The following is a 57,671-nucleotide window of genomic DNA, read 5'->3' as shown; positions in this document are numbered from 1 at the left end:
GTCGTCTGTCAGGGACAGTCGATCGCCGATTCGGACGCCGACATGGCGGGCGAGATGCGCGCGCTCGTCCGGCAGCGGATCGCGCGCGGGGAGGCGCCGGAGGCGGTGCGTGCGTGGTTGATCGCGCGCTACGGCGATTATGTAAGCTACGCGCCGCCGTTGCGCGCCGCGACGCTGCCGTTGTGGCTGGCGCCGCTGGTGCTGCTCGCGCTCGGTGTGTGGCTGGCGCGGGCGACCTTCCGGCGAAAGTGATGCGTCGCCCCGCGATATCGTGCGTTGAGCGCGCGATATTTCGGGAGATCGTCATGCGTTCGTTGTTCACCACCGCCCTGATCGGCGTCGGCGCGGGACTGGCCGCCTCGTTCGTCATGGACCGTTTCCAGGACGTCGCCGCGCCCGCGTTCGGCATGGACGGCGGCGATGACGATCCCGCCACCGTCAAGGCCGCCGACACGATCAGCGAGGCAGTGGAAGGCCGCCCGGTGACGCAGAAGCATCGCGGGTCCGCGGGATCGGCGCTGCATTATGCGCTGGGGGCGGCGATCGGCGCCGGCTATGCGCTCGCGGTGCGGCAATGGCCGGATCTCGCCAAGGGCTGGGGCGTGCCGACCGGGCTGGCCACGATGCTGCTGCTCGACGATCTGCTCGTCCCCGCCGCCGGCTGGGGGCCGTGGCCGAAGGCGGAGGTGCCGGGCAACGCCTATGGCCTCGCCTCGCACCTTGTTTTCGGGATCACGCTGGAGGGCGCGCGCCGCGCGGGCGAGGCGTTGCCCGCGTGATGCGCACTCGCTAACCCTTGTTCCTTGCCTTGGGGGTGTCGTCCATGTTCTCGCCGATCGTCCGTCCACTCGCCCTGCTGGGTATGGCCTGTGCCCTGCTCGCCGCCGTGCCGGCCCCGGCGGAGTGCACGCGGGAGAAGGTCCGCGTCGACCTGACGCAGCAACGAATGGACGAGCGGGTGCAGGCGCTGGCGCATCTGTCGGGTTGCTTCATGGAGGTCGACACCACGTTGCTGACCGACAAGCAGGCGCGGCGGCTGAAGGGACGGATGATCCCGCGCGACGCGCTCTATCGCTCGTTGCGCGGCAGCGGGCTGGAGGCCGCACGCTACAAGGGTCACTGGCGGATCGACCGTCGCCAGCAGGAGCGGTTCGCGCGGCGCGTCGCAACGCTGCGCGCCACCACCGCCGAACAGCGCGAGCGCGATGCGATCAGCCGGTTGCGTGCGACCGATGTCGGGCACACGCTCCGCCATGTCGAGAAGGCCGTCCCGCGCGAGGTGAACGAGCAGGCCCATCTCAACGTCGCCGACCGTGTGCGCTATGATGAAAAGCTGGACCGCGTCGCGCGCAAGATCGGGACGCCACCTACGCCAATGGCGATGGGCTGGGTCGCGCCGGTCAAATAATTATCCGTCATTGCGAGCGCAGCGAAGCAATCCAGAGCCGGACCAGGACGCCCTGGACTGCTTCGCGACGCTCGCAACGACGATTCACCGTTCCCGCTCCCGCCACCAGATCAACACCGCGAGCGCCACGCCCGCCGCGATCCCGGCAAGGAACCCGATCGAGGGCTGTCCGGCATAGAGGCCGATCGCAGTGCCGCCCAGCGCGCCGATCGCGATGGGGAAGCCGCCGGCGGAGGGGTTGCGCGGGGGAGGAGCCATGCCGCGCGCTGTGCCACGCCCGTGCGCCCAATGCCAGCCGCTGCGACGGGCCGGGGCGATCGCAAGACATGGTTCTGCTATCGTCGTGCATTGGCTCTTCTTCTCGGCAAATCGCTCGGCTAGACCGCGAGGCATGTGGCCGGACGTGGGGCGGCACCGCGTGCTGGGTCACGTCGTGTGCGGCGTGATGATTGTGACGGGTCCGGCGTTCGCGCAGACTGCGCCTTCGCCGCCGCTGGTCGTGCCACCCGCGCCGATGAACGACATCGATCCCAACGACCAGCTCGCGCCTTTGCCCGACATCGGGGTCGACTGGCCCGATCTCGCCACCGCGCCCGGCGAGCCGACCGCGGTGGCCGGCAACGTCGCCGCCAGCTTCCGCTACGGGTGGCGGATCGATGGCCTTGACGGGATCGGCGGCCCGTTGTTGCAACAACGGTTCCGCGAGCTTTCGGTGCTGGCGGGCGCGGAGGGCAAGGAGGCGAACGCCGCGCAGCTCGACCGCCGCGCGCGGCAGGACGCCGATCTGCTCGTCACACTGCTGAAAGGCGACGGTTATTACGACGCCGCGGTCGCGACCCGCGTCGAGCGCGCGAAGGGCCGCCCGGTGGTGGTGCTCGCGGCGACGGCGGGGCCGCTCTATCGCTTCACCGGCGTGACGCTCGCCGGGGTTGAGGCGGCGGGCGCGAAAGAGCCCGCGCTGCGCGACGCCTTCGGGGTGAAAGCCGACGATCCGGTTAATGCCGACGCGATTGCGACCGCCGAAACCAATCTGAAGACCCGCGTCGGCGAGGAGGGCTTCCCCTTTGCGCAGGTCGGCGACCCGCAAGTGGTGGTGGACCGTGCGACGCAGACCGCGACGCTTGCGATAGAGATCGCGCCCGGCACCGCGCGGCGCTTTGGCCGGATCACCGTCAACGCCGACAACAAGGTGTTCGACGCGGCGCACGTGCAGGACATCGCGCGCTTCAGCCCCGGGCAGTCGTACGAGACGTCACAGCTCGACGACCTGCGCCGTGCGCTGGTGCAGACCGGGCTGGTCTCGACCGCCGAGGTGCGCGCGGTGCCCGGTGCCGACCCGGCGGTCGTGGACGTCGCGGTGCGGCTTGAACCCGCGCCGCCGCGCACCGTCGCGGTCGAGTTGGGTTACGGCACCGGCGAAGGCGCGCGTTCCGAGATCAGCTGGACGCACCGCAACCTGTTCCCGCCCGAAGGCGCGGTGACGCTGCGCGGGGTGGCGGGCACGCGCGAACAGCTTGGGCAGATCACCTTCCGCCGCAACAACTTCCACGCGCGCGACCGGGTGCTGACTGCGCAGCTCTCCGCCGCGCATCTGCGCCGCGACGCGTTCGACGCGCAGACGATCTCGCTGTCCGCGGCGCTGGAGCGGCAGACCAATATCTTTTTCCAGAAGACCTGGACGTGGTCGCTGGGGGCCGAACTGGTCGCGACCGACGAGCGCGACGTGATCGCGGCGACGGGCGTGCCGCGGCGGCGCACCTTCCTGATCGGCGCGCTGCCGACCAGCCTCGGCTATGACGGGTCCGACGATCTGCTCAACCCGACGCGCGGCTTTCGCCTGTCGGGGCGCGTCAGCCCCGAGGTATCGTTGCAGGACAGCGTGTTCGGCTACACCCGTGTCCAGCTCGACGCGAGCAAGTACCAGCCGGTCACGTCGGCGGTGGTGCTGGCAGGGCGCGTGCGCGTCGGCACGATCCTCGGCGCGCCGCGCGACCAGATCGCGCCGTCGCGGCGCTTCTATGCCGGCGGCGGCGCGTCGGTGCGCGGCTACAGCTTCCAGTCGATTGGTCCGCGTGACGTCAACAACGATCCGATCGGCGGGCGCAGCCTCGCCGAATTCGCGATCGAGGCGCGGGTGAAGGCGTTCGGCAACTTCGGTGTTGTGCCGTTCCTCGACGGCGGCAACATCTACACCGGCGGGCTGCCCGATTTCAGCGGGCTGCGCTATGGCGCCGGGGTCGGCGTGCGCTATTACAGCAACTTCGGCCCGATCCGCGTCGATGTCGGCACCCCGATCAATCCGCAGCGTGGTGACTCGCGGATCGCGGTCTATGTCTCGCTGGGGCAGGCGTTCTGATGCGGGGCGTCCGAATCCTCGGTTTCGTCCTTGCCGCGTTGCTGGCGCTGGTCGCGGTCGTCGCGGTGGTGATCGATACCGACATCGGGCACCGGATCGTCGCCGATCGCATCAACGCGCTGAAGCCCGACAACGGCCTGCGCTTCCGGCTCGGGCGGATCGATGGCTCGCTGTACCGCGATGCCGAGCTGGTCGATTTCCGGCTCTACGATCCCAAGGGGCTGGTGCTGTCGGTCCCGCGCGCACGGCTCGACTGGTCGCCGTTCGCCTGGCTCCACAACCGCCTCGACATCAGTGCGCTCGACATTCCCGTCGCGACGCTCGCCAAACTGCCCGAGCCGCGCGACACCGGCCGCTCCGGGCCGCTGCTGCCGAAGTTCGATATCGTCATCGGCCGCCTGTCGGTCGCGCGGCTGATCGTCGCGCCAGCCGTCACCGGGCGGGTGCGCGACGGACGCTTGCTGGGGCGCGCAGATATCCGCGACGGTCATGCGGTCGTCGCGCTCGACGCGCTGGTGGCGGGCAGCGACCGCGTCAGGCTCCGGCTCGACTCGCGCCCTGATGCGGGCAAGTTCGATATCGCCGCACGTGCGCAGGGCGCGGCGACCGGCGTACTTGCGCAGCTGACCGGACTGCGGCGGACGATCGCGCTCGACGTCAGCGGTGCGGGCGACTGGCGGCGCTGGCAAGGACAGGCGGTGGCGGTCGCGGGCGGTACGCGGCTAGTCGACCTGACGCTCGGCAACACGGCCGGCCGCTACACCCTCGCCGGCACCGTCGCCCCCGCCAGCGTCACGCGCGGCAAGCTCCAGTCGCTGACCGCACCGCGGGTGCTGGTCAACGGCGCGGGTACGTTCGTCAGCCGCCGCCTCGACGGCATGCTGTCGCTGCACTCGCCGTCGCTGGCCTTGCAGGCGGAGGGGATGGTCGACCTCGCCGACAGCGCGTTCCGCAATCTGCGCGTTACCGGCCGTTTGCTGCGCCCGTCCGCGCTATTTCGCAACATGACCGCGCACGAGCTGCGACTGCGCGCGATTCTCGATGGTAATTTCCGCACTTTCGCCTTCGATTACCGCCTCACAGCGGTCCGGTTCGCGTTCGATAACACCGGCTTCGAGCAGGCGCGCGCCGCCGGACGCGGCCATTGGGGGCCCCGCCCGATCGCGCTGCCGGTCGCCTTCACTGCCGCGCGCGTCACCGGAGTCGGCGATGTCGCGGGCGGTATTCTGCGCAATTTGTCGGTCGCCGGCGTGCTGCGCGTCACCGCCGATACGATCACCGGCGACGGGCTGAAGCTGCGTTCCGACAAGCTGTCGGGCGACATCGGGTTGACGCTCGACCTGCATACCGGGCGATATGACGTGGCGTTGTCGGGCGCGCTCGGACGCTATCTGATCCCCGGGCTCGGCGTGGTCGACGTCCGCTCGCAACTGCGCGTGGTCCCCGGGCCGGACGGGCACGGCACGCGCGTGATCGGGCGCGGCACCGCCAGGATGCTGCGGCTCGACAACGGTTTCTTCCGCAGTCTTGCGGGCGGGCTGCCGCAGATCGAGACGCTGCTAGAGCGAACGCCAGACGGCGTGCTCCATTTCACGCGCCTCATCCTCACCGCGCCGTCGCTGCGGCTGGCGGGCACCGGCTATCGGCGGCGCGACGGCACCTTCGTCTTCGAAGGTGCGGGGGCGCAGAGCAGCTATGGCCCGGTGCAGCTCAAGCTCGACGGCAGGATCGAAAAACCGACGATCGACCTGGTCTTCGCGCGACCCAATGCCGCGCTGGGGCTCAGCAACGTTCGCGCGCATCTCGATCCGACGCCGCAGGGCTTTGCTTTCACCGCCGCGGGCGGATCGCGGCTCGGCCCGTTCGAGGGTGCGGGCGCGATCCTGCTGCCGCCGGGCGGACAGGCGCAGATCGCGGTCGCGCGGCTCGACGTCAGCGGCACGCGCGCGACCGGGACGCTCGACATCGTCGACGGCGGCTTCCGCGGGCGGCTGAGCGTTGCGGGCGGCGGGCTGACCGGCGCGCTTGATTTCGCGCCGGTCGGCGAGGTGCAGCGGATCAGCGGGCGGATCGACGCGCGCAACGCGCGGCTCGGCGGCGCGGCGACGGTGCGGCAGGCGCGCGTCGACTTCAACGTGCTGCTCGAACCCGATGGCGCGCGCGTCAACGCGACCACCAGTGGCGCGGGGCTGCGACGCGGCGCGTTGTCGGTGTCGCGCTTCTCGGGGCAGGCGGCGTTGGCCGGTGACACCGGCGAGGTGCGCGCCTCGATCGCAGGATCGCGCGGAGTCGGCTTCCGTGTCGAAACGGTGACGCAGATCACCGCCGACGGCTATGCGGTGCGCGCATCGGGCACGATCGGGCAGCAGCCGATCCGGCTGGAAACTCCGGCGGTGCTGCGTCGCGACGGCGATCGCTGGACGCTCGCGCCGACGAAGCTGACCTTCGCGGGCGGCAGTGCCGAAGTGTCGGGACGCGTCGGTGCGGGCGAGGCGGCGGTGCGCGCGTCGCTCGTCCGCCTGCCGCTCGGTGTGCTCGACATCGGCTATAGCGGGCTCGGGCTCGGCGGCACCGCCACCGGCTCGCTGGAGCTAAGCGCGCGTGACGGCGCTGCGCCGATCGGGCGCACCAACCTTACGATCCGCGGTCTCACCCGCTCGGGGCTGCTCAGCTCCTCCGCGCCGATCGACATCGGCGTGGCAGGCGTGCTCGGCGCCGACAAGCTGGGCGTGCGGATGGTGATGGCCTCGGGCGGGAAAACGGTCGGCCGCGCGCAGGCGCTGCTCAAGCCGCTGGGCAGCGGCGACCTCGTCGAACGCCTCAGCAAGGCCGGGCTGTTCGCGCAGCTGCGCTATTCCGGCCCCGCCGACACGCTGTGGCGACTGACGCGGATCGAGCTGTTCGACCTGTCCGGCCCGGTCGCGCTGTCCGCCGACGTGACCGGCACCGTCGCCAACCCGCAGATCCGCGGGCTGGTCCGCGCCACCAATGCGCGCATTCAGAGCGCGACGACCGGTACCGTGGTCACCAATATCCAAACGGCCGGGCGCTTCGACGGGTCGCGGCTGCGGATCGAGCGCTTCTCGGGCGACGCAGGCCGCGGCGGACGCGTCACCGGCACCGGCTCCTTCGACTTCGCCGCCACGAACGGCGTCGCTTTCGACCTGCGCATCGACGCCGATCACGCGGTGCTGATCGACCGCGAGGATATCGGCGCGACCGCGACCGGCCCCATCGCCTTCACCTCCGACGGCGTCGGCGGGGTGATCTCGGGCGACGTGCGGCTTGACAGCAGCCGCTACCGGCTGGGGCAGGCGACCGTCACCAGCGCGCTGCCGCAGATCAACGTCCGCGAGATCAACGTGCCCGGCGGCGATCAGGTTGACGACGATGCCGCCGCGCCGTGGCGGCTCGACGTCCATGCCCGCGCGCGCAACGGGCTGATGGTGTCGGGGCTGGGGCTGGCGAGCGAATGGACCACCGATGTGCAGATCGCCGGCTCGCCGACCAATCCCGCGATCACCGGGCGCGCCGATCTTGTCCGCGGCGATTATGAGTTCGCGGGGCGCGAGTTCGAACTATCGCGCGGGATCATCCGCTTCGCCGGCGAAGTTCCCGCCAACCCGGCGCTCGATATCGAGGCGGCGGCGAACACCACCGGGCTCAACGCGACGATCCGCGTTACCGGCGTTGCGCAAAAACCCGAGATCAATTTCGCGAGCACCCCGGCGCTGCCGCAGGACGAATTGCTGTCGCGGCTGTTGTTCGGCACCTCGATCACCAACCTGTCCGCGCCCGAGGCGTTGCAGCTGGCGGCGGCGGTGGCGGCGTTGCAGGGCGGCGGCAACGGGCTCAACCCGATCAACGCGGTACGCCGCGCGGCGGGCCTCGACCGGCTGCGCATCCTCCCCGCCGACCCGCAGACGGGGCAGGGCACGTCGATCGCCGCGGGCAAATATGTGACGCGGCGGCTATATGCGGAGATCATCACCGATGGTGCGGGCTATTCCGCGACGCGCGTCGAGTTCCAGGTGACGCGCTGGCTGTCGCTGCTGTCCTCGATCTCGACGCTCGGGCGGCAGAGCGGCAACGTGCGGGTGTCAAAGGACTATTGAGCGGAGGCTCGAAACAACCGTGCTTCGAGACGCCATCTCGACTTCGCTCAATGGCTCCTCAGCACGAACGGGAGGGTTGAGGCCGCACTGGCACTTACAGGCCACGCCCTAATCCCACCCCCCCCCCGTTCGTCCTGAGGAGAGGCTGAGCTTGTCGAAGCCTCGTCTTGAAGGACAAGCGTGCCCGCCGCCACCGGCAATTCACCCTATCCTGCGGCAACAGGCCGGAACCGCGCCACCCTCGCCACGGTTGAGCGCCAGACGATGACGACGCCACAACTTCTCTCGATCGCGACCCTGATCGGGATGATGGCGCTCTTCATCTGGGGGCGGTTCCGCTACGATGTCGTCGCGATCATCGCGCTGCTTGCCAGCCTCGCGCTCGGCATCGTCGCACCCGCTGATGCCTTCAAGGGCTTTTCCGACGACATTGTCATCATCGTCGCCTCCGCACTCGTCCTGTCGGCGGCGGTGCAGCGTTCCGGCGTAATCGAACGCGTGTTGCGCAAGGTCGCTCGCCGCGTCCGCCGCGTCCGCGGGCAGTTGCTGGTGCTGACCGGCTCGGTCGGCGTCGCCAGCGCTCTGGTCAAGAACATCGGCGCGCTGGCGATGTTGATGCCCGCCGCGATCCAGATGGCGAAGAAAAACAACGCCTCACCGTCGGTGTTCCTGATGCCGATGTCGTTCGCATCGCTGCTCGGCGGGTTGATGACGCTGGTCGGGACCTCACCCAACATCATCGTCAGCCGCTCGCGCGAACAAATGCTCGGGGAGCCGTTCGGGATGTTCGATTATACCCCGGTCGGCCTCGGGCTGCTGATCGTCGGCCTGCTGTATCTCAGCGTCGCCTATCGCCTGATCCCGGCCGACCGTCGCGCCGCGCCGAGCATGGCCGAGGCGCTCGACATTACCGGCTATGTCACAGAGATCATAATTCCCGACGGTTCGCCCGCGGTCGGCGAGACCGTCGCGGCGTTTCTCGACCGCCACGAGCATGAGGTGACGATAACGCGGATGGTGCGCGGCGGACTGCGCAGCCACCCGCTCGCCGACACCGAGCTGCGCGCGGGCGATACGCTGATCCTCGGCGGTGACCCCGACGCACTCGAACGTGCCATCGCAGGCGACCGGCTGACGCTGGAGAGCGAGGAACGCGAGAAGCGGACCGATCGCGGTGAGAGCGAGATCGGCGTGATCGAGGCGGTCATCAATCTCGGCTCGCCGCTCGAAGGACAGACCGCCGGTCGACTCGACCTGCAGGCGCGCTACGGTGTCAATCTGATCGCGATCTCCCGGCGTGACGAGCGGCTGTCGCGGCGGCTCGGCAATATCGCGCTGCGCACTGGCGACGTGGTGGTGCTGCAGGGCACGCTCGACACGCTCCCCGAAAAGCTGCGCGAACTCGGCTGCCTGCCGCTCGCCGAACGCGAGCTGCGACTCGGCACCAGCCGGCGCGGATGGCTGCCGGTCGCGGTGCTCGGCGCGGCGATGTTCGCGACCGCAATGGGCTGGGTGCCGGTCGGCGTCGCCTTCTTCGCGGCGGCGGCGGTGGTCGTCGTCACCGGGCTGCTGCCGGTGCGCGAGGCCTACAATCATATCGAATGGCCGATCCTCGTCATGCTCGGCGCGCTGATCCCGGTGTCGGACTCGCTGCGCACCACCGGCGCGTCGGACGTGATCGCGACCTGGCTGGCGCAGACCGCGACCGTGCTGCCGGCATGGGGGGCGGTGGCGCTGATCCTCGCCGCCGCGATGGCGGTGACGCCGTTCCTCAACAATGCCGCGACCGTGCTGGTGATGGCGCCGATCGCTGCGCAGTTCGCGGGCGATCTCGGCTATCGGCCCGAGGCATTCCTGATGGCGACCGCGGTCGGCGCAGGCAGCGATTTCCTCACTCCGATCGGGCATCAGTGTAACACCTTGGTGCTGGGGCCGGGCGGTTATCGCTTCGGCGATTACGCGCGGCTCGGCGCGCCGCTGTCGGCGCTGGTCTTGCTGGTCGGCACCCCGCTGATCCTGTTCTTCTGGCCGCTGCATTGATCGGCATCACATAGAAATATCGGCATCTTTCCGGGACGTTCGCCGCAGGCAGGGCGTTTGCGACAGCACGTTTCCAGAAGATGTGACGGAGAGAGAAGATGAAGCATTTCCTGCCGGCCGCCGCCCTCGCCATCGTGCTCGCCACCCCTGCCGTCGCGCAGCAGATGACCCCCAACGCCTATGTCGCCGCCGCTGGTGCCGGCGATCTCTACGAGAAAACGTCGAGTCAGCTGGTGCTGCAATCGACCAAGGACCCCAAGGTCCGCTCGTTCGCGCAAGGCATGATCCGCGACCACAGCAAGAGCACCGCGATGGTCAAGAGCGCCGCCGCGCAGGCCGGGCTGAAGCCCAAGCCGCCGGTGATGACGCCCGAGCAGAACGGGATGGTGGCGCAGCTCCGCAAGGAGAGCGGCACCGCGCGCGACCGCACCTACCTGACCCAGCAGCAGACCGCGCACCAGCAGGCGCTGGCGCTGCATCAGGGCTATGCTGCCGATGGCACCGCCGCGCCGCTGAAGACCGCCGCCGGCCAGATCGCGCCGGTTGTCCAGCACCACATCGACATGCTGGCGGGCATGTAAGGTTCTGGAATAAATCGAACGATGTGGCGTCGCCCCGGACCTGATCCGGGGCGACGATTTTCTACCATAACCCGAGTTGAAGAAGCGGGGCTTTCGGTAACGCGCCAGGGCCTATTTCGGGCAGCTATCCCCGGCACCCGCATCCAGATCGAGGCAGCGCCCGTCCAGCCCCGACACCGGCAGCCCGATCGTTGCCGCCAGCGTCGGCGCGATGTCGACCGTCTCTACCGATAGCGGCTGCTCGAACGCGACCATCCCCTTTCGCCAGAACAGGATCGGCACGCGGCGATCATAATCCCACGGGCTGCCGTGCGTCTCGACATAGAAGGGCCCCGGCGCGACGATCGTCGTCACGCGGGGCTTGAGCAGCACCATCAGGTCGCCTGACCGCTCCGCATCATAGGAGGCGCGCGCACGCTCGATCAGCGTCCACGCCTCCGGCGGCGTTTTGGCGAACGGCGTCGCCGCGATCTCGTCGCGGGTAAAGGCAGCGGCGACTTGCGGCATCGCCAGGTAGCGACGCTTTGCCTCCGCCAGCACCTGCGCACGCCGCGCCTTCGGCACGCTGTCCGCGATATAGACGTCGCTCTCCGGCCCGATCAGCACGTCGCCTGCAATGCCCAACTCGCGCCCGATCGCCGCGCCGACCAGCTTGGCGGCGTTGCTGGCGGAAGCATGTTCCTCCATCGGCATCGCGCGCTGCTGCTGGCGCTCGGTCATGTCGTGCGCGCCGTGATCGGCGGTCAGCATCACCTCGTAATCTAGCCCCCATTCGTCGAGCTGCGCGAGGAAGGCGCCGATCGTCTGGTCGAGCTGCGCCATCTGGATGCACATCTCCGACCCCTGCGTGCCCAGCGCATGGCCGATATAGTCGGTTGCCGACGCGCCGATCGCGATCAGATCCGTGCCCGCGCCCTGGCCGAGCTTCATGTCCTGGATCATTCCCGCCGCCAGCGCGAACACTGCGCCGTCAAGCGCGGGCGAGGCGCGGAACGACTTCGCATCGCCGCCCGCGCGCTGGAACTGCCCCGCGCCGATCGTCTGCCCGGCGACGGTGATCGGTTGTGCCAGTCCCTTGCAATAGCCGGGCAGCGGCAAGGCCGCCTGCGGCGCCGCGAACAGCTTGCCGACCGCGTCGTTGGCGCGCGTGACCACCGCGGGCACCGGCGCATTGCTGCGCGAGGGGAGGGTGACGAAATGATCGGTTGCCCAGAACCAGACCTGATCGGTGTTGTGCCCGCCCATCATGATCGCCGCGCGGTCCTTGCCCGCCACCGACACGACGCGGGTGCGCGGATCGGCGCGCTTCATCATGTCGCCCAGCGTGTCGACGCGCAGGTGCAGGTCGGACGGCTGATATTTCTCATGGTCCGATCCCGGCGCGCGCTCGTCCTCTGCGCAATAGACGATCTTGTCGGGGCGCCCGGCGCGTTGGTCGATCCAGTTGTTGGCGATGATCCCGGTCCGCGCGGGGCGCATCCCTGTCAGGATCGTCGAATGGCCGGGGCAGGTCTCGGTCGCGGCATGGCTCTGATAGCCGGAAGGAAAGACCACGCCCTGCTGCAACCGCGCGAGCCCGTCGGTGTAGCGGTTGCGATATTGCGCGAACAGATCGGCGGAGAATTGGTCGACCGAGATCGCGACGATCAGCTTGGGCTTGCCTTGCGGCGTCGCGGCGGTCGCGGGCGCGGTCGCCCGCGCTTGTGCAACGGCGGGAAACACCAGCGCGGCGGTGGTCAGCAAAGCGGCGGCGAGCAGCGATTTCATCGGGCAACCTTGATGCAACGGGGGAGCGAAGCGGCTATGATCTCGCTCCGATGATCAGGCAAGCAATGCGCGCGGCGCTTTTCACTCTGATGACAGCTGTCTCGCTGCTCGCCCCCACGGCCGGTGCGCAGACGCGGCATGTCGCGATGACGCTGCTGGCCGAGAGCGACCGGCCTGCGCCGGGCAGCACCGTCGCGCTCGCGATTCATGCGGTGCCGGATGCGGGCTGGCACGGCTATTGGCTCAACCCCGGCGACGCTGGGGTCGCAACGCGGGCGACCTGGACGCTGCCCGCCGGCGCGATCGCTGGGGCGCTCGCCTATCCGCCGCCGGGCCGGCTGGTGATCGCCGGACTGATGAATCACGTTTACGAACGCCCGTGGACGATGCTGACGACGCTGACGGTGCCCAGGGAACTGGTCGCCGGCACTGCGCTGCCGGTGCGGGTCAAGCTCGACTATCTCGTCTGCACCGAGACGATCTGCGTCCCCGAAACGCAGGAATTGCGGACGCACCTGACGGTCGGCAATGGCGTGGTGACGCCTGAGCGGCGCGCGCAATTCGACGCATGGCGCCGCGCCCTCCCGCGCCCGCTCGGCAGCACCGCGACGTGGCAGGTCGACGCCGGCCGCTTCCGCCTGTCGGTGCCCTATCCCGCCGACGCGCCGCTCGGCCAGGCATGGTTCTATCCCGCGCGCAGCGGCGCGACGGATTACCCTGCCCAACAAACCGTCACTCGCGATGGCGAGCGGCTGGTGATCGAAACCAAGGCCGCGGCCACCCCGGAACGCGGCGCGCTGGACGGCGTGCTCACGCTCGGCGACGGCACCGCGCTGGCGCTGGTCGCACAGCCTGGCACCGTCGCGCCCTTCGCTGCGTCGCAGTCGCTAGACTGGGGCGTCGCGCTGGCGGCGTTCGGCGGCGCGCTGCTCGGCGGGCTGCTGCTTAACATCATGCCGTGCGTCTTCCCGATCCTCAGCCTCAAGGCGCTCGGGCTCGCGCGTTCCGGCGAAAGCGAGCGCCATGCGCGCATCGAGGCGCTCGCCTATACCGCTGGCGTGGTGCTGGTGTGCCTCGCGCTCGGCGCGACCTTGCTGGTGCTCCGCGCTGGAGGGGCGAGTGCGGGTTGGGCGTTCCAGTTGCAAGACCCGCGCGTCGTCGGCGTGCTGCTGCTGCTCGTCGTCGCCATCGCGCTCAACCTTTCCGGGCTGTTCGAGCTGCCGACTCCGCAATTTGCCGGACGCAGCGGCGCGAGCGGGGCGTTCATGACCGGTGCGCTCGCCGCCTTCGTCGCGACGCCGTGTACCGGCCCGTTCATGGGCGCGGCGCTCGGCGCGGCGCTGGTGCTGCCGCCGGTTGCGGCGCTGCTGGTGTTTGCGGGGCTGGGGCTCGGCATTGCCTTGCCGTTCCTGTTGATCGGCTTCGTGCCCGCGCTGCGGCGGCGACTGCCGAAACCCGGGATGTGGATGGTGCGGTTGCGTCACATTCTGTCGGTGCCGATGTTCGCGACCGCACTCGCGCTTGCCTGGGTGCTCGGGCGACAGGCGGGGGTCGATGGGATGACCGTCGCGCTCGCCGCCGCGCTGCTTGCCGGGCTCGGGCTGTGGTGGAGCGGAAGGCGGCAAATGAAGGGAGGCCGGCTGGTTTGGGCACCCGCGTTTGCGGCCCTGCTGCTGGGTGGCGTCGCGCTCGCCACGCTTCGTGCCCAGCCGGCGGGGGCAGTGGTCGCCGGCGTCGCCGGAGCCGAGCCGTTCACCGAGGCACGGCTTGCGGCGTTGCGCGCCGAGGGGCGGCCGGTTTTCGCCTATTTCACCGCCGACTGGTGCCTGACGTGCAAGGTCAACGAGAAAGCCGCGATCGAGACGCGGGGCGTGGCCGACGCTTTCCGGCGCAACAAGGTCGCAGTGCTGGTCGGCGACTGGACCGATGGCGACCCGGTGCTCGGCCGGTTCATCGCGCAGCATAATCGCGCGGGCGTGCCGCTCTACCTTTTCTACCCGCGCGGCACCGGCGATCCGCGCGTGCTTCCGCAGGTGCTCACCCCGGCCATGCTCACATCGTTGCGCTGAGAGACTGCTGCACCGCAATGAAGTGTTGCGCGCGCCATTGATCTCGCTCAGCATGCGACGAATCCGATCGTCGGGCGTTGCAGGGGACAAATGGGGACAGCGGCGTTCGACGAGATCATGGGGGCAAGCAGCGTCGACGGCGCTCGCCCCGAATTGCGGGAATTGTGTCGCTGGCTGGCCGACACGCCCGACGGCGAGTTGCGCCGCCGCCAGCAATCCGCCGAGACGACCTTTCGCCAGCTCGGCATCACCTTCGCTGTTTATGGGGAGAGCGAGGCGGGTGAGCGGATCATCCCGTTCGACATCGTGCCGCGCGTCTTCCTTGCCGACGAATGGGCGCGACTGTCCGAGGGTTTGATCCAGCGGGTCCAGGCGATCAATGCCTTTCTCGTCGACATCTATGGCGAGCAGAAGATCCTGCGTGACGGCGTGCTGCCCGCCGACCTGATCCTCGGCAATACGCAGTTCCGCCCGGAAGTCGCGGGCATCCGCCCGCCCCACGACGTCTGGGCGCACATCTGCGGGATCGACCTCGTCCGCACCGGCCCGGACGATTTCTTCGTGCTGGAGGACAATGCCCGCACGCCCTCGGGCGTCAGCTATATGCTGGAAAACCGCGAGGCGATGGTGCGGCTCTGTCCCGAGCTGTTCGCCAAGTTTCGTGTCGCGGCGGTCGACAGCTATCCCGATCGTTTGCTGGAAACGATGCGTTCGGTTGCGCCACGCGGCTGTGGAGGCAGGCCGACCTGCGTCGTTTTGACGCCCGGCCACTACAATTCGGCCTATTACGAACACAGCTTTCTCGCCGATTCGATGGGCGTCGAGCTGGTCGAGGCGGCCGACCTCGTCGTTGATGACGACATCGTCTACATGCGCACGATCGACGGGCGCGTGCGCGTCGACGTCATCTATCGCCGTGTCGACGACGATTATCTCGATCCACTCGTCTTCCGCCCCGATTCGATGCTCGGCGTCCCCGGTCTGATCGCGGCCTATGCCGCGGGGAATGTCGCGATCCTCAACGCGCCGGGCAACGGCATCGCCGACGACAAGGCGATCTACAGCTACATGCCGGAGATCGTGAAATATTACTCGGGCAGCGACGCCCGGCTGCCCAACGTCGAAACCTATCGCTGCCGCGAACCGCAGGCGCTCAAGTACGTGCTCGACCATCTCAGCGAGCTGGTGGTCAAGCTGGTCGACGGCTCGGGCGGCTACGGGATGCTCGTCGGCCCCACCGCCTCATCGGCGGAGATCGAGCGGTTCCGCGCGGCGCTGATCGCCGAGCCCGAACGCTATATCGCACAGCCGACGCTGGCGCTGTCGACCGTCCCGACCTTGGTCGAACAGGGCGTCGCGCCGCGCCACGTCGACTTCCGACCCTTCGTGCTGACTGGCGCAAAGGGGGTGCAGGTCGTTCCCGGCGGGCTGACCCGGGTCGCGCTGCGGGAGGGCTCGCTGGTCGTGAATTCGTCGCAGGGCGGCGGAACCAAGGACAGTTTCGTGCTGATGGACGAGCCACTCGGCATGACCCAGACGATGTCGGGCGCGGGGGGCACCATGACGCAGACCCTCGGGCACGGGCAGCGCTGATGCTCAGCCGCACCGCCGCCTCGCTCTACTGGCTCGGCCGTTATGTCGAGCGTGCTGATTTTCTCGCGCGGCTGATCGAGGCGACGTTGCGCCTCGACGTCCTCTCCCCGCGCTCGGCGGGCGAGGACGCGTGGCGCACCGCGCTCGCAGTCAGCGAGACGGCCGACGCCTTCGCCGCGGGCGGCCATGCGCTGACCCGCGAGGAGGTCGCGCACTTCCTGCTCGACAGCAGCGCGCACCGTGGGTCGATCCTGCGCTGCCTCGCGATGGCCCGCGACAATGCCCGCGCGGTGCGCACCGCGCTCAGCCGTGAGGCGTGGCAGGCGATCAACGGTGCCTGGCTAATCTTCGACCAGCGGATGACCCGGCTCGACCCGACCGCGACGCTCAACGTGGTCGACGCGGTGAAGGCCGAGACGCGCGGCTTCGAGGGCGCGGTGCACCGGATGCTTCGCAACCAGACGACCTCTTTCATCCGGCTGGGTCAGGCTGTCGAGCGCACCGACAACACCGCACGGCTGCTCGACGTCAAATATCATATCCTGCTGCCGGAGGGCGAGCGCGTCGGCGGCACGGTCGATCGCGACCAATGGACGACGATCCTCCAGACCGTCTCGGCCGTCACCGCCTATCGCTGGCTGTATAATGACGGGCTCAACCCGACCAACGTCATCGACTTGCTGCTCAGTCGCGCCGAACTGCCGCGCAGCCTCGCCGCTTCGATCGAGGAAACTGTTGCCGCCCTCACCGCCCTCGCGCGAGCTAGCGGTACCCAAAGCGAGGCCGACCGGATGGCACGCACCCGCCAGGCACGCGTCGCGCGCACGCGCACCGGTGACGTGATCGCCGCCGGGCTCCACCAGCATCTTCAGGCCCTGATCGTCGAGAATGCGCAATTGCACGATGCGATCGGCCGGCAGTTCAAGTTTCACTGATGCGCCTGACCATCGATCATCGCACCACCTATCGTTTTACCGCGCCACAAGGGCGCGTCGTGCAGTTGCTGCGGATGACCCCGCGCAACACGCACGACCAGACGGTCGCGGCGTGGGACATCAACATCGATTGCGATGCACGGCTGCGCGAACATCGCGACGGCTTCGGCAACATCACCACGATGCTCTATGCCGAGGGACCGCTGTCGGGGATCGAGATCAGCGTCTCGGGCGAAGTGGTGACCAGTTCGTCCAGCGGCGTGCTCCACGGCACGTTCGAGCCGCTGCCCGCCGCGCTGTACCTGCGCAGCACGCCGGCAACGCACGCCGAGCCCGCGCTCGCCGGCTTCGCGCAGGCCGAGGTCGAGGGGCGCGCCCCGATCGCCGCACTCCATGCGCTCAACAAAGCGCTGCACCGGCGCTTCGAGATCGTCGATGGACGGCCCGAGCCAGGGCTTACTGTCACCGCGGCTTTCGCGCGCGAAACGGCCACGGCGCGCGATCTGGCGCAGATGTTCGTCGCCGCCGCGCGCGCCGCCGCTTTCCCGGCTCGTTACGTCACCGGTTACTGCGACATATTGGCCGGTGGCCGCGCGACGCCGCACGGCTGGGCAGAGGCGTGGGTCGAAGGGCTCGGCTGGGTGGGTTTCGACCCGACCCTCGGGTCCTCGCCGGAGGCGCATCACGTTCGTGTCGCGGTCGCGCTCGACGCGGCGGGCTGCTCGCCGGTCGCGGGGTCGCGACTGGGCGAGGGCCGCGAGTGCCTTGACGTCGAGGTGCAGGTCAGCGGGCAGGATTGACCGAACCACTACGATCGTATACGCAGTGCGCCAACATCAAGAGTCGACGTAGTTCGACGCCAACCTGCTCCCGAGCAAGGTGGCGCTCCCGGCAACGGGGGGATGTGGCCGGACCGGCAACCAACGGGACCTTTCGCCACATTACGTCGTCGAGCTCTGATGCCCGAAGTGAGCAACAGGATGCGTGACCGTAATGACCGAGCCCCAGCAATTCGCCAGCGACAATTATGCCGGAGCGTGCCCGGAAGCGCTGGAGGCGATGCTTGCCGCCAATGCGGGTTCGGCGGTTGCTTATGGCGATGACGGCTGGACGCAGCGCGCGTCCGACAGTTTCCGTGCATTGTTCGAAATCGATGCGGAAGTTTTTTTCGTTTTCAACGGCACCGCCGCCAATTCGCTCGCGCTCGCCTCGCTGTGCCAGAGCTATCACAGTGTTATCTGCTCGTCGGCGGCGCATGTCGAAACCGATGAATGCGGTGCGCCCGAGTTCTTCTCGAACGGCTCCAAGCTGCTGCTCGCACCCTCCGCGGACGGCAAGCTGACCCCCGAGGCGATCCGCACGCTCGCCAGCAGCCGCTCCGACATTCATTTCCCTAAGCCGCGCGTCGTCACCATCACTCAGCCCACTGAAACCGGGCAGGTCTATTCGGTCGCGGAGGTGCGTGCGATTGCGGACGTATGCCGCGAGCTGGGGCTCAAGCTGCATATGGATGGCGCGCGCTTCGCGCATGCCTGTGCCACGCTGGGCTGCACGCCCGCGGCGATCACCTGGGAGGCGGGGGTCGACGTTCTGTGCTTCGGCGGCACCAAGAACGGGTTGATGATCGGCGAGGCGGTGATCTTCTTCGATCGCGCGCTTGCCGAGGATTTCGACTATCGCTGCAAACAGGCCGGGCAGCTTGCCTCGAAGATGCGTTTTCTATCAGCGCCGTGGATCGGGCTGATCGAAAGCGGCGCGTGGCTGCGCAACGCCGAGCACGGCAACGCCTGCGCTGAACGGCTCGCGGCGCGAGTGGCGGATCTGCCGGCGGTGCGACTGCTGTTCCCGGTGCAGGCCAATGCGGTGTTCCTGATCGCCCCCGATGCGGTGCTCGACGATCTCCGCGTGCGCGGCTGGCGCTTCTATACCTTCATCGGCGGCGGCGCGCGCTTCATGTTCGCATGGGACGCCGACCCGGCGAGAGTCGACGAACTCGCCGCCGACATCCGCGCCGCGTGCGAGGTGCGGGCGCTGGCGTAATCCGTCATTGTGAGCGTAGCGAAGCCATCCAGAGCCGAAGCAAGATGCCCTGGATTCCTTCGCTATGGCCGCAATGACGACCCGTGATCCGCGAGGACGGCCATCAAACGGCCACCGGCTCTGCCGCATCCTCCGGCATCAGCACCCAGCCGTGCGTGCCGAGCATCTCGATCGGGCGATAGCGCGTTTTGTACGCCATCCGCTGCGATCCCTTCACCCAGTAGCCCAGATACACATAGGGCAGCCCCGCTTCGCGCGCGCGCGCGATATGGTCGAGGATGATGTAATTGCCGAGCGCCGGTCGTGCGTCCTGATCGGTGTCGAAGAAACTGTAGACCATCGACAGCCCGTCCGCCTGCCGGTCGGTCAGGCAACAGCCGACCAGCTTGCCCGGCCGCGCGCCGTCCGAGGGTTCGCGATATTCGACCACGACCGAATTGACCGGCGAATGCTCGATCATGTCGGCAAAGTCACCTTCGTCCATCGCCGCCATCCCGCCACCGGGATGCCGCGCCGACAGATATCGGCGCATCAGCGTATATTGCTCGTCGGTCGCCCACGGCCGGCATGCCGAGACATCGAGATCGTTGTGACGCCGCATCAGCTTGCGCTGCGTGGCGTTCGGCTCGAACTCGCGCGTGCGCACCCGCACTGAAACGCAGGCGGCGCAGCCCGCACAGCTGGGACGATAGGCGACAGACTGGCTGCGGCGAAAGCCGATCCGGCCGAGCGCATCGTTCAGTTCGCCGGCCTCGGGACCGGACAATTCGGTGAACACCTTCCGCTCTTGCCGGCCGGGCAGATATGGGCACGGCTGCGGGCTGGTGACGAAGAAGCGCGGGAAGCGGAACGGTGCCGTCATGCGTGCCGACCCTCCCTTTCGCTGCGCATATCACGATCCACCTTCGCCGCGGCGCGCGTCTGCGCCAAGGCCTTCATATGCGACGTCGCCCATCCGGTGAAAAGGCGCTTTACCATGAAAGCGGTGGATCGTTTCAGGCCAGCTCGACGGTGCTCACCTCGAACCCCGCCTCGCGCAGCGCGATCATCAGCCCGTCGAGATGCGCCCGGTCGCGCGCCTCGCATTCGATGTCGGTGATCAGGCCCTTGGCGGGCAGGGTGGTGAAAACACGCTGGTGATAGATTTCGATGATATTTACGCGCTCGCGATCGAATACCCGCATCACGTTATAGAGCGCGCCGGGCTGATCCTGCAGCCGCAGCCGCAGCCGCGCCAGCCGCCCCGACCGCGCCAGATCGCGCAGCAGCACATTGGCGAGCAGCCGCGTATCGATATTGCCACCGCACAGCACGACCCCGATCGTCCGCCCGCGGAAGCGTTCGGGATGCGCGAGCAACGCGGCGAGCCCCGCCGCCCCGGCACCTTCGACCACGGTCTTCTCGATCTGGAGCAACAGGCTCAGCGCCTCCTCCAGATAGCGTTCGGAGACGAGCACGATATCGTCGACCAACTGCGCGACCATCTGCGCGGTGATCCCGCCCGGCTCCTTGACCGCGATCCCCTCCGCCAGCGTATCGCCAGCGCACGGCATGTCGGTGCCGTTGATGCGATTGTACATCGACGGATACAGCTCGGCCTCGACGCCGACCACCTCGATCGGGCGATCCGCGGCGCGCGCGACGGTCGCCATGCCCGAGATCAGCCCGCCGCCGCCGATCGGCACCACCAGCAGGTCGATTTCGGGATGCTCCTCCAGCATCTCCAGCGCGACGGTCCCTTGCCCCGCGATGATCCGCGGGTCGTCGAACGGGTGCACGAAGGTGAAGCCGCGCTCCGCCTCCAGCACGCGTGCATGTGCATAAGCGGCGTCGAAATTCTCACCCTCCAGGATCACGGTCGCGCCGTGCCCCTGCGTCTGCACCACCTTCACCACCGGCGTGTTGCGCGGCATTACGATCGTCACCGGCACGCCGAGCCGATTGCCATGATAAGCGAGGCCCTGCGCGTGGTTGCCCGCCGAGGCCGCGATCACACCCTTGGCGCGCGCTTCGTCGGAGAGTTGCAGCAGCGTGTTGAGCGCGCCGCGCTCCTTGTAGGCGGCGGTGAATTGCAGGTTCTCGAACTTGAGGTAGACGGTCGCGCCGGTCAGCTTCGACAGCGTCTGGCTGATCAGCGTTGGCGTGCGCACGATCGCGTCGCCGATGCGGATCTGCGCGGCGCGAACGTCGTCGATCGAAACGGGCAGGGCGGGCGGTGTCACGAGCTGGGTTGCCATCATGGAGGCGTAGCGGAAGGTCTTCGCGAAAGGAACACCCGCCCGCCACCGTCGCCTAGCTGAGCGTCATCCCCAGCTTGGCAAGCGATTGGGCGACGGTACGCTGGCTGCCGTCGATCGGAGTGTGCAGCGCGCGTTCGATGATCGCGCGCGCGCCTGCGGCGTCTCCGCTGCCGTTTGCCAGTAGCGCGGCGGCGAGCGCGCCGGAGAAGCATTCGCGATCAAGCCGTAATGCGACGGCGACCCGCGCACGCGCGCTGCTCACGTCGCCGTCGAGGATGTCGAGCACTGCGAGGGAGCCGTGTGTCTCGGCGAAATTATGATCGAGCGTCAGCGCATGGTCGAAGCGGGCGCGGCTGGTACCATAATCGCGCAGGACGAAATGCGCCCACCCGGCGGCGATCCACGAACCGAGGTGATCGCCAAATAGCGTCGCACCACGATCGAGGTCGGTGGCGGCCTGATCGGTCTTGCCGGCCATCAGCCCGGCCAGGCCGCGGCCGATCCATGCACGCGGAACGTGCGGGGCGCGCGCGAGTACCTGATCGAACAATGCCTCCGCTTCGGAGGCGTCGTCGCGCCCGAGCGCCAATGTGCCGAGCGTGGCGAGCGCATCGGGATGATCGGGGGCGAGCGCGGCGCATTCGGCGGCGAGCGCCTCGTCCTCGATATCGATCGCCAGCGTCGACATCGCCGCTGCCAGCGCGCGGTGTCCGGGGTGGACGGCAAGATAGTGGCGGCCGGCGCTTTCCGCCCCGTCGAGATCGCCTGTGGTGTGGAGCAAGGTGACGCGCAATGCGGCCGCTTGCGGCAGTGCGACCGCGGTCGCGTCGTCGAGAACGTCCAGCGCTCTCGGCATGTCACCAGCCTTCGTCAGCGCCCAGGCGGCGTTGAAGCGGAGCGCCGGGTCGTCGTGGCCTTCGGCGAGAAGGGTGCCGAACGCTGCCGCGGCATCGTCGAAGCGGGCCGATCGTAGCGCGGCGAGACCGGTGATGTGGCGCGCGCGGCAGCGTCGCGTCCACGCCGGTCAGGCGATCGAGCAATGCGCGGATCTGATCGACCCGCCCGGCGTCGAGCGCAGCCTCGGCGGTGTCGAGAATGAGGCTGGGGTTCGCGGGATCGACCGCCAGATAGGAGAGCAGGGTCGCGAGCGACGCCTCCGCTTCCGAGGTCCGGGCGTTTGTGGCGGCGGTCATCGAGTTCAGCCCTCCAGCTTGACGATGTCGAACGAGCGCAGGGTGATGCGCACCGGAATCTCATCGACCGATACCACCGACAGGCGCGGGATCGAACGACGCGTGAAGGCTTTCAGATGCCGCCGCAGCGCGCCACCGCACAACAGCACCGGCGCACGACCTTCCTTGTGCATCGCCTCGGTCATCGTCGACAGGCGGCGGATCAGCCGCTCGGCGAGGCCGGGCTCGATCGGCAACCCGACGACGCCGCCGCTCGCCAGCCCGGCGCTAATCTGGTTCTCGATGCGCGGATCGAGGCTGAGCACTGCCAGCTCGTGATGGTCGCCGCGCAACTGATTGCAGATCGCGTAACTGAGCCGCTGGCGCAATTGCTCGGTCAGTTCGCCGGGGTCGCGATGCTGGCGCGCAAGGTCGGCAAGATGCTCGACGATCAGGTCGATGTTCGCGATCGATACGCCCTCCGCCAGCAGGTTCTGCAGCACGCGTTGCAGGTCGGGCACGCCGAGCGTGGTGGGGATCAGCTCTTCGATCAGCGCCGGCTGACGGGTGCGGACCTGCTCGATCAGCTGCGTCACGATCGGTCGGGTGAGCAAGGTCGCCATCTCACCGTTCACGACCTCCGCGAATTGCGTCATCAGCACCGTAATCGGATCGACCACCGTCAGCCCGGCGGCGCGCGCCGCCGGTTCCTGCGCAGGCTCGATCCAGCAGGCGGGCAGGCCGAAGCTGGGGTCTGTAGTGGCGATGCCGGGCAGGGTGGGGGGCTTTCCGGGCGCACCGATTGCCAGCAGCCGATCGGGCCGTGCCTCGCCGATTGCGAAGCGCGCGCCGAACAGGCGGATGTCGTAGCCGTACCCGCCCAGCCCCGGGCCATCGACGATCGCGACCGCGGGGAAGGCGATGCCGAAGCTGCGCTCGGCGGCGCGGCGCAGGCCCTCGATCCGCTCCAGCAGGATCGGCTCCTGCGCTTTCCACGCCTCGGCCAGCTCGGCGCCGAGCCGGATGTCGATCGGGGCGGGCTGATCGGCGGCCGCGTCGGCGTCCGCCTCGGGTTCGGCCGCCGGCGCGACACGTCCCAGCCGCCGCCACGCCAGGAACGCCAGTCCACCGATCACGACGATCGGCCATTTCGGCATGCCCGGCAGCAGCAGCAATGCCATCAGCACCGCGGTGACGATCAGCGGGATGCGCGGGACCGAGGCGAGCTGGCTGAACACCTCGGTAGACAATTCGCGGTCCGCCGACGAGCGTGTGACGATGATTCCGGTCGCGACCGAGATGATGAGCGCGGGCAGCTGCGCCGCGATCCCGTCGCCGATCGTCAGCAGCGTGAAATGCTGGAGCGCGTCGCTCCATTCCATTCCGAGTTGCAGGACGCCGACGATCCAGCCGGCGATGATGTCGATTAGCAGGATGATGATGCCCGCGATCGCATCGCCTTTGACGAACTTCGACGCGCCGTCCATCGCACCATAGAAGCTCGCCTCGCGCTCCAGCCCGCGACGGCGGCGCACCGCTTCCGCCTGATCGATCAGCCCCATGTTGAGATCGGCGTCGACGCTCATCTGTGCGCCAGGCATCGAATCGAGCGTGAAGCGCGCCGCCACTTCCGATACGCGCTGCGCGCCGGCGGTGACGACGATGAACTGTACGACGACGAGGATCGCGAACACCACCAGCCCGACGACGAAATTCCCCTGCACCGCGAAGGTGCCGATCGAGCCGATCACCTCACCCGCGCTCGCGCCGGTCAGGATCAGCCGTGTCGCCGCGACGTTGAGCGCAAGACGGTACAGCGTTGCGACCAGCAGCAGCGAGGGGAAGGTCGAGAATTCCACCGGCTTCGCGACGTAGAAGGTCAGCAGCAGGATCGTCAGCGCCAGCCCGAAATTGGCGATGATCGCCAGATCGAGCATCACCGCCGGGATCGGCGCGAACAGGATCAGCAGGATCAGGAAGATCGCGCCGACCAGCGCGAGATCGCGATTGTTGCGCATCAGGCGATCAAGCATCGCGCATCCTCCCCAAGCGGAAATATTGTTCGGCGACCGCGTGATAGTGGTGCGCCGCGATCTGGCGCCCCATGTCGCTATCGCGGAACAGCGCGCGGGCTAGCGTGCGCTGCTCGACGATCGGAATACCGAGCCGCCGCGCGGCCGCGCGCAGGAGCAATGCATGGCGGTCGGCGCCGATTGCCGTGACGATCGGTGCGGCATGTTCGACGGGGCGGTAGGCGAGCGCGACCGCGATGTGCCGCGGATTGACGATCATCAGATCCGATCCGGGCAGGTTCGCCAGCCCCTTGCTTTGCTTGGCGAACGCAGCATGCGCCTGTTTGCGTTTCGCGCGCAGCCGCGGATCGCCCTCGCGGTGCTCGCGGGTCACCTCACGGCGGCTCATCCGCATCTGCTTGGCGAAATCGCCGCGTGCGAGGATCTGGTCGAGGATCGCGAAGGCGGCGGCTGCAAGGATGAAGAGCACCAGCAACCGCATCGCGCCGCGGTCCAGCGCCTCTGCCAGCCGCGGCGCATCGGTGATGCGCGCCGCCGTCCCCGCCAGCGTCGCGCGCACCGCCAGCCATGCGACGGTCGTATAGCCCGCCATCTTGAGGACGCTTTTGGCGGCTTCCTTGAGCATCCGCATCGAGAACAGCCGCTTCAGTCCCTTGGCTGGGTTGAGCCGCGTGAAGTCAGGTTTGAGCGGGGTCGCGCTGAAGAACAGCCCGCGCAACTGCACGATCTCGACGAGCAGCACGACCGCGATCACCGTGCCACCGAACAGCGCCACCGGTTGCAGCACCGGCCACAATGCGCGTGCGGCGAGGCTGGTCGCGGCACCCGGCTCAGCCGCGCCAGCGACGCCTGGCCCCAGCGCGCGACGCATCTGCACCGACAGCAGCACCATCAGCGCCGTCCCGCCGATCGTCACGAACGCCGCAAGCCCGATCAGCCCGGCGACGAAGCCGAGGTCAAGCCCGCGCGCCACCATCCCCTTCTCACGCGCGCGCTTCAGCTTGAACGGCGTGGCCTGTTCGGTCCGGTTCTGGTCCTGCCCCTCGGCCATCGCTCAGCGCGCCGCGACGAGATCGGGCGCGGCGAGCAGCGCGGCGTCGAGCAGGCGGACGAACACCGTGCCCCCGGTGGCGATCGCGGCGGGCAGCAGGGCCAGCATCACCAGCGTCTTCACCTGAAAGCCGAGCAGCAGCACGTTCATCTGCGGCAGCGTGCGCGACATGAACGCGATCGCGAGATCGACCATGAACAGCGCCAGCATGATCGCGCCGCCCAGCGCACAAGCGATGACGAACCCGCCCGACAGATGCGCCAGCGCCGGCCCGATATCCCCGGCGACGATCCCGCCGCCGAGCGGCACCGCCTGCACCGACGCCGCCCAGATCGCGAGCAGCCGCACCGGCCCGTCACCCAGAAAGAACACTGCCCCGGCGGCATAAGCGAACGCGGTGCCGGCGAGCGGTAACTGGCTGCGCGTGGTGGGATCGACCAGCGCCGCCAGCCCGAACCCGGCCTGGATATCCAGCGCCCGCCCGACCGTCAGCAACGCAGCAAACGCAAATTGCAGCGACAGCGCCAGCCCAATGCCGAGCAACAACTCCCCCGCCGCCGCGACGATCACCCCGTCATGCGCCGCGCCCGACCGCCATGTCGCAGCGGGCGCGCCCGCCACCAGCCAGGCCGCGAGCGCGATGGCGAGCAGCACGCGCACCCCCGCCGGCACGCGCACCAGCGTGAAGGGCGGAGCGAACGCCAGCGTCGGCACCAGGCGGAGCGTCAGCAGCAAGGTCGCGATCGCCTGATCCGCCAGCGCCCCCACCGCCGCCCCCGCATCAGTTCGCGAGCACGGGGATCGACTGGTAGAGCGCGCCCGCAAACCCGGTCACGCGCCCCATCATCCACGGCCCGATCGCGATCAGCATGAAGGCGGCGACCAGGATTTTGGGCACATAGCTGAGCGTGACTTCCTGCAATTGCGTCGTGACCTGAAACACGCTGACGATCAGCCCGACCAGCAACGTGGCGAGCAGCACCGGCCCGACGACGAGCAGGCTGTTCCACAACATGTTGTTCAGCAAACTGAGTGCCCGGTCTTCGCCCACTGTTGTTCCCCCGGTTCGACGCGCGGCTGTATCGGCTTCTTCGTGCTGATGGATAGCGACGATCCCGATTTAAGCAGCGATTGTCTGCACCGGAATGGAGGAATCGTTTGGCGTAAGGTGTTGACCATCTCGATGCTGCCGGTTGTGTTTGCGCCATTGCTCTGCGTGATGTTGCTGACGGAGCCGTTAACGTCAGGCTTGTAATAAAGGGCGATGACAGCGCACTATCAGAAATATTTGCAGATGAAGCTGGTCTGGATGGCCGACGTCACCTGGCCGTTGTGCGTTCCCGAAGTGATAACGCTCAATGATGCTCCAGGGCATGCTATAGCTGAAGCGACTTAATCGTCAGTGCCCTAAAAAATAGACGGACACTAGTAATCATAATTACGTCACCCTTAGGTCGTCAATTTCAATTAACGTGCGGCGTTCTGTTTCGGTAACGGTTAATTCAAGGGTAAGGTCGGACCGGCCCTCCTCTAGTGTCCACAGCGGTGCGCGGACTGACCATGTAGGATCGGCGCGGCCACGGACTGCGACACAATCTAAGTACTCAACGAAATTTGAAGGTGGCTTAACAATTGTTTTCCCATAATCGCTTATTGCTTTAGCTAAATCGCCAGCTTGAAGCCTAGATTTATAACATTCGCGGACAACCATGGTATATTCACCATCCGCGAGTGTACTTACAATTTGATAGATAACGTTTTGGATTGCGTTAAGGGTCATTGGTTTGTCCTTAAGGGCGACGGTTCCCGGGAATGCGTGTGGGTGTATCTTCCGTTACTCCGATACTGTTGAAATAGGCGTCGGCTTCTTGAAGCGCCTGTCTTGCTTGGGCATTTGAGCGACCAGCCGCCCGGAGAGCGCCGTAAGCGATTTGTCGTTCTGCGCCGTAAGTGCCACCCCCGGCCACACGTTGCGCCTGTGTAGCATTGTAGTGAGCAGAACCTTCAAGTGTCGAGGGGCCTTCCAATTGAATTCCGGGAGCAAGCCTCGAATCATATCCAGGTAGATTCCGAACCGCAGCATCTTGAATGACGTGATGTGCATCTCTGAGGCCAAGCGATCGAAGACTGCCAACGGATTGAGTGACCGGTGTCGCGATTGTAGCAATAGGAGAATAGCTTATATTTACCGTTGGTAGCCTCGAGCCGAGGACGTTGACGGACTCGGCGAATGTCGATAGGCCGCCCGCCCGCGCGACGATCCCGTCGTCCATGCTGGCGATGCTCGCTTCTCCTGCACGCGCCACGAACTCGCCGTTTCGGATCGATAGTGACGCGTCCCCGGCGCGAGCGCTGAAGCCGCCATCCGCCAGCGCCACGATCCTGCCGCTCCCTGCCGTGACGTAGGTGCCGGCAGCCGATGTGCCCAAGCTGTAGCCTTGGCCGCTCAAACGAACGCCACTCAGGCCGGCGCCGATCTGAAGGCGATTATCGCCGAGCGAAAGGTTCACGCCCGGTATCGAGCGGCGTAGCTCATCCACCGGCCGGGTGATGCTCATGGTGATCTGGCTGACGAGGCGGTCGGCACCCCGCCACACGTCCTGAAGGCTCTCGACACCACGCTCGATGCTGTTCCAAAGGCGGGTGAGGAAGCCCTCCTTCTCTCGTCTCGCAACCACGACGATCTCGGGGTTCTGGACGTTGGACGCTTGAACCGCCGTGGTCACGCCTGAGGCAAGACCTGAGAGGATGCCGCCGCTCCCCATCAGGCGCGTTCCGGCCATCGCGGTTTGCGTGGGACGCTCGGGCTTGAGCGCGCCCGCCACGATGTCGCCGATCGTGCTGCCGATCACATCCGGCAATGCCGCGACGATGTTGTCGCCGAAGCTGGAGCCATCGATCAGGCTGCGTGTCGCTGCGCCTGCGATCGACGCGGCGGTGCCGGTCACCAGACGGCCTGCGGGCTCGGGCAGGTTGATGCGTTGCGAAGCGCCCGCCACCACGCCGCCCACGACCCCGCCGACTGCGACACCCGCGAAGTCGAAGCGCGATTGCAATCCGGTGACGACGGCGACCCCTTGCGTCAGCGCATTGCCCAGCGCTCCGCGGGCGACGCCCTGCGCGAAGTTAACGCTGCCATCGGCACCGGAGAGCCCCGGTATCTTGCCTAAGCCCGCGCTCACGCCGCCGGCAAGTGCCGCCAGCGCCACGCCCTTGAAGGAGAAGCGGTCCTGAATGCCGGTGACCACGCCGACGGACTGGCTGGCGATCGAGCCCGCAGCCGCTGCCAGCGCGCCTCCGACGATCGCGCCACCGACTTTGCCGAGGCCCAGCGCCGTTGCCGCGCCCGTCAGTGTACCCGCCGTCGCGACCGTCACGACCACGGCGACCACCGCCAGCAGGATCGCGCCGAGAATGCCGCACTTGTTCTTCTTCTTGCGAACCTGCGGCTGCGGCTGGGTGGGGCTGGTCTCGTCGGGGATGATGTCGCCGACGACGGCATTGGGATCGTAGGGGCGGAAGCTGGTGGTGGAGTTGGCGTTGCGCACCACGCCGCGCGGCAGGTTGAGGATCTGGCCCTCGATCAGCTGCGTCTCGGTCGACAGGCCGTTGGCCTGCGCGATCTTGTACCACAACGTCTCGTCGCCATAGAGCCGCTGCGCGATGCTCTGCAGCGTGTCGCCGTTGCGCACGGTGTAGATGCCGCCCGCGCTGCCCTGGTCGTAGCTGGTGATCGGCTGGAAGTCCGAGCCGAACTCGGCCGCCGCGGTGCCGGTGGTCGCGCCGTTGCGGAACGCGCCGGTGCCTTGCGCGGCGGTGCGGGTGGCGACCGACGTGGCATAGTCGGTCTCCAGCGTGCCGTTGTTGCTGACATGCCCCAGCTCGCGCCCGTCGAAGCGGAACCACAATTCGTGCGGGTCGCCGGTCGTGGGGCGGTTGTCGCTTTCGTCGCGGCGGATCACCTGACCCAGCGCATCGGCCTGGTAGCTGACGCTGCGCGGGCGCGCATCGGTGATCTGCGCGGAGAACAGCACGCCCTGGCCGGTGTAGCTGATCGCCGTGCTGTTGCTGACGTTGCCGTTGACGTCGGGCTTGTAGGTGATCGTCGATTGCAGCGGGCCGTCGAAATATTCGTAGGTGAAGCTGGTCTGGCTGGTCGTCGTCGCTTGCCCGTTGCGCTTGCCCGAGGTGGTGACCGTTACCGGCGCGCCCAGCGCATAGGTGGCGCCGGCGCCGTAATCGGTGGTGGTGTTGGCGACGATCGTATCGCTGCCTTGGCGCTGCGTCACCGTTTCGCTGAGCGCCTGACCCTTCTCATTGTAGGTGACGCTGCGGTCATAGGCGACGCCGCTGGCGTCGCTGTCGATCTGGCGCGTGAGGCGACCCGCGCCGTCATAGGCGAGGCTGGACGTGCCGCCGGCCTGATACGTGCCGTCGGCCGCGACGGTGCCGACCGCGACGCCCGACAACTGGCCTTCGGGCAGGTAGCTGTAGCTCTCGCGCCGGGTGGTGCCTGCGACATTGGTGGTGACGGTCGCGCGGCGGCCGGCGGCATCGTAAGTGACGTCGCTGCCGATCGCGCCGCGCACGATCGTGCCGTTCGTCAGCGCGCCCTTGTTGGTGACGACGCGGTTGAGCGTGTCGTAGCGGAACCACTGATCCTGATAGCCACCGGCGACGAACGCGCCGTTCGCGTCGAGATTGTTGTAGGTCACCTCCGCACGGCGGATGTTGCCGACCGCGTCGTAGAGGTAGGCGATGCGGTTGGCGGGGTTCGCCTGCGCGCCGTCGCGATCGACCGCGTCGCTCCACGCCGTCATGCGGCGCATCGCGTCGTAGCTGGCGGTGGCGTTCTGGAGCGTCTCGGTGGTGTCGACCGCCTGGCGGACCCCGTTCTGGAACTCCTCCTTCACCTTGTGGTGGCGGGTCCATTCGGACGTCTTCAGCCCGCGCTTGTCGTAGCCGTAGTTGGTGGTGAGGAAGTCGCTGCCGGCGGTCGTGGCGTCGCCGCGCCCGACCGAGACGGTGCTGACCAGCCCCGTATTGGCATAGGTGTAGCTGGTCTGTTCGTCGGCGGTGGTGATCGCCTTGATCCGGCCGGCGAGATCGTAGCCATAGCTGAAGACGTGGCTGCCCAGATCGGTGCGGGTGATCAGGTGCGCGAAGGTGTCGGTCGCCTCGACGATCGTGCGGCCGTTGGCATAGGTCGTGGTTTCGACCCACGCACCGAATGCGCCGAGCCCGGTCGTGACCGCGCTGGCATCCCAGCTATAACGGGTCGTGGTGCCATCGCCGCCGAAACTGATCGCGCCGGTGACACGGCCTTCGACGTCGTACGCGGTTCCCTCGATCGTCTGGTACCCGGAATTGCTGTGCGAGATCCTGCGGCCGAGCGAGTCATAGGCATAGCCGTCGATCGATCCGTCGACGCTCGTCGACTGCACCAGCCGCCCCATCGCGTCATAGGCCATCGTCTGCTGCTGCCCGAGCGCGTCGGTGGCGATGCGCAGGTCGCCGAACACGTCATAGGCGTTGCGGGTGACGCTGCCGTCCGGTCGCCATTCCGCGGCGACGAGCGGGTCGCCTTTGCCATAGCCGGTGCCGGCCTGAAGCGTGCGGGTGGTGGTGGTGCCGTTGGCGTTCTGCGTCGCCACCAGCCGGCCGGAAATGTCGTAGAACATCCGTTCGATGGGATTGGTCTGGGTGGTGACGCCAGCCTCGCTGGTCACGCCGACCACCGGATGGGTGATGACGGTGCGACGGCCCAGCGCGTTATAGGCATAGCTGGTGACGTTGCCGAGCGCGTCGGTGTCAGATGCGATTTCGCCGAACGCGTTGTAGGTGCGCGTGGTGGCGGCGCTGGTGTCGGCGCTGCCGGTGCGCGGGGGCAGGATCGTGGCGGTTGCCATCCCGCGCTTGTCGAAGGTGGTGAAGGTCGCGACCGTTTGGCCGACCCCGCCTGTGCCGATCGCCACCGCGCCCTGGTTGGTGGTGAGCGCGAGCGCCTGATCGACGGTCAACGTCGACAGGTCGGCGCCGTCGCTCTCGATCTTGAGCGTCTGGTTGCCGGCGGCGTCGTAGACGTAGACGCGCGTGACACCGTCGTCGCTGTTGCTGCGCCAGATCCGCCCGGCGCGGTCATAATCGATCCGCTCTTGCGTTACGCCATTGACCGCGCGCGCGACCATGTCGCCGTGGACGTTGTACTGGAACGTCGTGTTGCTGCCGATCGTGAACCAGCCGTTGTCCTGGGTGTACGCGGCATAGCCTTGATAGGTGAGCTGGCCGGCAGCGTCGTATTTGTAGGTATACGCCTCCTGTTCGCCCGATCGTGTGTAGCTCTCCCCGACCTTGCGGCCGATCGCGTCGTAGAAATAGTTGCGCGTGGTGCCGCCGGCGTCGGTGCTCGACTGCAAACGCCCGCCGGCGCCGTAGACGTAGCTGGTGACGCGCGTTCCCCCCTCGACGGTGCGGACGAGGTCGCCGAGCCCGTCGTAACGATAGTCGACGGTCGGGCGGACGGTGGTCGCGGTCTGGTCGACGAACGGCGCGCGTGTCTCGCGGGTCAGGCGGCCGGCCGTGTCGTAGGTATAATCGACGTAATCGCCGGTCGCTTCGGTCTTGCGCGTGACCGCGCCGAGCGCGTTGTAGCTGTAGCTGATCGTCGCGGTGGCCGTGGCGGTCGTCAGCGCGCCGGTGGTCGGATTGACCGTCGCCGCCAGGACGTTGCGGCGCGCCTCGGTCCGGCGCTGGCCCTTGCGATCGTAGGTGAAGGCGGTCACGCGATCGGCGGCGTCGTTTGCGGCGAGCGTCGGGATCGTGCCGACCGCCGGCGCGCTGACGCGCGCAGCGGAGCGGCGTTCGAGCACCGCATTGCCCTCGGCATCGCGCGTCCAGGTGGTGAGGTAATTCTCCTTGTCGACCTCGGCGATCTTGCGCCCGGCACGATCGTAATAGGAGAAGGTCTGGCCGCCATCGGGTGCGGCGGTGCGGATCACATTGCCGTTGGCGTCATACTGCTGCGTGGTGACCAGGGACGTCACTGCGGAGGTATATTGGGTGCCGTTCCACGCCCCGGTGCGGATCCCGGTCACAGTGGTGGTCGTCAGGCGGTTGAGCGTGTCGTAAGCGTAGCGGGTTTCGCGATAATCGCCGGCCGGTGCCGCGGGCGCACCGCTGCCGGGGGCGTTGAGCGTGACGGGCGTGTCGAAGACACGGGTGCGGACGCGGTTCCCGTTCGCGTCATAGGCGTGATAGGTCAGCACACCGACGGTGCTGGCTGTCGAACCGATGTAATTGCCGGTGGCGCCGAACGTGCGCAGCTCGGCGGTGACGCGGTCGAGCTTGTCGTAGTAGAATTGGGTGCGCGCACCGACCGCATCGGTGATCGAAGTGCGATTGCCGCGCGCGTCGTAGGTGTAGGTTTCGGTCGGTATGACCACCGTCGTCTGGCCGGGCAGGCCGACACCGACCGCGCTGCCGCTTTTGCTGATCAGCCGATCGCCGGAGTCGTAAACGTAATTGGTGACCCGCTGCTCGGGCAGTCCGGCGGCTTCGGTATCGCGGATGCGATTGCCACGCGCATCGTAGCGATATTGATGCGCGTAATAGCCCGTGGCGGTCTGCTCGCCCGCGGCGTTGTAGACCGGCGCGATGACATATTCGGCCGTCAGCAGCCCACGGCGATCGTAGACGTAATCGGTTCCGCCACCGAGCTTGTTCGTAAACTTCTGCGCCTGACCGAACGCGTTGTAGAGCGTCGTTTCGACGAAGCCCTCGGCATCGGTCGTGGTGGTGACGCGACCGAGCCTGTCGTAGCCGAAGCTGGTGACCGCGTCCGCCGTGCTGGCGGCGACGTTGAACGCCGTCGGTGCGGGCGTCTCGCCGGGCGCGTACTGGCGCTCGACCGCCTTGTTCGCCCGGCGCGTGACCGTCGCGACTTCGCCGAACGGATTGTAGGTGTAGTTCGTGACGTAATTCTCGGGGTCGAGCGTGGCGACCAGCTGACCGTCGTTATTGTAGTTGCTGAAGGTCGGGTTGCCGCGCGCGTCGATGATCGCGGTCTGCTCGCCAAAGGCATTGTAGAGATACGAGACGAGGCCGCCGTTGGCGTCGGTGCGGCTTTGCAGCTGGCCACGTCGGTCATAGGCATAAGCGGTGGAGCGGCCGAGCGGATCGGTTTCGGTCAGCACGTCGCCGAAGGCGTTGTAGCTGGTCTGGCGGACGGTTTGCGCGCTGGTGCCGAGCGCATCGGTGGTGGTGATAACGCGGCCGGCACCGTCGTAGGCGAACTGGGTGCGACGCTCGTCGCCGGAGCCCTGCGCGACGACATCCTGCGCGATCGTGCCGATGGCGTTATAGACGAAGCTATGGAAGATGCCGTTCGGATCGCGCCGCGCCAGCAGCCTGTCCATGACGTCATAGCCGTAGGTGGTCGTCGCCGCCGTGCCGGTCAGCGCCGCGGCCAGTGCCGTGACGGTGGTGGTGTCGGTGACCGTCACCGCGGTCGGGAAGCGCGCGGTGGCGATCAGCCGTCCGGCGGCATCGTAATCGTTGCGGGTGACGTACCCCTCGCCATCGACGGCATAGCGAAGCTGGCGCGCGTCCGAATAATAATTGCGGCTGGTGCGGTCGCGCGTCGCGTTGACGTTGTTGGCCGCCCAGGTATCGAGTTCGGCGTGAGTCGGTCGGCCCGAGGTCGGACGAAGCGTCGCAAAGCGCGTCGTCGATACGACATCGCCCATCGTGTCGTAGCGATATTGCACGACCGCGCCGTCCGCCGCGATCGCATAGCCGAGCCGGCCCGCCGCGTCGTAGATCGCGAAACTGGTGCGGTTGGCGGCGCTGTAGGTCAGATTGGCGGCAGACAGTGCGGCGCGCACCGATGCCAGCGTGTAGCTGCCGAGTGTCGCGATCGTCCCGGCGTAGCTGGTGGTCGAGCGAACCTTGCCGTTGACGGTGCCGCCGGGCCAGTTGGCGTAGGTATATTCGACGACATGGTTCAGCGGATCGATCTCGAACCGCAGGAAGCCCTGCCGGTCGTAGACGTAGCGCGTGGTGCGATCGGCGCTGCCCGGCGTGATCGTGGCAAGGATTTCGCCCAGCGTGCCGCTGGCGCGCACCGACTGACCGGCCGCCTGCGCATAAGCGGTCTCGGCGATGCGGTTGCCGGCCGCATCGTAGGTCATGACCTGCAGGTAGCCCGCGCCGTCGAGCGACCCGATCAAATTGCCGTCGGCGTCGTAGAAGCTGCGCGTGACGCGGTCCACGGTCGTCTCTGTGGGAAGGATCTGGACGCTCGGCGGCGTGGTGCGCAAGGTGGTGAGTTGCGCGGCGGTCAGCTGCGTCGCATAGTCGCGGACCATCACCAGCCGGTCGGATGCATCATAGCTGCTCGCGACGACATTGCCCGCGCCGTCGATCGTCTCGATCACCCGGCCCTTCGCGTCGTAGACCTGCCAGGTCCATAGGTCGGAGGTGCTGGCCGCGGGGCGGATGTCGGCGATGTCGGGGGAGAGATAGGGTTTGGCGACAACGTCGAGGGCAGCCGCCGTAATCTTCGTGTCGTAGCGGATGGTGGCGACAAGGCGATCGTTCGCGTCATACCGATATTCGGTGATCTCCCGCTGCTCACCAATATCCGCGACCTTCCGGCCGACCCGGTCATATATCATGTAGCTTTTGATGCCGGTCGACCCTGACGTGACACGGACGCGTCCGAGCTGATCGCGATCGAATGTCGCTCCGCCGGCGAGCATTAGATCGCCCGCCTCGCTCATCGCGATCAGATCACCGGCCTTGTTGTATGTCGAGTAGCGCACCAACCCGTTGGCTAGCGTGACGACCGTCTGGGTCCCTGGATCGTCGAAGAGGACATTCGTCGTGCCGCCGTTCACGTCGGTCGAGGCGACGAGCCTGCCGAGCCCGTCATAGACGAACGTCTCGGTATTCTCGCCGGTCTGGGTGCGCGCCACCAGCCGCCCGGCCTGATCGTAGCGATAGACGATCTCGCGATAATTCTCCGTATCCGACGGTGCGCCCGGTGAGGTCGAGGCCGCATAGTCGAGCTGGCGGATGACGTTGCCGCGAATGTCGTGCTGGTAGACGGTCTGCTCGACCGCGGTCTGGTCGCTCAGCCCCTTCACCCAGTTCGCCATGTCCACCTCGCTTGGTGCGGACGAGGTCGACAGGTTGGTCAGGTCGTAGAATTGGTCGGTGTAGCTCAGCGCGACGCTGACGTTGCCGTACGTGTCGTAACGGCGTTCGGTGACGCGGCCCGCGCCGCTGATCGCGAAGCGCTGCATCCCGGCGGCATTGTAGACGTAACGATCGGTATGCGCCGCACCCGGCGAATTCGCGTCGGAGCCGATCCGCGTCTCGGTCAGCAACCGGTTGCGCGCATCGAAGGTGCGCGTCACCGTGACGCCGAGCCGGTCGACTTCGCTGATCGCGTTGCCGTTCGCATCGTACGTGAAGCTGGTGATGCGTCCCAGTGGATCGGTGACGCGCGTGACGTCGCCCTTGGCGTTGTAGGTGAAGCTGGTGACCTGCGCGGTCGCGCCGGTGACGGCCGGCGGCGCCACGATCGATGCCAGCGTGCCGTCGGCGTTGTAGGTCATTCGCGTGACCTGTCCGAGCGCATCGGTGACGGTGCTCTCGCTCGATCCGATCGCGATCGTCGTGGTGCGGGTCACGCTCGCGCCGACTGTTTCGGTCAGCGTCGAGACCTTGCCCGCGCTATAACCGATGTCGAGCTGGCTTCCGTCCGACCCGGCGATCTTCGACAGCTTGCCGTCCGTATAGGTGTAATCGACGCGGTAGATCTTGCCATCGGCGATGCTGTTGTCGTCCGGGGTGAGATCCCAGGTGGTCGACGTCAGATTGCCCGCAGAGTCGTAGCCATAGCGGGTGGTGCGCAGCTTTACCTGCGTCGTGGCGGTATCGGTGAAGCGGACCGTCGTCGCCAGGAGCTTGAGCGGGCGTGCGTTATCCGTCGTGTCGTAGGTGAAGCTGATCGAGTCGCCGTTGTCGGCGGTGATCGACGTCAACCGTGTCGCGAGATTGGGATCATAGGCGAAGGTGAGCGCGTTGCCGGCGGCGTCGACACGCTTGTACAAACGCTGGAAGCCGTTCGCCTGATCGGGCCCGTAAAATTCGGTGGTCAGCGTGGCGCCATCGGTGAAGACATACGACCCGTCGGTCTGCTTGCGCAGCGTGTCATAAGCGCCCGCACCATCGGTAGAGACGAACTTCGATCCGTCCCAATCAAACGAGACGGTCGAGCCATCCTGACGGCCCAACGTCGCCGTGCCCCCAGTGGCGGTGACGCCGGTGATGTTGAGCCGCTGCTCGCCGGCACCCCAGAAATTGTTGCCGGCAAGGTTCCCGTTGCCGCCCTGGCTGTTGTAGGTCCGCGTGACGTCGGCGTCCGGGCCGCGCCCGACGAGCATGGCGTCCTTCTGGCGGACGACGAGATTGCCGTTCGCGGCGTTGGCGAACACCTGTAGTCCCGCCTGACCGAACGCGCTGTTGCCGACCAGCCCTGCGTTGCCGAGGATCGTGCCCGAGCCACGTTCGAGACCGCGCTCCGCGCCCGTGAATACCGCCACCATCGAATTGCCCCTTCGAGTGTCCGGCGAATGCCGTTGTCGAGGGGCTTGTCGGGAGGATCGCGCCGGAGTTTAGGTGAATCTACACAGGCGACCGCGAGCGGTCAGGCGTGCTCTTTCAACGGGCGTGTGGCGTCGGCGAGGGCGGCGGGGTCGATACGGGCACCGTTCGCCACCAAAGCGCGGCCCTGAACATAGTCCTTGATCGCGTTGACTGCGTCGATCGCGATCACCCGCCCGTCGCGCAGGTAGATGATCGAGAAGGAGCGGGTCGCCGGGTCGCCGCGCATCACCGCGGTGTCGAAGCCGCTCGACACGCCGACGGTCTGGAGCTTCAGGTCGTACTGGTTCGACCAGAACCACGGCACCGCGTCGTAGGCGGTCGGGCGGCACACGATCGTGCGCGCCGCGACGACGGCCTGATCGTTGGCATTCTGTACGGATTCCAGTCGGATCGTCGCGCCACCGGCGAACCTGTTTTCATGAGCGGCGCAATCGCCGATCGCAAAGACGTGGAGCAGCGTCGTGCGGCATTGCGCGTCGACCAGCACGCCGTTGCCGGTTGCGGCACCCGCGACCGCCAGTGGCTCCACCGCCGGGGTGATGCCGATGCCGACGATGACGATATCGGCGGCCAGCAACTCGCCGTCCGCGAGGCGCACGCCGGTGACCGCGCCGTCGCCCTCGATGCAGGTCACGCCCGACGACAAGAGCAGCCGTACACCGTGCGCACGATGTGCCTCCTCGAAGAAGCGTGACAGCGCCGCTCCCGCGACGCGCGCGAGCACACGGTCGAGCGTCTCGACGAGCGTCACCTCCTTCCCGAATTTGATGAGTGCCGCCGCTGCCTCCAGCCCGATATAGCCCCCACCGACCACGACGATCCGTTCCGCCGTGGGCAATTCGGTGAGCAGCCGGTCGACATCGGCACGGGTGCGGATCGCGTGGACGCCGCGCAGGTCGTGCCCGTCGCAGGTCAGCCTGCGCGGCTCACCGCCGGTCGCCCAGATCAACTCGCCATAGCCGACGACGCGGTCCTTCTCGGTCGTGACCGATTTCGCTTCCGCGTCGACCGCCACGACCCGCTCGCCGAGCAGGAAGTCGACCCCGCGCTCGGCCCAGAAGGCGGCGGGCCGGATCAGCAGCCGCTCGAAGCTTTTGTCGCCGCTGAGATATTCCTTGGACAGTGGCGGGCGTTCGTAGGGAAGCTCTGGCTCCGCAGCGATAATCGCGATCGTGCCGGCGAACTTCTCCTGACGCAGCGCCACCGCCGCCTGCGCACCGGCATGGCCCCCGCCGACGATCACGACATCGAACATGCTGTTCGCTCGCGCGTGGATCATCCCGTCAGGCATCCGTCGCGATCCTGTCGGAGGGCAGCGCGGGGATGAGCGTCTTTGTCGCACGTGCGCGATGGGTAATGGCGGTCATGCGCCCGCCATAGGCGATCATGCCCGCGATGTGGATCGACAAAGCGCGTTTGCGAACAATGTGCGCTATTGCGAACTCGTATCAATAATGTATGGCGAAGGCGAGGGAAGGGGCTTTCATGAAGACGTTCACCAGCGGCCTGTTGGTCGCAGGCCTGGCCATCGCGTCCGCGGCACAGGCAGCGGCGACCGACGCCCTCGGCACGGCCGAGAGCGGTGCCGAGCGTGATATCATCGTCACCGGACGTGCCTCGCCCGCGCCCAAAGCCGCCGACGACAGCTACAAACCGGCACCGGACGCCTCAACGCTGCGCTCGTCGGCGCCCCCGCTTGAGACGCCACAGACGATCAACATCGTGCCGGCGCAGGTGATCCGCGACCAGCGGCCGCGCTACCTTGACGACGTACTGACCAATGTCAGCGGCATCACGCAGGGCAATACGCTGGCCGCGACGCAGGATACGGTGCTGAAACGTGGCTTCGGCGGCAACCGCGACGGGTCGGTGATGCACAACGGGATGCCGGTGGTGCAGGGCCGCGCGTTCAACGCCGCCACGCAGAGCGTCGAGGTGCTCAAGGGCCCTGCCTCGCTGCTGTACGGGATCATGGATCCGGGCGGGATCATCAACATCGTCGCGCGCAAGCCGCTGCTCGACCCGCAACTGACCATCGCGCTGACCGGATCGAGCTACGCCAACGCACGCGCCGGGCTGGAGGCGATGGCCGACGTGACCGGGCCGATTGCCGGCGATCTGGCCGGGCGGCTCGTTCTCGATCATCAGGACGAGGATTACTGGCGCAATTTCGGTGAACGCCGCGACACGCTGATTGCACCGTCGCTCGGCTGGTACGGCGGCTCGACTCAGGCGGTGTTGTGGTACGAATACCGGCGCTTCGACTATCCGTTCGATCGCGGCACCGCGCTTGATCCGCGCACGCTCACCCCGCTGGCGGTGCCGCGGCGTCTGCGGCTCGATGATCCGAACAATCGCATGTTCGGGTCGAGCCATCTCGTCCAGCTTGTGGTCGATCACCGGCTCGGCGGTGGCTGGGCGGCGCATCTTGCGACCAGCTTCAACAGCGAGGCGTACGACGCCGGGCAGTTGCGCGTCACCGGGGTCAATGTCGCAAGAGGCACGTTGACGCGCAGCAACGACGCGACGGTCGGTTCGCTGAGCACCGACGCCTATGCGCAGGCGTATGTCGATGGCGGGTTCGACCTGTTCGGTGCGCGTCACGACGTGATCGTCGGCGCTGAGGGCGAATATCGCCGCTACTATCGGCGCGACCTGATCCGCCAGGCAGTACGCAACACCTTCAGCTATGTGACGCCGGTCTACGGTCGCGAACCGTTCCCGACGACGGTCTCGGCGAGCGACAGCGACCAGACCGACCGGCTCTACAATTACTCGCTCTTCGGACAGGATTCGATCCACCTCGGCGAGCGCTGGATCGTGGTCGCGGGCGGACGACTGGTCGGGTTCGACCAGCGCGCGGGGCGGGGGCGGCCGTTCACCGTCAACACCGATCTCGACGGTTGGGAGTTTGTGCCACAGGCTGGGCTCGTCTGGCGTGCGGCGGAGGCCGTGTCGCTCTACGCGAGCTATACCCGCTCACTCAAGCCGACGTCGACAATCGCGCCGCTCGCCAGCGGGGTGACGATCACCTCCGCGTTCGCGCCGGAGCGTGGGCGGTCGTTCGAGGTCGGCGCCAAACTCGACGTGCCGGGTCGCGTGTCGGCGACCCTTGCGCTCTACGACATCGACAAGCGCAACGTGCTGGTGTCGCAATTCAATTCGGCCACGTCGCTGACCGACTATCGCACCGCCGGCCGCGCGATCTCGCGCGGGGTGGAGTTCGACGTCTCGGGCAAGCTCACGCGTGCGCTGAGCCTGATCGGCAGCTATGCCTATACCCACGCGCGGACGACCGACGATCCGGTGTTCGCGGGCAAGCAACTCGCGAACGTCGCACCGCATACCGCGTCGCTGTCGGCCGCTTATGACGTCGGGGCGATCGCGGGGGACGACCGGCTGCGGATCGGGGCGGGCGGTCGCTATGTCGCACGGCGTCCGGGCGACAGCGCCAATAGTTTCTGGCTCGACGATTACGTCGTGGCAGACGCGTTCGTGACCTATGACACGGCGCTGGCCGGGCGGCGGGTCACGTTCCAGTTCAACCTGAAGAATGTCTTCGACAAAACCTATTATACCTCCGCAGTGAACCCCTATGGCGTCGCGATCGGCGACCCGCGTCGCGCGATCGGCACGATGAGCTTCGCCTTCTGACGAAGAGGCGCCGGCCTAAAACAAGAATGTCGGTTTGCATCGGCGATGTCTGTGCGGCGCCGATACGCCGGGTCGGCCGGCAAGGTGGCCGTTTGCCAGATGGGCGTGTTCGCCGCATCGCGCGGCGGCGAGTTTGAGGCATCGGGAGATTGTCCCGCATCATCGGTCCCCGGCATCATCAACGCTGCTTCGGAACGCCGACTGCGCTAGGGCGCCGGTGATGACCGCCCGGTGCACCACCCGTAACGCGAAGAGGCGCGCGGTGCGGCGCGACGCCGCGGCGGAGCGTTGGCTGCTGCTGATCTTCGTCGTGGGTGCCCTCATCATCGCGGCGGGTTTGCTGGATAACGACGCCGACGCGCCGAAACCGGCACGAGCGCCGCGGTTGACGATGGCGGAGGCGCGCACCTCGAACGCGGCAGTCCCGATCGTCGTAAGCGCGCGGCGGCGCGCGGCACCGTTCCACTTCCGCGGTGGGCCGGCCGAGCGGGCGCAGGCGGTCGACTGCCTCGCCACCGCCGCCCTCTACGAAGCGGGTGACGACCCGCGCGGACAGCGGGCGGTCATCCAGGTCGTCCTCAACCGTGCGCGGGCCCCCGGCTTTCCGCGCACCATCTGCGGCGTCGTCTATCAGGGCTTCGAGCGGGCGACCGGTTGCCAATTTTCCTTTACCTGCGACGGGTCGGTCGGGCGGCGTACCCGGCACGTCGGCTGGTCGGCGGTGCGGCGCTTGGCGCGAGGGGCACTGGCGGGCCGCGTCTTCGCCGACGTCGGCCGCGCCACCCATTATCATGCCGACTGGATGGTGCCGTACTGGCGCGACACGATGACGAAGGTCGCAAAGGTCGACACCCACCTTTTCTACGTCCGCCGGACGGCGTCGACTCGGTAACCTACGAGTGTTGGTTGGCAATCCGGGCAGGGCCGGTCATTCCTCGTTAGCGCAAGCCAGCCTCTCCGCTCCGCGGTACCACCTTTGCGCCTGAGGTCATCCGGTTGGTGGTTCTGCCCGCGCCATCGACAGATGGTGTGGCGGTGACGGGACGGGGTCAGCGCGGCAGCGTCGACGTTGCCGTCATTCGACAGCGACACGGCACGCCGGCAGCGCCAACCCGCGCACCTGCGTAGCCTGTGGCGCGAAAGCACTAGGGCCGCTGGTATTTCCAGAGGATGGCCAAGGTGCTTGCGAAGCGTATCTTTATTGCATGACCGGAGAGAACCACCCGTATCCCACGCTGCGCTCCGTGGATGACGAGCGCGCCTATCTGCTGCGCCGTGCGGAGGATCATCTGCACCTCGCCGAAAAGTCACAGGAGGTGGGCGCGCGGGCGATCCATCATCGCCTGCGGCAGATGTACGAGACGCAGGCCGAACTGGTCGCCGTGGTGCTGAAGGACTAGCTTTTTCCTGCAAAGCTACCAGGAACGAAGCCTTATCTAGATTAGTTTGGCGATATGTATCGGCGGTTTTCTCGACGCCGATCGGGAAAGATCGTCGATGCAGAGTGCTGCGTACCCCTTTTCTGATGCCATGATCGCCAGCGGGGCGCGATGAGCGCCGCCGCCTCCTTCAAGACGCTGCGCGAAACCGCCGACCTGCGCCATCTGCGCCAGATCATCGTCGGTTTGGACGAAGGCGTGATCCTGATCGATCCCGATCAGACGCTGCTGTGGGCGAACGACGCCGCGCTGGCGATGCACGGCGTCTCGTCGATCGCGGAGCTGGGCGCGACGGTCGACGAGTATCGCGCGCGGTTCCGGTTGCGGTATCGCAACAATCACCGGCTGGAGGCGGACGATTATCCCGTCGAGCGTGTCGTGGCCGGCGATTCCTTTTCCGAGGTGGTCGTCGAGGTGATGGCCGTGGGCGACGACGAGCCGCGGTGGGTGCATCAGGTCCGCAGTCTGGTGCTCAACGACGCCGACGATGCCGAGCCGGCGTGCCTCGTCCTCATCATCCAGGACGTCTCAGCGCGCTACGAGGCGGAGGACCGGTTCGAGCAGTCGTTCAACGCCAACCCCGCGCCGGCGCTGATCTGTCGGCTGAGCGACCTGCGGCTCATCAAGGTCAATCAGGGTTTTCTGGAGATGACGGGCTATCAGCGCGATCAGGTGCTGTGCCGGACGGTGTATGACATCGACGTTCTGCGTCAGGCCGAGCGTCGCGATTTGGCCAAGGAGCGCCTGTCCGAAGGCCGCACGATCCCGCAGATGGAGGCCGAGCTGGAACTGCCCGGCGGCGGCACGCGGCTGGTGATCGTCGCCGGGCAGCCGATCGACATGGGCGATCAGCCCTGCATGCTGTTCACCTTCGCCGACCTGGAGCCGCGGCGGAAGGCCGAGGGCGCATTGCGCCATAGCGAGGAACGCTTCACGCGCACGTTCCAGATGGCGCCGGTGCCGATGGCAATCGGCGCGCGTGACGGGCATCTGCTGTGCGAGATCAACGCCAGCTTCACGCAATTGACCGGCTATGCCGCGACGGAGATCATCGGCCGCCCGCTCGGCGATGTCGAATTGTGGGAGAGCAGCGCGATCCGGCGCGAGATCGAAACCGCGATCGACGGCGGCCACGATCTGCGCGCGCACGAGGCGCGGATCCGCGTCAAGGACGGCGGGGTGATCGACTGCCTGGTGTCGACCGAAGCGATCCGGCTGGGTGACGAAGCGTGTGTGCTGTGGGCGTTTCAGGACATCACGCAGCGCAAGACCACCGAGCTTGAACTGGTCGGCGCGATCGAGGCGGTGATGAAGGATACAAGCTGGTTCAGCCGCTCGATCATGGACAAGCTGGCCCGGCTGCGCACGCCGCAGCGTGGCGGCGACGGACCCGGGCTCGACGATCTCACCGCGCGCGAACGCGAAGTGCTGGCGCTGATCTGTCGTGGCTATGACGACAAGACGATCGCACGGACGCTGAACGTCGCGGGCAACACCGTGCGCAACCATGTGGCGCGCATCTATGCGAAGATCGGGGTGAACCGGCGGGTTGGCGCGGTCACCTGGGCGCGGGCGCGCGGTTTCGACGGCGATGCCGTCACCATCAGGACAGCGGATCAGGAGAGCGCGGCATGACCGGGCGGCGGAACGATGACGCGCAGGCCACGCGCAAGGCGAGGGGATCGGTGCAGGAGGCGATCGGCAAGCTGATCGGCGATGATGCCGCACGTGACCGGGGTGCTGCAGAGCAGCGCGGCGCGGAAGCCGGTGCCGCGTCGAAGCGCAAGCGCCCGTGACCACGATCGCACCTGTCGCCGCATGCGACTTCGATCGCCTGCTGCTCGGCGAAACCGCGGGGTTGCTGCGCTACGCACGACGGCTGGCGGGAACGCTCGCCGATGCGGAGGATCTGGTGCAGGAGACGCTCCTGCGCTGCTGGCGGTCGCGGAGCACGTTCCAGCCGGGCTCGAACATCGGCTGCTGGGCGCGGACGGTGATGCGCAACGCCTTCATCAGCGGGCTGCGCCGCCATCGGCACGAGGTCGATGTCGACGACGAGGTCGCCCATCGCCTGCACGCCATCCCGCCGGCACAGGAGGCGGCGGCGGAACTCAGCGAGACGTTGCGCGCGGTCGAGCGGTTGCCGGATGGGCCGCGCGCGGCGCTGCGCATGTCGCTGGAGGGCGTGTCGATGGAGGATGGCGCCGCGCGGCTGGCGGTGCCGCTCAACACCTACAAATCGTGGCTGCACCGCGGGCGTCTTCGGCTTTCTGGCAAGAGTACCGCGGGCAAAATGCCTGCTGCTTTCGCCGTCACAAAGTTGATTTGCCCGTCAGCCGGGCAGTAGGGAAAGTGAATTTTAGTTCAAAGATCCCAATATGCTAGTGCATAAATACTAGGATATTTAACCAGGATCATAAGTTTACCTTGTTTCGACAGGGGAATGATGATGACGATGTTGAAGGCTGCGGCGACCGCAGCGGTGTTGACCTTTGCCGTGTCGGCTTGTGTCAATCCGTCCGCGCGGATCGCCTCGTCGCTGGAGGGATACGGGTTCGAGCCCGCGCAGTCGCAATGCGTCGGCGACCGGCTGGAGGCCAATCTGTCGCTGGGTCAGTTGCAACAGCTCGGCCGCGCAGCGCGGGCGACACGCGAGGGCGACACCACGCCGGGGCGGCTGACCGTCGGCGACTTCGTCCGCGTCGCCGGTCAGGTGAAGGACCCGAAGTTGCCGCTGGAGGTGGCCAAGGCGACCGCCGGCTGCGGGCTCGTCACCACCCCGCCGGCGCTATGACCCGCCCCGAAGTTTCGTACCAAAGGATTAACCATGAACGACGTCACGGACGCCGGCGGCACGATCGTGTCGAACGGCCGCGAGTTCGGCTCGCAATTCCTGTTCTATGCCGAACAATGGCTGCCGCGCCTGCTGGCCGCGGCGATCATCCTGCTGATCGGCTGGCTGATCGCGCGCGCGATCAAATGGGCGGTCGCCAGGCTGGTCAACCGCACTCCGCTGGCGCAGCACGCCAATGAGCCGGGGATCGGCGCGCGCCATCCCGACAGCATCGGTGCGCAGGTCGGCGACGCGGCCTATTGGGTCGTGCTGCTAATCGCGCTGTTCCTCGCCACGCAGCCGCTGGGCCTGGCCGGTGCGACCGGGCCGCTCGGCGACATGCTGCGCGGGTTCGGGCAGGCGGTGCCGCATATTATCGGCGCCAGTCTGATCTTCTTCCTCGGCTATGTACTGGCGAAGGTCGCGCGCAAAGCGGTGGAGGCGGTGGTGACCGCCAGCCATGTCGAGCGATTCTCGTCGCGGCTGGGCGACGGCGCGCCCGCCGATCCGGCGATGCTGCCGCGCACGCTGGGCGCGATCGTCTTCGCGCTGATCATCATTCCGGTCGCGATCGCCGCGCTGGACACGCTGAACATCGCCGCGATCTCGCAGCCGGCGACCGCGATGCTGCGCATCATCCTCGACGCGATCCCGCACGTCATCGCCGCCGCGCTGATCCTCGCCGTAGCCTATGCGATCGGCAAGTTCGCTGCGCGGTTGCTGACGCAGTTCCTGGGCACGACCGGCTTCGATCGCGCGGTCGGCGCCACCGGGCTGTGGAAGCAGGTGCAGGCGCGCGACGACTTGGCCGCACCGGTGTCGACCGGCTTCCAGCCGTCGAAGCTGGTCGGGCAGGGCGTGATGGTCGCGGTGGTGATCTTCGGGTTGATGGAGGCGTTCCGCCAGCTCGACTTCGCGTACGGCTCGCGGATCATGGCCGAGGTGCTGACGTTGTTCGGGCAGGTCGTGTTCGGCTCGATCATCATCTTCGCTGCGGTCGTCATCGCTCGGCTGATCGCGCGCGCGATCGAGAGCAACGGGCAGGACGGCACGCGCGCCGCCGCGCCGGTGGTCCGCGTCGCGATCATCGTGCTGGGCACCGCGATCGGGTTGCGCTTCATGGGATTGGCCGACGACATCATCAACATGGCGTTCGGTCTGTTGCTGGGCGCGGTGGCGGTGGCCTTCGCGCTCGCGTTCGGGCTGGGTGGCCGGGAACAGGCCGGGCGTGCGCTCGGCCGGCTGCTGGGACGCGCGGACGATCAGGCGCCGGATCGCATGGCGGCGCGGGAGGACGATCGTGGCCCTAGCGCGACGGGTTACAACATCGGCCCCGATCGCGACGGCCTGTAATCCGGTCATGTCGTGGCACGTCGCCCGGGGCTTGCTCCGGGCGACGACCTGTATCCTCACTGGAACGTGTAGCGCAGCGTCCCGAATATTGTGCGCGGCACGCCGTAGAAATTGCCGCGCCCCGTGCTGGAGATGCGCGCATAATAGCTCTTGTCGAGCAGGTTGTTGACGTTGACCGACAGCGACAGGCGCTCGGTGAGCTGATAGCCCGCGCGCAGGTCGACCACCGCATAGGCATCCTGCCGCACGATCGTCGACCGCGAGCGGAGCGTGCCGTTCGCCGCGTAAAGCGCCGGCGTGCCGCCATAGGTGGACGAAAACCACGTCAGCCCGCCGCCGATGCTCGCCCCCGCCAGCGCGCCACCAGTCGGCGCGTAGTTCGTGAAGAGCTTCGCCATATGCTTCGGGATGATCGGCATCAGCGCGATCCCCTCGAATTGCGGCTCGGTATCCTCCAGATATTCGGTGTGGGTGTAGGTGTAGCCGCCATTGATCCGCCACCCGGGCACGATCTGCCCGGTCGCCTCCGCCTCGATCCCGCGTGCGCGGACGCGGCCGGCCTGCAGCACGACGTCGGGCAGTTCGGGCGGATTGACGAGCCGGTTGTCCTGCGTGATCTGATAGGCCGCGAGCGACAGCAACAGCCGCTGGTTCATCAGCGACAGCTTGGTGCCCGCTTCATATTGGTTGCCGACCAGCGGCTCGATCGCGCGCCCGTCCGGGCGGGCGCGGTTGGCGGGCGGCGCCTGCGGGGTAAAGCTGTCGGCATAGCTGACATAGAGGTTGAGCGTGGGCGTAACGTCGAACAGCACCGCGCCATACGGAGTGAACCGCGCGTCATAGCCATACTGCGACCGCGCGGTCACCGCGCCGGTCAGGCGATTGAGCGTGTCGAGGTCGTTCGACCACCAGGTCGCGCGACCGCCGCCCACCAACGTCAGCCGATCGACCGGCGACAGCCGCATCTGCCCGTACAGGCCGTATTGCTCGACATAGGTGCGCGTCGCCCCCGAGACGTGCGCGATGCAGGTCGTGGAGGCGACCGTGCACGCCGTGGTCGTGCCCTGCACCGGATAGAGCGGCAGCTGCGCGCGCGGGTCCATCGGCGGCTCGGCCGGATAGACCGGGTCAAAGACGTTGATCTGCGCATAATTGCTGAGCCGCGAATAATAGGACGTATAGTCGAGCGCCTGATAATCCATGCCGAGGATCAGGGTCTGCTCGCGCCCGAAGGCGGGGAAGCTGCCGGCGCCGTTGATGTCGAACGAGCGCGTGCGCTGGCGGTTGTCGCCCATGAACGCGATATGGTTGGTCAGCCCGCCGTTCTCCGGCGTGACCGCGGCGTTGCCGATATAGCTGTATTTGTCGACGCGATCGACGTTGGCGATCATGCCGGTCGCGCGCAGCGTCCAGCGGTCGCTGATCCGGTGCGCCAGTTCGACGAACCCGGTCCAGCTTTCCGAATTGAAGCGGTTCCAGTCGGCGCCGAGATAGGTCGAGCGGCGCACGTCGAGCAACCGCCCCTCGCTGCCATCCGCGCCGCCGACATAGCCGGGCAGCCCGGTCTGCACCGCCGGCTGGAAGCGATCGTAATAGATGCCGCCGGTCAGCGTGGTCCGCTCGCCGATCTTCACGTCGCCGACCGCGAACGCGCCCCAGCGCCGCCGGTGCGCGGTGTCGAAGAATTGGTCCTGATCCTGCGCCATCGCGCCCGCGCGCACGCCGATCGCGTCGCCGAGCCGCGTCGAGGCGTCCAGCTCCAGCCGGACGTTGTCGTAGCTGCCATAGCCCGCCGCCGCCTGCACCCGGGTCGCCTCCAGCGGGCGCTTGCGGATCAGGTTAATGCTCCCGGCCGGATTGCCCGCGCCGGTGAACAGCCCGGCGGGGCCGCGCAGCACCTCGAGCCGGTCATAGAAGAACAGGTCCGGCACCACGCCGGGAAAGCCGAACGATTGCGTGGGCACGCCGTCGATCAGATAGTTGTTGATGACGAAGCCGCGCGAATTGAACGACGGATCCTCGCTGCCGATGCCGGTGACGGTGATGCCGTTGGTGGCGGTCATCGCATCCTCGAGCGTGAAGAGGTTCTGCGCCTCGATCTGCTCGTGCTCGATGATCGTGATCGTGTTGGGCGTGTCCTTCAACGGGGTGACGGTCTTGCCGACCTCGCGACCATAGCTCTTGCCGACGACCACCACATCGCCGTCGCGCTGCGCCTCCGCCGCGACATCGACGCCGTCCGGAGCGGCGGCGTAGGCGGCGGCGGGCAGGAGGCCGAGTGCGCTTCCGGATAGAAGGACGAACCAGAACTTCATGTGCGTTTCCCCGATTTATCAACGCGGCGTCTAACCTTGCCGCTTATGATAGTCACTATCATTTGCATAAAACGTTACAAATGGGGGAAGGTGCTGCCGGGTGGTTGTCGTTCGGGCAGAGCGGTGCGATAGCCGCGATGGGTGTGCGCCTTCGGAGGCGAGCAGGTAATGATGCCGGTCGGGCCGCCGGCAGTGCTCCGCTTGGAAGGACCCCGATGACGTTATCTCTTGTCGTGCGCCCACGCTCTGCGCTCCGGATGTTCCTGAAGAGCGAGGCGGCGGGCGGGATCGTGCTGATGCTGTCGGCGGCGGCGGCGATGATCGTGGCGAACAGTCCGCTGGCCCCGGCGTATTTCGCGCTGCTTCAGCGGCATGTCGGGCCGCTGTCGGTACTGCACTGGATCGACGATGCGTTGATGGCGCTGTTCTTCCTGCTGGTCGGGCTGGAGATCAAGCGCGAGCTGGTCGACGGGCATCTGTCGAGCTGGTCCGATCGTGCGCTGCCGACGATCGCGGCGGCCAGCGGGATGGCGGTGCCGGCGCTGATCTATCTGTTCGTCGTCGCGGGTGCGCCGGGGCTGGCGCGCGGCTGGGCAATCCCCTCGGCGACCGACATTGCGTTCGCCATCGGCGTCATGGCGCTGCTCGGGCCGCGCGTGCCCGCGTCGCTCAAGCTGTTCCTGACCACGGTCGCGATCGTTGACGACATGGGCGCGGTGGTGGTGATCGCGCTCGCCTATACCGCGTCGATCGGGGGTGTCGCGCTGCTGGCGGCGGGGGCGATCATGGCGGCGATGGCCGCGCTCGGGCGCGTGGGGGTGACGCGGCTATGGCCGTATCTGCTGCTGTCGGTGGCCTTATGGGGCGCGGTGTGGATGTCGGGGGTGCATGCGACGATCGCCGGGGTGCTGGCGGCGGTCATGATTCCGATCCGTCGCTCGCCCGGCGCGCCCGATGATGCGGGCTCGCCGCTCCACCGGCTGGAGCATGCGTTACAGCCGTGGGTGGCGTTTCTGGTCGTGCCGGTGTTCGGCTTCGCCAACGCCGGAGTCGCGCTGGCGGGTGTCGGGGTGGCTACGGTGCTGCAGCCGTTGCCGCTGGGGGTCGCGGCGGGGCTGGTGATCGGCAAGCAAGTGGGCGTATTCGGCGCGGTCGTCGCCGCGGTGCGGCTCGGCTGGGCGCAGCGGCCGCGCCACGCCTCATGGATGCAGGTTTACGGCGCGGCGCTGCTGTGCGGGATCGGTTTCACGATGAGCCTGTTCATCGGCGGCCTCGCCTTCGCCGACCCGGCGCAGGTCGATGCGGTGAAGATCGGGGTGCTCGCGGGATCGTTGCTGTCGGCGGCGGCGGGGTTCGTCGTGCTGCGGCTGGCGTCATTTCGCCGCGCGCGGCGTTAGGGCGGGATGCTATTGTCCCTCGCGCTTGCCGCCGCCAGTGTCGCCAGCTTCGATCCGCTGCGCTTCTTCGCCGGGGAGACGCGCGGCACCGCCACGCTGAAGGTCATCCTGCGCAAGGGGCGACCGGTGAGCGTGCGCGGCGCCGGGCGGATCGACCGCGACGGCGTCCTGACGCTCGACCAGATCGTGACCGAGGGCGACAAACCGCCGCGCCCGCGTCACTGGCGGCTGCGGCAGATCGCGCCGGGGCGCTATGCCGGCACGCTCACCGACGCGCGCGGGCCGGTGACCGGCGTGGTCGAGGGGAGGACGTTGCGGCTGGCGTTCGTCAGCACCGGCGGCTTTCGGGTCCGCCAGACGCTGACGCTGCAACCCGACGGACGCACGCTCGCCAACCGCTTGGAAGCGCGCCGGTTCGGGATCAGGGTCGCGGTGCTGACCGAACGGATCGTCAAGCTGTCGTGACGGAACGCCGGCGCAGCGCCGACAGTTGGCGAGGGCGAACAATCCGGAGCGCACGATGAACGACCCCCTGGTGCAGACCCGTCAACGCGAGATCGCGACCGAGCATCTGCTGTTCAGGCTGATCGAATATGTCGAGGGCAAGCACCCGGGGCTCCTCGATCATCTGGAAGACGGCCTCGACCATCTCGGCGACCCGGCCGATGATGCGACGAAGGACGATGAAGGGGTGCGAAAGATCGCGCGGCGGATGATTGCCGGCGCGCGGCGGGGATAGCGCGGCACGCCACACCCGCAACGACGAACCTACCGCGTCAACCGGGTGACATGTCCCATCTTGCGGCCCTCGCGCGTCTCGCGCTTGCCGTAAAGGTGCAAATAGGTGTCCCGCGCGGCGACGTAATCGGGCCAGCGCTCCCAATCTGCGCCGATCAGGTTCTCCATCGACGCGGCTTGTGCGACCAGCGCCGTATCGCCGAGCGGCAGGCCGCAGATCGCGCGGACGTGGTTGGCGAATTGCGACGTCGCCGCGCCCTCGATCGTCCAATGCCCCGAATTGTGCACCCGCGGTGCCATCTCGTTGAAAACCGGTCCTTCGGCGCTCGCGAAATATTCGCAGGTCAGCACCCCGACATGGTCGAGCGCATCGGCGATCCGCCCGGTCAGCGCCGCCGCCTCGGTCCATTGCGCCGCGATCGGTGCCGGAGCGGGCAGCGTCGACCGATGCAAAATGCCCTCGCGATGCTCGTTCCACGGCGGCGGATAGCTGGTGATCGTGCCGTCGCGTCCGCGTACCAGCACGATCGAGAATTCGTGCGTGAAGTCGACGAACGCCTCCAGGATCGCCGGCCCGCCGATCGCTTCCCAGGCGGCATCGGCGTCGGCGGGCGACAGCAGCCGCGTCTGCCCCTTGCCATCATAGCCGAAGCGCGTCGTCTTGAGCACCGCCGGGCAGCCGATCGTGGCGATCGCCGCGTCGAGTTCCTCGCGCGATGCGACCGCGTGCCAGCGCGCCGGACGGCCGCCGACCTGCTCGACGAACTGTTTCTCGCGTACGCGGTCCTGCGCGACCGCAAGGCTGCGGGGGCCGGGATAGACCGGCACGCGCTCCGCGAGCCATTCGACCGGCGCGACCGAGATGTTCTCGAACTCATAGGTGACGACGTCGCATTGCGCGGCGAAGTCGGCGAGCACGACCTTGTTGTGGTAATCGGCGCGCGTCAGCGATGAGGCGGTCTGCGCCGCGACGCTCTCGCGATCGGGCGCGAGGACGTGGGTGCGATAGCCGAGATCGGCCGCGGCGCTGGCGATCATGCGGCCGAGCTGCCCGCCGCCGAGGATGCCGATCGTGCTGCCCGGTGCGATCACCGTCATGCTGGATCGACCGCGACGCCGTCGGTCTGTTTCGCACGCCACGCCTGCAACCGCAGCGACAACGCCTCGTCGGAGAGGGCGAGGATGGACGCGGCGAGCAGCGCGGCGTTGATCGCGCCGGCCTTGCCGATCGCCAACGTGCCGACGGGCACGCCGCCGGGCATCTGGACGATCGAGAGCAGGCTATCCATGCCCTTCAACGCCTTGGATTCGACCGGCACGCCCAGCACCGGCAGATGCGTCATCGACGCCGCCATGCCGGGAAGATGTGCGGCACCGCCTGCGCCCGCAATGATGACCTTCAGCCCGCGATCGGCGGCGCCGGTCGCGTAATCGTACAGCCGTTGCGGAGTGCGGTGGGCGGAGACGACCTTCGCCTCATGCGCGATGCCGAGCGCCTCGAGCGTCTCGCTCGCGTGGCGCATCGTTTCCCAATCCGAGGTGGAGCCCATGATGATGCCGACGTGCGTCATCGCGTGCGGTTAGCGGCGCAGAACGGGGAGGGCAATCGGCAAAGTTCACGAACCGTCGCCCCCACGCAATAAAGGAAAACGTTGCAGCCAGACACCGTCGTCGTTTTGGGGTGTCGAGGATCAAGCCGCCAGCGGCAATTCCTGCATCGCCGCCGCCGCGAGCGCGATCGAGTGACGGCGCGCCTGATGGTCGTAGACCGCGCTGGTCAGCATCAGCTCGTCGACTCCGGTGCGCGCGACGAACGCCGCGATCCCGCGCGCGACCTCGTCGCGGGTACCGATCGCGCTCGCCGACAGCGCATGATCGAGGATCGCGGCGTGCTGCGGCGGCAGCGACGCGCGATACCCCGGCACCGGCGGCTTCATCCGCCCAGGGTTGCCGGTGCGCAACGCCACGAACTGCTGCTGCTGCGAGCTGGCGAGCAATTCGGCCTCCTCGTGCGTATCGGCCGCGAAGACGTTGAACCCCGCCATCGCATAAGGCTTCGCCAATGTGGCGGACGGGCGGAAATCGCGACGGTAGATGTCGAGCGCCTGATCGAGCGCGTCGGGTGCGAAGTGCGAAGCGAACGCATAGGGCAGCCCCAGCATCGCGGCGAGCTGCGCACCGAACAGGCTGGAGCCGAGGATCCACATTTCCGGCTTCGCGCCCGCACCCGGCGTTGCGGTGATCCCGGTGCGCCCGTCGTCGGCAAAGTAGCTTTGCAGCTCGACGACGTCGCGCGGAAATTCGTTGGCGTCGCTGCTCAGGTTGCGGCGCAGGGCGTGCGCGACGCGCTGATCCGATCCCGGCGCACGGCCCAGCCCAAGATCGATGCGGCCGGGAAACAGCGCGTCGAGCGTGCCGAATTGCTCGGCGATCTGGAGCGGTGCCGAATTGGGGAGCATGATCCCGCCCGCGCCGATGCGGATGCGGCTGGTCGCCTGCCCGACATGCGCGATCACCACTGCGGTGGCGGCGGAAGCGATGCCGGTCATGCCGTGGTGCTCGGCCACCCAATAGCGATTGAAGCCGAGCGCCTCGGCGTGTTGCGCGAGATCCGCTGCATTGGCGAGCGATTGCGCCACCGAGCCACCTTCGGTGACGGGGACGAGGTCGAGAAGGGAATAACGGGTCATGTCAGAGAGGTGGGGATGATGGCGGAGGTTCGCCATATCGATGCGCCTTGGGGTGTGGAAAGCGGAGCTTGATGGTTCGCGCGGAGGCGCAGAGGTTTTGCGCGTGCGGCGCAGGCACGCTTTTAACAATGGTCGCGCATCTAGCGGTTCGGCTTCGCAGGGTCCGCCATCTCTGCGCCTCCGCGTCTCAGCGCGAATAAACACTTCTTCTTCGGGTCGTCGCTTGCAGCTCCGCTTTGCGCCCGCCGCCAAACCCACTAAAGCCGCGCGCCATGCACCCGGCCTTCGCGCACGTCGATACGTGGATCTTCGACCTCGACAACACGCTCTACCCGGCGAGCGCCGATCTTTTCGCGCATATCGACCGCCGGATGACCGCGTTCATCGCCGACTTCCTGAACGTCGATCCCATAGAGGCGCGCCGCATCCAGAAGGAATATTTTCTCGGCCACGGCACCACGCTCGCGGGGCTGATGGCCGATCACGACGTCGATCCGCAGGCGTTCCTCGCCTATGTCCACGATATCGAGATGGACGCGCTGGAGCATAACGCGCCGCTCGCCGGCGCGCTGGCGCGGCTGCCGGGACGCAAATTGGTCTTCACCAACGGCGACCGCCCCTATGCGCTCAAGGTGCTGGAGCGGCTCGGGCTCGGGCAGAGCTTCGAGGCGGTCCACGACATCGTCGCGATGAACCTGACCCCGAAGCCCGCCGCCAGCGCCTATGCCGGGCTGTGCGCCGCCTTCGATATCGAACCGACCCGTGCGCTGTTCGTCGAGGACATGGCGCGCAACCTCAAGCCTGCCAAGGCGATCGGGATGACCACCGTCTGGGTGGACAACGGGTCCGAGCAGGACCACGACGCCGACCGATCCTATGTCGACCACCGCGTGACCGACGTCACCGCGTGGGTCCAGTCTGTTTTGGAGGACCAATGACCGCCGAGCTTTCCGCCACGATCGACGCCGCGTGGGAGAACCGCGCCGAGCTGGGGCTGACGACCGGGGGCGAGGTGCGCGTCGCAGTCGATCGCGCGCTGGCGCTGCTCGACGCCGGGCAAGCGCGCGTCGCCGAGCCGGACGGCAATGGCGGCTGGCGGGTCAACCAGTGGCTGAAGAAAGCGGTGCTGCTCAGCTTCCGCCTCAACGACAATGCGCTGATCGACAACGGGCCGGGCGCAGGCCATTGGTTCGACAAGGTGCCGAGCAAATTCTCGGGGTGGAGCGAGGCCGAGTTCCGCAGCGCCGGCTTCCGCGCGGTGCCGGGCAGCGTGGTGCGGCGCGGCGCGTTCGTCGGCAAGGGCGCGATCCTGATGCCGAGCTTCGTTAATATCGGCGCGTACGTCGGCGATGGAACGATGGTCGACACCTGGGCGACGGTGGGAAGCTGCGCGCAGATCGGGAAGAACGTCCATCTGTCGGGCGGGGCCGGGATCGGCGGCGTGCTCGAGCCGCTGCAGGCCGATCCGGTCATCATCGGCGACGGCGCGTTCATCGGCGCGCGTGCCGAAGTCGCGGAGGGCGTGCGCGTCGGCGAGGGCGCGGTGCTGTCGATGGGCGTCTATTTGGGTGCGTCGACCAAGATCATCGATCGCGAAACCGGCGAAACCTTCCGCGGCGAAGTACCGCCCTATGCGGTGGTCGTACCCGGCTCGATCGGCGGCGAGGACGGCAAGCCGGCGCTCTATTGCGCGGTCATCGTCAAGCGGGTCGACGCGCAGACCCGCAGCAAGACCAGCATCAACGAGCTGCTGCGCGACTGATCCTCTCGTCATTGCTTCGCTACGCTCGCAATGACGAGGTAGGGTCGCACCCCGCGCGAACCTTTCCCGTGCTTCTTCGTTGCCGCGACGTAACGACAAGCAAGAAGGTCGGGAGGGTAGATGAGGAAGGGGCTTTTCGCCGCCGCGTTGCTGGTGGCGGGTGCGGCGCAGGCGCAGCAGGTCGATATCGGCGCGTCGCCGCCCGACGACCCCAATGCGCCTAAGCCGGGGGCGAGCGCGACGACGCGCTCCGGCGATACGCAGCGTCAGCCGCGTACGCCGGTCGCGCGTCGCCCGCGCGACACCTCCCCGTCATCGCTGGTCGGCGATACGCAAAGTGCGCCGCCGCCGGGGCTGATCGGCGACTGGCAGGAGATCCGCACCCGGCTCGGGCGCCGCGGGATCGGCCTGACCGCGCGCTACGCGTCGGAAAGCGGGTATAATGTCGCCGGCGGCGACCGGAAGCTGTTCCGCGAAACCGGGCAGTTCGACGTCGGCGCGCTGCTCGATATGGAGAAGCTGGCCGGGATCACCGGCGGCGCGGTGCAGGCGACGGCGACGTGGCGGCGCGGCTACGACCTGACCACCGATGCCGGGCTCAACACGCTGCAACAGGTGCAGGAAATCTACGGCCGCGGGCAGACCGTGCGCCTCACGCAATTGTGGTGGGAGCAGAAGATCGGCTCGAAGACCGAGGTGAAGCTGGGGCGCACAAACCCCGGCGAGGATTTCGCAGCCTTCTCCTGCCACTTCATGAACCTCAGCTTCTGCGGCGCGCAGCCCGGCAATCTGGCCGGCGATTACTGGTACAATTGGCCGGTCAGCCAATGGGGCGCGCGGGTGCGGGTCGCGCTCGACGACGATCGCTACGTGCAGGGCGCGGTGTACGAGATCAATCCGCGCAATCTGGAGAAGGACTTCTTCGTCGGGCATTTCCACGGTGCGACCGGCGTGCTGATCCCGGTCGAAACCGGGGTGAGCCGCGGCGGTGATGACGGCAAGGTCGGCTCGTACAAGGTTGGCGGCTGGATCGCGACCGCCGACGGCGATGACGTGCTCCTCGACCGTAACCGCCGCCCGATCGTGCTGACCGGCGCCACGCCGCTGCGGCGTTCGGGTCGCTACGGCGTCTACTTCACGATGCAGCAGCAGCTGACCGGCACGTCGAAGGACGGCAAGTCGCTGACCGGGCTCGGCATCTTCCTCAACGTGACGCAGACCGACCGCAAGACCAGCGTCACCGACAATCAGGTCGCGCTCGGGCTGTTCTACAAGGGGCTGGTGCCCGCACTTCCCGGCGACGTGCTGGGGGTCGCGGTCGCGCGCACCAACGTCAACGGCCGCGCCGCGCGCGCCGACGGACTGGTGCCGGGCACCCCGGTGCGCGACGCCGAATATGCCGCCGAGGTCTACTACAGCCTGCACCCGATCGACTGGCTGGAACTGCGCCCGAACGTGCAATGGGTGCACCAGCCCGGCGGCGTGCGCGACGCGCCCGATGTCGGCGTCGTCGGGCTGAAGGCGGCGCTGACGCTCTGATCGCCATCTTGTATAACACGTAAAACAAAATGCCTCGACACCGTCATGTGGCGCGCCTATCCCGGTGCGATCAGAGAAGAAGGACTCCCCATGCCGACTGCCAGCAAGGTTCTCGACCGTGTGCTCGTGCTGGAGATGGTGCGCGTCACCGAAGCCGCCGCGATCGCCGCCTCGACGCTGACCGGGCGCGGTGACGAAAAGGCGGCCGACGCCGCTGCGGTCGAGGCGATGCGCGCCGCGCTGAACGAACTCGACATCGACGGCACGGTGGTGATTGGCGAGGGCGAGCGCGACGAGGCGCCGATGCTGTTCATCGGCGAGAAGGTCGGCAGCGGGCAGGGGCCGGCGATCGACATCGCGCTCGATCCGCTGGAAGGCACGACGATCTGCGCCAAGTCGGGGCCGAACAGCCTGGCGGTGCTGGCGATCGCCGAGGCCGGCGGCCTGCTCAACGCACCCGACGTTTACATGGATAAGCTGGCGGTCGGCCCAGGTCTGCCCGCCGGGGTGATCGATCTCGATCGCACCCCAACCGAGAATGTCGAGGCGATCGCGGCGGCCAAGGGTGTCCAGCCCAAGGACATCATCGCCTGCGTCCTCGATCGCCCGCGGCATGAGGCGCTGATCGCCGAGCTGCGCAGCATCGGCTGCGGCGTGGTGCTGATCGGCGACGGCGACGTTGCGGGGGTGATCGCGACCAGCGACCCGGACACGACGATCGACGTCTACATGGGTTCGGGCGGCGCGCCGGAGGGCGTGTTGGCGTGCGCGGCGCTGCGCTGCGTCGGCGGGCAGTTCAAGGGACGCCTGCTGTTCCGCAACGACGACGAGCGCGGGCGCGCGCGCAAATGGGGGATCGAGGATCTCGACCGCCAGTA

The 57,671-nt window shown here is 67.5% G+C and carries 44 protein-coding genes and 1 riboswitch (1 of these 45 running past the window's edge); of the genes, 27 read left to right on the top strand and 17 right to left on the bottom strand.

The annotated features are described in order from the left end of the window. The 3 genes in view from AADI75_RS07050 to AADI75_RS07040 are tightly spaced (at most 53 nt apart) and all read left to right on the top strand, a layout consistent with a single transcriptional unit that may run on beyond the window. On the top strand, positions 1–252 hold the 3' portion of the coding sequence (locus AADI75_RS07050) for a cytochrome c-type biogenesis protein (protein ID WP_341208336.1). Its footprint begins 141 nt before the window's first position; the window shows 252 of its 393 coding nt (coding positions 142–393); its start codon lies off the left edge, out of view; its stop codon occupies positions 250–252. A gap of 53 nt (positions 253–305) precedes the next feature. Next, the gene (locus tag AADI75_RS07045; RefSeq protein ID WP_341208335.1) at positions 306–779 is read left to right on the top strand and encodes a DUF1440 domain-containing protein; all 474 of its coding nucleotides are present in this window, start codon (positions 306–308) and stop codon (positions 777–779) included. A 44-nt stretch (positions 780–823) separates the two neighbouring features. Beyond that, the gene (locus AADI75_RS07040) at positions 824–1,408 is read left to right on the top strand and encodes a hypothetical protein (protein WP_341208334.1); all 585 of its coding nucleotides are present in this window, start codon (positions 824–826) and stop codon (positions 1,406–1,408) included. 84 nt (positions 1,409–1,492) lie between these two features. Here the strand turns inward: AADI75_RS07040 and AADI75_RS07035 are convergent, their stop codons facing one another. Then, positions 1,493–1,666 (bottom strand): hypothetical protein, encoded by a 174-nt coding sequence (locus AADI75_RS07035; protein ID WP_341208333.1) that lies wholly within the window; start codon positions 1,664–1,666, stop codon positions 1,493–1,495. A gap of 133 nt (positions 1,667–1,799) precedes the next feature. Here AADI75_RS07035 and AADI75_RS07030 point away from each other — a divergent pair, with 133 nt between their 5' ends. From AADI75_RS07030 to AADI75_RS07015, 4 genes are all read left to right on the top strand, one after another. After that, positions 1,800–3,764, top strand: coding sequence for a BamA/TamA family outer membrane protein (locus AADI75_RS07030; RefSeq protein WP_341208332.1), 1,965 nt, complete (start codon positions 1,800–1,802; stop codon positions 3,762–3,764). Continuing rightward, positions 3,764–7,879 (top strand): translocation/assembly module TamB domain-containing protein, encoded by a 4,116-nt coding sequence (locus AADI75_RS07025; protein WP_341208331.1) that lies wholly within the window; start codon positions 3,764–3,766, stop codon positions 7,877–7,879. The genes AADI75_RS07030 and AADI75_RS07025 overlap by 1 nt, the downstream gene beginning before the upstream one ends. Positions 7,880–8,059: 180 nt before the next feature. Further along, positions 8,060–9,919, top strand: a complete 1,860-nt coding sequence (locus AADI75_RS07020; RefSeq protein WP_341208330.1) for an SLC13 family permease — start codon at positions 8,060–8,062, stop codon at positions 9,917–9,919. Between the two features lie 98 nt (positions 9,920–10,017). Continuing rightward, a complete protein-coding gene (locus AADI75_RS07015; protein WP_341208329.1) occupies positions 10,018–10,500 on the top strand; it encodes a DUF4142 domain-containing protein in 483 nt (160 codons plus the stop codon). Between the two features lie 111 nt (positions 10,501–10,611). Here the strand turns inward: AADI75_RS07015 and AADI75_RS07010 are convergent, their stop codons facing one another. Further along, entirely contained in the window at positions 10,612–12,267 is a 1,656-nt protein-coding gene (locus AADI75_RS07010) for an alkaline phosphatase family protein (protein WP_341208328.1), read from the bottom strand. A gap of 89 nt (positions 12,268–12,356) precedes the next feature. On the opposite strand from AADI75_RS07010, the gene AADI75_RS07005 reads away from it, so the two are divergent. The 5 genes from AADI75_RS07005 (at position 12,357) to AADI75_RS06985 (ending at position 18,904) form a co-directional block, all read left to right on the top strand. Beyond that, positions 12,357–14,336, top strand: coding sequence for a thioredoxin family protein (locus tag AADI75_RS07005; protein WP_341208327.1), 1,980 nt, complete (start codon positions 12,357–12,359; stop codon positions 14,334–14,336). Positions 14,337–14,426: 90 nt separating this feature from the next. Further along, the gene (locus AADI75_RS07000; protein WP_341208326.1) at positions 14,427–15,929 is read left to right on the top strand and encodes a circularly permuted type 2 ATP-grasp protein; all 1,503 of its coding nucleotides are present in this window, start codon (positions 14,427–14,429) and stop codon (positions 15,927–15,929) included. Continuing rightward, complete coding sequence (locus AADI75_RS06995; protein ID WP_341208325.1) at positions 15,929–16,864, top strand: alpha-E domain-containing protein; 936 nt, start codon at positions 15,929–15,931, stop codon at positions 16,862–16,864. Before AADI75_RS07000 ends, AADI75_RS06995 begins: the two co-directional genes overlap by 1 nt. Continuing rightward, positions 16,864–17,664 (top strand): transglutaminase N-terminal domain-containing protein, encoded by an 801-nt coding sequence (locus AADI75_RS06990; RefSeq protein ID WP_341208324.1) that lies wholly within the window; start codon positions 16,864–16,866, stop codon positions 17,662–17,664. Before AADI75_RS06995 ends, AADI75_RS06990 begins: the two co-directional genes overlap by 1 nt. Positions 17,665–17,692: 28 nt before the next feature. Next, positions 17,693–17,798: riboswitch (SAM-I-IV-variant riboswitch) on the top strand. 59 nt (positions 17,799–17,857) lie between these two features. After that, positions 17,858–18,904 carry a low specificity L-threonine aldolase gene (locus AADI75_RS06985; RefSeq protein WP_341208323.1) on the top strand — a complete coding sequence of 349 codons (1,047 nt, stop codon included), beginning with the start codon at positions 17,858–17,860 and terminating at the stop codon, positions 18,902–18,904. A 103-nt stretch (positions 18,905–19,007) separates the two neighbouring features. Here the strand turns inward: AADI75_RS06985 and AADI75_RS06980 are convergent, their stop codons facing one another. The 11 genes from AADI75_RS06980 to AADI75_RS06930 form a co-directional block, all read right to left on the bottom strand. Beyond that, the gene (locus tag AADI75_RS06980; RefSeq protein WP_341208322.1) at positions 19,008–19,766 is read right to left on the bottom strand and encodes an arginyltransferase; all 759 of its coding nucleotides are present in this window, start codon (positions 19,764–19,766) and stop codon (positions 19,008–19,010) included. Between the two features lie 133 nt (positions 19,767–19,899). After that, positions 19,900–21,141, bottom strand: a complete 1,242-nt coding sequence (locus tag AADI75_RS06975) for a threonine ammonia-lyase (protein WP_341208321.1) — start codon at positions 21,139–21,141, stop codon at positions 19,900–19,902. Positions 21,142–21,196: 55 nt separating this feature from the next. Further along, positions 21,197–22,000, bottom strand: coding sequence for a tetratricopeptide repeat protein (locus tag AADI75_RS06970; RefSeq protein WP_341208320.1), 804 nt, complete (start codon positions 21,998–22,000; stop codon positions 21,197–21,199). A gap of 1 nt (position 22,001) precedes the next feature. Beyond that, a complete protein-coding gene (locus AADI75_RS06965; RefSeq protein WP_341208319.1) occupies positions 22,002–22,337 on the bottom strand; it encodes a hypothetical protein in 336 nt (111 codons plus the stop codon). A 5-nt stretch (positions 22,338–22,342) separates the two neighbouring features. Next, positions 22,343–24,349: a flagellar biosynthesis protein FlhA gene (locus AADI75_RS06960; protein WP_341208318.1), complete on the bottom strand. Its 2,007-nt coding sequence runs from the start codon at positions 24,347–24,349 to the stop codon at positions 22,343–22,345. Continuing rightward, on the bottom strand, positions 24,342–25,400 hold the full coding sequence (locus AADI75_RS06955) for an EscU/YscU/HrcU family type III secretion system export apparatus switch protein (RefSeq protein ID WP_341208317.1): 1,059 nt from the start codon (positions 25,398–25,400) through the stop codon (positions 24,342–24,344). The genes AADI75_RS06960 and AADI75_RS06955 overlap by 8 nt, the downstream gene beginning before the upstream one ends. Positions 25,401–25,403: 3 nt before the next feature. After that, on the bottom strand, positions 25,404–26,168 hold the full coding sequence (locus AADI75_RS06950) for a flagellar biosynthetic protein FliR (RefSeq protein WP_341208316.1): 765 nt from the start codon (positions 26,166–26,168) through the stop codon (positions 25,404–25,406). A gap of 13 nt (positions 26,169–26,181) precedes the next feature. Then, complete coding sequence (locus AADI75_RS06945) at positions 26,182–26,451, bottom strand: flagellar biosynthetic protein FliQ (RefSeq protein ID WP_341208315.1); 270 nt, start codon at positions 26,449–26,451, stop codon at positions 26,182–26,184. Positions 26,452–26,838: 387 nt separating this feature from the next. Continuing rightward, entirely contained in the window at positions 26,839–27,180 is a 342-nt protein-coding gene (locus tag AADI75_RS06940) for a hypothetical protein (RefSeq protein ID WP_341208314.1), read from the bottom strand. A gap of 10 nt (positions 27,181–27,190) precedes the next feature. After that, a complete protein-coding gene (locus AADI75_RS06935) occupies positions 27,191–37,012 on the bottom strand; it encodes a LysM peptidoglycan-binding domain-containing protein (protein ID WP_341208313.1) in 9,822 nt (3,273 codons plus the stop codon). Positions 37,013–37,113: 101 nt separating this feature from the next. Then, positions 37,114–38,352 carry an FAD-dependent oxidoreductase gene (locus tag AADI75_RS06930; RefSeq protein ID WP_341208312.1) on the bottom strand — a complete coding sequence of 413 codons (1,239 nt, stop codon included), beginning with the start codon at positions 38,350–38,352 and terminating at the stop codon, positions 37,114–37,116. Positions 38,353–38,558: 206 nt separating this feature from the next. Between AADI75_RS06930 and AADI75_RS06925 the strand changes: the two genes are divergently transcribed. The 8 genes from AADI75_RS06925 (at position 38,559) to AADI75_RS06890 (ending at position 46,352) form a co-directional block, all read left to right on the top strand. Beyond that, positions 38,559–40,727, top strand: a complete 2,169-nt coding sequence (locus AADI75_RS06925) for a TonB-dependent siderophore receptor (RefSeq protein WP_341208311.1) — start codon at positions 38,559–38,561, stop codon at positions 40,725–40,727. Positions 40,728–40,947: 220 nt separating this feature from the next. Then, entirely contained in the window at positions 40,948–41,619 is a 672-nt protein-coding gene (locus AADI75_RS06920) for a cell wall hydrolase (RefSeq protein WP_341208310.1), read from the top strand. A gap of 313 nt (positions 41,620–41,932) precedes the next feature. Continuing rightward, entirely contained in the window at positions 41,933–42,127 is a 195-nt protein-coding gene (locus AADI75_RS06915; protein ID WP_341208309.1) for a hypothetical protein, read from the top strand. A gap of 150 nt (positions 42,128–42,277) precedes the next feature. After that, entirely contained in the window at positions 42,278–43,801 is a 1,524-nt protein-coding gene (locus AADI75_RS06910) for a PAS domain S-box protein (protein WP_341208308.1), read from the top strand. Continuing rightward, the gene (locus AADI75_RS06905) at positions 43,798–43,962 is read left to right on the top strand and encodes a hypothetical protein (protein ID WP_341208307.1); all 165 of its coding nucleotides are present in this window, start codon (positions 43,798–43,800) and stop codon (positions 43,960–43,962) included. The genes AADI75_RS06910 and AADI75_RS06905 overlap by 4 nt, the downstream gene beginning before the upstream one ends. After that, positions 43,959–44,513: an RNA polymerase sigma factor gene (locus tag AADI75_RS06900; RefSeq protein ID WP_341208306.1), complete on the top strand. Its 555-nt coding sequence runs from the start codon at positions 43,959–43,961 to the stop codon at positions 44,511–44,513. Before AADI75_RS06905 ends, AADI75_RS06900 begins: the two co-directional genes overlap by 4 nt. A gap of 102 nt (positions 44,514–44,615) precedes the next feature. Then, positions 44,616–44,960, top strand: a complete 345-nt coding sequence (locus AADI75_RS06895; RefSeq protein WP_341208305.1) for a hypothetical protein — start codon at positions 44,616–44,618, stop codon at positions 44,958–44,960. Positions 44,961–44,993: 33 nt separating this feature from the next. Beyond that, entirely contained in the window at positions 44,994–46,352 is a 1,359-nt protein-coding gene (locus tag AADI75_RS06890) for a mechanosensitive ion channel (protein ID WP_341208304.1), read from the top strand. A gap of 56 nt (positions 46,353–46,408) precedes the next feature. Here the strand turns inward: AADI75_RS06890 and AADI75_RS06885 are convergent, their stop codons facing one another. Continuing rightward, positions 46,409–48,667 (bottom strand): TonB-dependent siderophore receptor, encoded by a 2,259-nt coding sequence (locus AADI75_RS06885; protein ID WP_341208303.1) that lies wholly within the window; start codon positions 48,665–48,667, stop codon positions 46,409–46,411. A gap of 215 nt (positions 48,668–48,882) precedes the next feature. Here AADI75_RS06885 and nhaA point away from each other — a divergent pair, with 215 nt between their 5' ends. The 3 genes from nhaA to AADI75_RS06870 are packed head-to-tail and all read left to right on the top strand — an operon-like array spanning position 48,883 to position 50,803. Continuing rightward, positions 48,883–50,064 carry a Na+/H+ antiporter NhaA gene (nhaA, locus tag AADI75_RS06880; RefSeq protein ID WP_341208302.1) on the top strand — a complete coding sequence of 394 codons (1,182 nt, stop codon included), beginning with the start codon at positions 48,883–48,885 and terminating at the stop codon, positions 50,062–50,064. A 6-nt stretch (positions 50,065–50,070) separates the two neighbouring features. Next, positions 50,071–50,529, top strand: coding sequence for a DUF3833 family protein (locus tag AADI75_RS06875; RefSeq protein WP_341208301.1), 459 nt, complete (start codon positions 50,071–50,073; stop codon positions 50,527–50,529). Between the two features lie 55 nt (positions 50,530–50,584). Further along, a complete protein-coding gene (locus AADI75_RS06870; protein ID WP_341208300.1) occupies positions 50,585–50,803 on the top strand; it encodes a hypothetical protein in 219 nt (72 codons plus the stop codon). Positions 50,804–50,832: 29 nt separating this feature from the next. Here the strand turns inward: AADI75_RS06870 and AADI75_RS06865 are convergent, their stop codons facing one another. The 3 genes from AADI75_RS06865 to AADI75_RS06855 form a co-directional block, all read right to left on the bottom strand. Beyond that, positions 50,833–51,900, bottom strand: a complete 1,068-nt coding sequence (locus AADI75_RS06865) for a 5-(carboxyamino)imidazole ribonucleotide synthase (protein WP_341208299.1) — start codon at positions 51,898–51,900, stop codon at positions 50,833–50,835. Further along, complete coding sequence (gene purE / locus AADI75_RS06860; RefSeq protein WP_341208298.1) at positions 51,897–52,373, bottom strand: 5-(carboxyamino)imidazole ribonucleotide mutase; 477 nt, start codon at positions 52,371–52,373, stop codon at positions 51,897–51,899. Before purE ends, AADI75_RS06865 begins: the two co-directional genes overlap by 4 nt. A gap of 120 nt (positions 52,374–52,493) precedes the next feature. After that, a complete protein-coding gene (locus AADI75_RS06855) occupies positions 52,494–53,492 on the bottom strand; it encodes an LLM class flavin-dependent oxidoreductase (protein ID WP_341208297.1) in 999 nt (332 codons plus the stop codon). A gap of 272 nt (positions 53,493–53,764) precedes the next feature. Here AADI75_RS06855 and AADI75_RS06850 point away from each other — a divergent pair, with 272 nt between their 5' ends. From AADI75_RS06850 to glpX, 4 genes are all read left to right on the top strand, one after another. Then, entirely contained in the window at positions 53,765–54,430 is a 666-nt protein-coding gene (locus tag AADI75_RS06850) for a pyrimidine 5'-nucleotidase (protein ID WP_341208296.1), read from the top strand. Continuing rightward, complete coding sequence (dapD, locus tag AADI75_RS06845; RefSeq protein WP_341208295.1) at positions 54,427–55,254, top strand: 2,3,4,5-tetrahydropyridine-2,6-dicarboxylate N-succinyltransferase; 828 nt, start codon at positions 54,427–54,429, stop codon at positions 55,252–55,254. Before AADI75_RS06850 ends, dapD begins: the two co-directional genes overlap by 4 nt. Before the next feature lie 120 nt (positions 55,255–55,374). Next, complete coding sequence (locus tag AADI75_RS06840; protein ID WP_341208294.1) at positions 55,375–56,793, top strand: carbohydrate porin; 1,419 nt, start codon at positions 55,375–55,377, stop codon at positions 56,791–56,793. A gap of 90 nt (positions 56,794–56,883) precedes the next feature. Continuing rightward, positions 56,884–57,671 (top strand): class II fructose-bisphosphatase (gene glpX, locus AADI75_RS06835; protein ID WP_341208293.1); only part of this gene is annotated, 788 nt, incomplete at its 3' end.

It is taken from the genome of uncultured Sphingomonas sp. (assembly GCF_964021865.1).
Classification (GTDB): domain Bacteria; phylum Pseudomonadota; class Alphaproteobacteria; order Sphingomonadales; family Sphingomonadaceae; genus Sphingomonas.
The sequence above is the reverse complement of the archived record's forward strand: the minus strand, read 5'-3'. Positions and strand labels throughout refer to the sequence as shown.

Coding starts and splice junctions, on each gene's coding strand:
- AADI75_RS07045 (WP_341208335.1), top strand. CDS start 306: ATGCGTTCGTTGTTCACCACCGCCCTGATCGGCGTCGGCGCGGGACTG.
- AADI75_RS07040 (WP_341208334.1), top strand. CDS start 824: ATGTTCTCGCCGATCGTCCGTCCACTCGCCCTGCTGGGTATGGCCTGT.
- AADI75_RS07035 (WP_341208333.1), bottom strand. CDS start 1,666: ATGGCTCCTCCCCCGCGCAACCCCTCCGCCGGCGGCTTCCCCATCGCG.
- AADI75_RS07030 (WP_341208332.1), top strand. CDS start 1,800: ATGTGGCCGGACGTGGGGCGGCACCGCGTGCTGGGTCACGTCGTGTGC.
- AADI75_RS07025 (WP_341208331.1), top strand. CDS start 3,764: ATGCGGGGCGTCCGAATCCTCGGTTTCGTCCTTGCCGCGTTGCTGGCG.
- AADI75_RS07015 (WP_341208329.1), top strand. CDS start 10,018: ATGAAGCATTTCCTGCCGGCCGCCGCCCTCGCCATCGTGCTCGCCACC.
- AADI75_RS07010 (WP_341208328.1), bottom strand. CDS start 12,267: ATGAAATCGCTGCTCGCCGCCGCTTTGCTGACCACCGCCGCGCTGGTG.
- AADI75_RS07005 (WP_341208327.1), top strand. CDS start 12,357: ATGACAGCTGTCTCGCTGCTCGCCCCCACGGCCGGTGCGCAGACGCGG.
- AADI75_RS07000 (WP_341208326.1), top strand. CDS start 14,427: ATGGGGACAGCGGCGTTCGACGAGATCATGGGGGCAAGCAGCGTCGAC.
- AADI75_RS06995 (WP_341208325.1), top strand. CDS start 15,929: ATGCTCAGCCGCACCGCCGCCTCGCTCTACTGGCTCGGCCGTTATGTC.
- AADI75_RS06990 (WP_341208324.1), top strand. CDS start 16,864: ATGCGCCTGACCATCGATCATCGCACCACCTATCGTTTTACCGCGCCA.
- AADI75_RS06985 (WP_341208323.1), top strand. CDS start 17,858: ATGACCGAGCCCCAGCAATTCGCCAGCGACAATTATGCCGGAGCGTGC.
- AADI75_RS06980 (WP_341208322.1), bottom strand. CDS start 19,766: ATGACGGCACCGTTCCGCTTCCCGCGCTTCTTCGTCACCAGCCCGCAG.
- AADI75_RS06975 (WP_341208321.1), bottom strand. CDS start 21,141: ATGGCAACCCAGCTCGTGACACCGCCCGCCCTGCCCGTTTCGATCGAC.
- AADI75_RS06970 (WP_341208320.1), bottom strand. CDS start 22,000: ATGCCGAGAGCGCTGGACGTTCTCGACGACGCGACCGCGGTCGCACTG.
- AADI75_RS06965 (WP_341208319.1), bottom strand. CDS start 22,337: ATGACCGCCGCCACAAACGCCCGGACCTCGGAAGCGGAGGCGTCGCTC.
- AADI75_RS06960 (WP_341208318.1), bottom strand. CDS start 24,349: ATGCTTGATCGCCTGATGCGCAACAATCGCGATCTCGCGCTGGTCGGC.
- AADI75_RS06955 (WP_341208317.1), bottom strand. CDS start 25,400: ATGGCCGAGGGGCAGGACCAGAACCGGACCGAACAGGCCACGCCGTTC.
- AADI75_RS06940 (WP_341208314.1), bottom strand. CDS start 27,180: ATGACCCTTAACGCAATCCAAAACGTTATCTATCAAATTGTAAGTACA.
- AADI75_RS06935 (WP_341208313.1), bottom strand. CDS start 37,012: ATGGTGGCGGTATTCACGGGCGCGGAGCGCGGTCTCGAACGTGGCTCG.
- AADI75_RS06930 (WP_341208312.1), bottom strand. CDS start 38,352: ATGATCCACGCGCGAGCGAACAGCATGTTCGATGTCGTGATCGTCGGC.
- AADI75_RS06925 (WP_341208311.1), top strand. CDS start 38,559: ATGAAGACGTTCACCAGCGGCCTGTTGGTCGCAGGCCTGGCCATCGCG.
- AADI75_RS06920 (WP_341208310.1), top strand. CDS start 40,948: ATGACCGCCCGGTGCACCACCCGTAACGCGAAGAGGCGCGCGGTGCGG.
- AADI75_RS06915 (WP_341208309.1), top strand. CDS start 41,933: ATGACCGGAGAGAACCACCCGTATCCCACGCTGCGCTCCGTGGATGAC.
- AADI75_RS06910 (WP_341208308.1), top strand. CDS start 42,278: ATGAGCGCCGCCGCCTCCTTCAAGACGCTGCGCGAAACCGCCGACCTG.
- AADI75_RS06905 (WP_341208307.1), top strand. CDS start 43,798: ATGACCGGGCGGCGGAACGATGACGCGCAGGCCACGCGCAAGGCGAGG.
- AADI75_RS06895 (WP_341208305.1), top strand. CDS start 44,616: ATGACGATGTTGAAGGCTGCGGCGACCGCAGCGGTGTTGACCTTTGCC.
- AADI75_RS06890 (WP_341208304.1), top strand. CDS start 44,994: ATGAACGACGTCACGGACGCCGGCGGCACGATCGTGTCGAACGGCCGC.
- AADI75_RS06885 (WP_341208303.1), bottom strand. CDS start 48,667: ATGAAGTTCTGGTTCGTCCTTCTATCCGGAAGCGCACTCGGCCTCCTG.
- nhaA (WP_341208302.1), top strand. CDS start 48,883: ATGACGTTATCTCTTGTCGTGCGCCCACGCTCTGCGCTCCGGATGTTC.
- AADI75_RS06875 (WP_341208301.1), top strand. CDS start 50,071: ATGCTATTGTCCCTCGCGCTTGCCGCCGCCAGTGTCGCCAGCTTCGAT.
- AADI75_RS06870 (WP_341208300.1), top strand. CDS start 50,585: ATGAACGACCCCCTGGTGCAGACCCGTCAACGCGAGATCGCGACCGAG.
- AADI75_RS06865 (WP_341208299.1), bottom strand. CDS start 51,900: ATGACGGTGATCGCACCGGGCAGCACGATCGGCATCCTCGGCGGCGGG.
- purE (WP_341208298.1), bottom strand. CDS start 52,373: ATGACGCACGTCGGCATCATCATGGGCTCCACCTCGGATTGGGAAACG.
- AADI75_RS06855 (WP_341208297.1), bottom strand. CDS start 53,492: ATGACCCGTTATTCCCTTCTCGACCTCGTCCCCGTCACCGAAGGTGGC.
- AADI75_RS06850 (WP_341208296.1), top strand. CDS start 53,765: ATGCACCCGGCCTTCGCGCACGTCGATACGTGGATCTTCGACCTCGAC.
- dapD (WP_341208295.1), top strand. CDS start 54,427: ATGACCGCCGAGCTTTCCGCCACGATCGACGCCGCGTGGGAGAACCGC.
- AADI75_RS06840 (WP_341208294.1), top strand. CDS start 55,375: ATGAGGAAGGGGCTTTTCGCCGCCGCGTTGCTGGTGGCGGGTGCGGCG.